Source organism: Thermosinus carboxydivorans Nor1, from assembly GCF_000169155.1.
GTDB classification, from domain to species: Bacteria; Bacillota; Negativicutes; order Sporomusales; family Thermosinaceae; genus Thermosinus; species Thermosinus carboxydivorans.
Map to the genome: position 1 here is coordinate 1 of NZ_AAWL01000019.1, position 47,154 is coordinate 47,154.

Annotated in this window: 45 protein-coding genes, 1 pseudogene and 1 riboswitch; of the genes and pseudogenes, 41 read left to right on the plus strand and 5 right to left on the minus strand. The window is 54.3% G+C overall.

Translation table 11 applies throughout. The annotated features are described in order from the left end of the window. Positions 1 to 213 precede the first annotated feature (213 nt). From TCARDRAFT_RS11095 to TCARDRAFT_RS11145, 12 genes are all read left to right on the plus strand, one after another. Positions 214 to 1,461 (plus strand): dicarboxylate/amino acid:cation symporter, encoded by a 1,248-nt coding sequence (locus TCARDRAFT_RS11095; protein WP_007290083.1) that lies wholly within the window; start codon positions 214 to 216, stop codon positions 1,459 to 1,461. Between the two features lie 385 nt (positions 1,462 to 1,846). After that, entirely contained in the window at positions 1,847 to 2,779 is a 933-nt protein-coding gene (locus tag TCARDRAFT_RS11100; RefSeq protein WP_007290084.1) for a DUF1858 domain-containing protein, read from the plus strand. Positions 2,780 to 2,938: 159 nt separating this feature from the next. Further along, positions 2,939 to 3,844, plus strand: coding sequence for a phosphate butyryltransferase (gene ptb / locus TCARDRAFT_RS11105; protein ID WP_007290085.1), 906 nt, complete (start codon positions 2,939 to 2,941; stop codon positions 3,842 to 3,844). A 373-nt stretch (positions 3,845 to 4,217) separates the two neighbouring features. Beyond that, the gene (locus tag TCARDRAFT_RS11110; RefSeq protein WP_007290086.1) at positions 4,218 to 4,601 is read left to right on the plus strand and encodes a holo-ACP synthase; all 384 of its coding nucleotides are present in this window, start codon (positions 4,218 to 4,220) and stop codon (positions 4,599 to 4,601) included. Continuing rightward, positions 4,598 to 5,341: an NAD(P)H-hydrate epimerase gene (locus TCARDRAFT_RS16045; protein ID WP_007290087.1), complete on the plus strand. Its 744-nt coding sequence runs from the start codon at positions 4,598 to 4,600 to the stop codon at positions 5,339 to 5,341. The genes TCARDRAFT_RS11110 and TCARDRAFT_RS16045 overlap by 4 nt, the downstream gene beginning before the upstream one ends. Positions 5,342 to 5,364: 23 nt before the next feature. Next, the gene (locus tag TCARDRAFT_RS16050; RefSeq protein WP_007290088.1) at positions 5,365 to 6,150 is read left to right on the plus strand and encodes an NAD(P)H-hydrate dehydratase; all 786 of its coding nucleotides are present in this window, start codon (positions 5,365 to 5,367) and stop codon (positions 6,148 to 6,150) included. 156 nt (positions 6,151 to 6,306) lie between these two features. Beyond that, positions 6,307 to 6,582, plus strand: coding sequence for a CopG family ribbon-helix-helix protein (locus TCARDRAFT_RS11120; protein WP_007290089.1), 276 nt, complete (start codon positions 6,307 to 6,309; stop codon positions 6,580 to 6,582). A 3-nt stretch (positions 6,583 to 6,585) separates the two neighbouring features. Continuing rightward, complete coding sequence (locus tag TCARDRAFT_RS11125; RefSeq protein WP_007290090.1) at positions 6,586 to 6,936, plus strand: type II toxin-antitoxin system PemK/MazF family toxin; 351 nt, start codon at positions 6,586 to 6,588, stop codon at positions 6,934 to 6,936. 56 nt (positions 6,937 to 6,992) lie between these two features. After that, complete coding sequence (locus tag TCARDRAFT_RS11130; RefSeq protein WP_007290091.1) at positions 6,993 to 7,901, plus strand: ComEC/Rec2 family competence protein; 909 nt, start codon at positions 6,993 to 6,995, stop codon at positions 7,899 to 7,901. A 1-nt stretch (position 7,902) separates the two neighbouring features. Then, entirely contained in the window at positions 7,903 to 8,121 is a 219-nt protein-coding gene (locus TCARDRAFT_RS11135; protein WP_040683361.1) for a DUF3006 domain-containing protein, read from the plus strand. Positions 8,122 to 8,298: 177 nt separating this feature from the next. Next, the gene (locus TCARDRAFT_RS11140; RefSeq protein WP_408643052.1) at positions 8,299 to 9,459 is read left to right on the plus strand and encodes an N-acetylmuramoyl-L-alanine amidase family protein; all 1,161 of its coding nucleotides are present in this window, start codon (positions 8,299 to 8,301) and stop codon (positions 9,457 to 9,459) included. After that, a complete protein-coding gene (locus tag TCARDRAFT_RS11145; RefSeq protein WP_007290094.1) occupies positions 9,459 to 10,028 on the plus strand; it encodes a GerMN domain-containing protein in 570 nt (189 codons plus the stop codon). Before TCARDRAFT_RS11140 ends, TCARDRAFT_RS11145 begins: the two co-directional genes overlap by 1 nt. A 57-nt stretch (positions 10,029 to 10,085) precedes the next feature. Here the strand turns inward: TCARDRAFT_RS11145 and alr are convergent, their stop codons facing one another. Then, a complete protein-coding gene (alr, locus tag TCARDRAFT_RS11150; RefSeq protein ID WP_007290095.1) occupies positions 10,086 to 11,327 on the minus strand; it encodes an alanine racemase in 1,242 nt (413 codons plus the stop codon). 24 nt (positions 11,328 to 11,351) lie between these two features. Between alr and thiL the strand changes: the two genes are divergently transcribed. From thiL to TCARDRAFT_RS11280, 26 genes and pseudogenes are all read left to right on the plus strand, one after another. Then, positions 11,352 to 12,392, plus strand: coding sequence for a thiamine-phosphate kinase (thiL, locus tag TCARDRAFT_RS11155; protein WP_007290096.1), 1,041 nt, complete (start codon positions 11,352 to 11,354; stop codon positions 12,390 to 12,392). 12 nt (positions 12,393 to 12,404) lie between these two features. Further along, positions 12,405 to 12,905 (plus strand): tRNA (adenosine(37)-N6)-threonylcarbamoyltransferase complex ATPase subunit type 1 TsaE, encoded by a 501-nt coding sequence (gene tsaE, locus TCARDRAFT_RS11160; protein ID WP_007290097.1) that lies wholly within the window; start codon positions 12,405 to 12,407, stop codon positions 12,903 to 12,905. Beyond that, positions 12,865 to 13,572: a tRNA (adenosine(37)-N6)-threonylcarbamoyltransferase complex dimerization subunit type 1 TsaB gene (tsaB, locus tag TCARDRAFT_RS11165; RefSeq protein ID WP_007290098.1), complete on the plus strand. Its 708-nt coding sequence runs from the start codon at positions 12,865 to 12,867 to the stop codon at positions 13,570 to 13,572. Before tsaE ends, tsaB begins: the two co-directional genes overlap by 41 nt. Continuing rightward, positions 13,569 to 14,024, plus strand: a complete 456-nt coding sequence (gene rimI, locus TCARDRAFT_RS11170; protein ID WP_007290099.1) for a ribosomal protein S18-alanine N-acetyltransferase — start codon at positions 13,569 to 13,571, stop codon at positions 14,022 to 14,024. The genes tsaB and rimI overlap by 4 nt, the downstream gene beginning before the upstream one ends. Positions 14,025 to 14,177: 153 nt before the next feature. Continuing rightward, positions 14,178 to 15,203 (plus strand): tRNA (adenosine(37)-N6)-threonylcarbamoyltransferase complex transferase subunit TsaD, encoded by a 1,026-nt coding sequence (gene tsaD / locus TCARDRAFT_RS11175; RefSeq protein WP_040683369.1) that lies wholly within the window; start codon positions 14,178 to 14,180, stop codon positions 15,201 to 15,203. 234 nt (positions 15,204 to 15,437) lie between these two features. Continuing rightward, complete coding sequence (locus TCARDRAFT_RS11180) at positions 15,438 to 16,856, plus strand: sensor histidine kinase (RefSeq protein WP_232199127.1); 1,419 nt, start codon at positions 15,438 to 15,440, stop codon at positions 16,854 to 16,856. Then, on the plus strand, positions 16,856 to 17,437 hold the full coding sequence (locus TCARDRAFT_RS11185) for an ANTAR domain-containing response regulator (protein WP_040683370.1): 582 nt from the start codon (positions 16,856 to 16,858) through the stop codon (positions 17,435 to 17,437). Before TCARDRAFT_RS11180 ends, TCARDRAFT_RS11185 begins: the two co-directional genes overlap by 1 nt. Positions 17,438 to 17,674: 237 nt before the next feature. Further along, positions 17,675 to 17,959 (plus strand): co-chaperone GroES, encoded by a 285-nt coding sequence (gene groES / locus TCARDRAFT_RS11190; protein ID WP_007290103.1) that lies wholly within the window; start codon positions 17,675 to 17,677, stop codon positions 17,957 to 17,959. A 33-nt stretch (positions 17,960 to 17,992) separates the two neighbouring features. After that, positions 17,993 to 19,618: a chaperonin GroEL gene (gene groL / locus TCARDRAFT_RS11195; protein ID WP_007290104.1), complete on the plus strand. Its 1,626-nt coding sequence runs from the start codon at positions 17,993 to 17,995 to the stop codon at positions 19,616 to 19,618. Positions 19,619 to 19,739: 121 nt separating this feature from the next. Then, complete coding sequence (locus TCARDRAFT_RS11200) at positions 19,740 to 20,390, plus strand: hypothetical protein (protein WP_007290105.1); 651 nt, start codon at positions 19,740 to 19,742, stop codon at positions 20,388 to 20,390. Between the two features lie 65 nt (positions 20,391 to 20,455). Continuing rightward, the gene (pdaB, locus tag TCARDRAFT_RS11205) at positions 20,456 to 21,196 is read left to right on the plus strand and encodes a polysaccharide deacetylase family sporulation protein PdaB (protein ID WP_007290106.1); all 741 of its coding nucleotides are present in this window, start codon (positions 20,456 to 20,458) and stop codon (positions 21,194 to 21,196) included. A gap of 139 nt (positions 21,197 to 21,335) precedes the next feature. Continuing rightward, positions 21,336 to 22,436 carry an aminofutalosine synthase MqnE gene (gene mqnE, locus TCARDRAFT_RS11210; protein WP_007290107.1) on the plus strand — a complete coding sequence of 367 codons (1,101 nt, stop codon included), beginning with the start codon at positions 21,336 to 21,338 and terminating at the stop codon, positions 22,434 to 22,436. Next, positions 22,433 to 23,272 carry a menaquinone biosynthetic enzyme MqnA/MqnD family protein gene (locus tag TCARDRAFT_RS11215; protein ID WP_007290108.1) on the plus strand — a complete coding sequence of 280 codons (840 nt, stop codon included), beginning with the start codon at positions 22,433 to 22,435 and terminating at the stop codon, positions 23,270 to 23,272. The genes mqnE and TCARDRAFT_RS11215 overlap by 4 nt, the downstream gene beginning before the upstream one ends. Continuing rightward, the gene (gene mqnC / locus TCARDRAFT_RS11220) at positions 23,269 to 24,306 is read left to right on the plus strand and encodes a cyclic dehypoxanthinyl futalosine synthase (RefSeq protein WP_007290109.1); all 1,038 of its coding nucleotides are present in this window, start codon (positions 23,269 to 23,271) and stop codon (positions 24,304 to 24,306) included. Before TCARDRAFT_RS11215 ends, mqnC begins: the two co-directional genes overlap by 4 nt. Positions 24,307 to 24,326: 20 nt before the next feature. Continuing rightward, a complete protein-coding gene (locus TCARDRAFT_RS11225; RefSeq protein WP_007290110.1) occupies positions 24,327 to 25,166 on the plus strand; it encodes an MTAP family purine nucleoside phosphorylase in 840 nt (279 codons plus the stop codon). Between the two features lie 29 nt (positions 25,167 to 25,195). Continuing rightward, positions 25,196 to 26,738, plus strand: a pseudogene (guaA, locus tag TCARDRAFT_RS11230) (glutamine-hydrolyzing GMP synthase). A gap of 93 nt (positions 26,739 to 26,831) precedes the next feature. After that, positions 26,832 to 26,933: riboswitch (purine riboswitch) on the plus strand. Positions 26,934 to 27,159: 226 nt separating this feature from the next. Continuing rightward, positions 27,160 to 28,530: an NCS2 family permease gene (locus TCARDRAFT_RS11235; protein ID WP_007290113.1), complete on the plus strand. Its 1,371-nt coding sequence runs from the start codon at positions 27,160 to 27,162 to the stop codon at positions 28,528 to 28,530. Positions 28,531 to 28,611: 81 nt separating this feature from the next. Beyond that, entirely contained in the window at positions 28,612 to 29,106 is a 495-nt protein-coding gene (purE, locus tag TCARDRAFT_RS11240; protein ID WP_007290114.1) for a 5-(carboxyamino)imidazole ribonucleotide mutase, read from the plus strand. A 19-nt stretch (positions 29,107 to 29,125) separates the two neighbouring features. Then, positions 29,126 to 29,842 (plus strand): phosphoribosylaminoimidazolesuccinocarboxamide synthase, encoded by a 717-nt coding sequence (gene purC / locus TCARDRAFT_RS11245; protein WP_007290115.1) that lies wholly within the window; start codon positions 29,126 to 29,128, stop codon positions 29,840 to 29,842. Positions 29,843 to 29,863: 21 nt separating this feature from the next. Then, positions 29,864 to 31,282: an amidophosphoribosyltransferase gene (purF, locus tag TCARDRAFT_RS11250; RefSeq protein ID WP_007290116.1), complete on the plus strand. Its 1,419-nt coding sequence runs from the start codon at positions 29,864 to 29,866 to the stop codon at positions 31,280 to 31,282. Continuing rightward, positions 31,269 to 32,333: a phosphoribosylformylglycinamidine cyclo-ligase gene (purM, locus tag TCARDRAFT_RS11255; RefSeq protein WP_007290117.1), complete on the plus strand. Its 1,065-nt coding sequence runs from the start codon at positions 31,269 to 31,271 to the stop codon at positions 32,331 to 32,333. Before purF ends, purM begins: the two co-directional genes overlap by 14 nt. Beyond that, the gene (gene purN / locus TCARDRAFT_RS11260; RefSeq protein WP_040683362.1) at positions 32,326 to 32,946 is read left to right on the plus strand and encodes a phosphoribosylglycinamide formyltransferase; all 621 of its coding nucleotides are present in this window, start codon (positions 32,326 to 32,328) and stop codon (positions 32,944 to 32,946) included. Before purM ends, purN begins: the two co-directional genes overlap by 8 nt. A 1-nt stretch (position 32,947) precedes the next feature. Continuing rightward, positions 32,948 to 34,489 (plus strand): bifunctional phosphoribosylaminoimidazolecarboxamide formyltransferase/IMP cyclohydrolase, encoded by a 1,542-nt coding sequence (gene purH, locus TCARDRAFT_RS11265; RefSeq protein ID WP_007290119.1) that lies wholly within the window; start codon positions 32,948 to 32,950, stop codon positions 34,487 to 34,489. A gap of 12 nt (positions 34,490 to 34,501) precedes the next feature. After that, positions 34,502 to 35,779, plus strand: coding sequence for a phosphoribosylamine--glycine ligase (gene purD, locus TCARDRAFT_RS11270; RefSeq protein ID WP_007290120.1), 1,278 nt, complete (start codon positions 34,502 to 34,504; stop codon positions 35,777 to 35,779). 94 nt (positions 35,780 to 35,873) lie between these two features. Then, positions 35,874 to 36,386, plus strand: a complete 513-nt coding sequence (locus TCARDRAFT_RS11275) for a DUF456 domain-containing protein (protein ID WP_007290121.1) — start codon at positions 35,874 to 35,876, stop codon at positions 36,384 to 36,386. A 25-nt stretch (positions 36,387 to 36,411) separates the two neighbouring features. Then, a complete protein-coding gene (locus TCARDRAFT_RS11280; protein WP_007290122.1) occupies positions 36,412 to 36,849 on the plus strand; it encodes a GNAT family N-acetyltransferase in 438 nt (145 codons plus the stop codon). A gap of 62 nt (positions 36,850 to 36,911) precedes the next feature. Here the strand turns inward: TCARDRAFT_RS11280 and TCARDRAFT_RS11285 are convergent, their stop codons facing one another. Beyond that, entirely contained in the window at positions 36,912 to 37,790 is an 879-nt protein-coding gene (locus TCARDRAFT_RS11285) for a LysR family transcriptional regulator (RefSeq protein WP_007290123.1), read from the minus strand. Between the two features lie 110 nt (positions 37,791 to 37,900). Here TCARDRAFT_RS11285 and TCARDRAFT_RS11290 point away from each other — a divergent pair, with 110 nt between their 5' ends. From TCARDRAFT_RS11290 to TCARDRAFT_RS11300, 3 genes are all read left to right on the plus strand, one after another. Then, on the plus strand, positions 37,901 to 41,671 hold the full coding sequence (locus TCARDRAFT_RS11290; RefSeq protein WP_007290124.1) for a phosphoribosylformylglycinamidine synthase: 3,771 nt from the start codon (positions 37,901 to 37,903) through the stop codon (positions 41,669 to 41,671). Positions 41,672 to 41,816: 145 nt separating this feature from the next. Beyond that, complete coding sequence (locus TCARDRAFT_RS11295; RefSeq protein WP_040683363.1) at positions 41,817 to 43,511, plus strand: LytS/YhcK type 5TM receptor domain-containing protein; 1,695 nt, start codon at positions 41,817 to 41,819, stop codon at positions 43,509 to 43,511. Further along, complete coding sequence (locus TCARDRAFT_RS11300; RefSeq protein ID WP_040683364.1) at positions 43,501 to 44,229, plus strand: LytR/AlgR family response regulator transcription factor; 729 nt, start codon at positions 43,501 to 43,503, stop codon at positions 44,227 to 44,229. Before TCARDRAFT_RS11295 ends, TCARDRAFT_RS11300 begins: the two co-directional genes overlap by 11 nt. Positions 44,230 to 44,291: 62 nt before the next feature. Here the strand turns inward: TCARDRAFT_RS11300 and TCARDRAFT_RS11305 are convergent, their stop codons facing one another. Genes TCARDRAFT_RS11305 through TCARDRAFT_RS11315 form a run of 3 tightly spaced genes read right to left on the minus strand, consistent with a single transcriptional unit; the run spans position 44,292 to position 47,152 of the window. Continuing rightward, positions 44,292 to 45,785 carry a DASS family sodium-coupled anion symporter gene (locus TCARDRAFT_RS11305; protein ID WP_007290127.1) on the minus strand — a complete coding sequence of 498 codons (1,494 nt, stop codon included), beginning with the start codon at positions 45,783 to 45,785 and terminating at the stop codon, positions 44,292 to 44,294. Between the two features lie 52 nt (positions 45,786 to 45,837). Continuing rightward, positions 45,838 to 46,368 (minus strand): 2-oxoacid:acceptor oxidoreductase family protein, encoded by a 531-nt coding sequence (locus TCARDRAFT_RS11310; protein ID WP_007290128.1) that lies wholly within the window; start codon positions 46,366 to 46,368, stop codon positions 45,838 to 45,840. 1 nt (position 46,369) lies between these two features. Then, on the minus strand, positions 46,370 to 47,152 hold the full coding sequence (locus tag TCARDRAFT_RS11315) for a 2-oxoacid:ferredoxin oxidoreductase subunit beta (protein ID WP_007290129.1): 783 nt from the start codon (positions 47,150 to 47,152) through the stop codon (positions 46,370 to 46,372). Between the last annotated feature and the right edge of the window lie 2 nt (positions 47,153 to 47,154).

Genomic DNA, 47,154 nt, shown 5'->3' on the forward strand with positions numbered 1-47,154 from the left:
AGTAGCTGAGTTTCTGTTGAAAACTTTGTTTCAAAATTCACACATTTATAAATTGTTTTATTTTTCCTATTAATTAGCAGGAATTTTTTGATTTGGCAATTAAATATCATAAGATATATGAAATATTTTGCTTGAGAAGGAGGGATGCACCGGTCAGGGAAGTGCCAGGGTTCTAAACGTCATTTATACTATGTTCAAAGGAGGTTAAGTTGTATGGAAAACAGTAACGGCGCCAATGGTTCGCAAAAATTTCCTTTGTGGCTGCAAATTCTGGTGGGCCTGGTTATCGGTATTGGCATCGGTTTCTTGTGGCCAAAATTTGGCGCACAGCTGCAGCCTTTAGGCACGGCCTTTATTAAAGCCATAAAAATGATTGTCATGCCGCTCGTCTTTTCGGCAGTTACCCTCGGCATTTATAAGATGGGGTCGGACATCAAGCAGCTGGGACGTCTTGGTATCCTGGCTTTTATTTGGTTTTATGTGGCAACCGGTTTGGCCATTGTTCTTGGCATCGTATTGAACGCCATTTTCCACCCAGGTGCTGGCGTGGCGTTGCAGGCTACCGGCAAAATTCCGGCGAACCTAGCTACGTCTATCAACTGGGCCCAATTCTTCCTAGACATTATTCCTGACAACGTGGTCAATGCCATTGCCAACCAGAAGATTATTCCCACCCTGTTTTTCTCGATTTGCTTTGGTCTGTGCCTGGCCAGTATTGGTGAAAAAGGCAAGCCTATCGTGCATATACTGGAAGGCCTCTTGGAAGCAATGTTTAAACTGACTAAAGGCGTTGTTGCCACAGCCCCCATTGCCGTCGCCGGCATTATGGCCTGGGTGTTCGCTACCCAAGGCGGCAAAGTACTTCTGGCCATGGCCAAATTGATCGGTACCCTCTATATCGGCCTGGCTATTGTGATGGTTATCTTCTGGATCATTGTCTATTTCCTAGGCCTCAACCCCTTTGCTACTACTAAGAAAGTTATGGAACCGCTGTTGCTGGCCTTTACGACCTGCTCGTCTGAGGTAACACTCCCTGTTCACATGGAAATTCTGGAGCGTGCTGGCATTCCCAATAAGATTGTATCCTTTGTTCTGCCGCTGGGTTACAGCTTTAACCTGGACGGCGCCGCCCTCTATCAGTCCCTTGCGGTGTGCTTCCTGGCTGAAGCCTATGGGGTTCCGCTAGACTCGGCTTCTTTATTAACTATTCTGGTCACGACTCTCATTGCTAACAAGGGTACGGCGAACGTACCGGCCGCTTCGCTGGTCGTGCTGGCCGTCATCCTGACTTCTATCGGCTTGCCGGTGGAGGCCATCGCCATTCTCGCCGGCGTCGACCGGTTTATGGACATGGGTCGCACTACTGTAAACGTGTTCGGCAATACTATCGCAGCTATTCTGTTGCACAGATTCGGCGGCGCTGCAGCCGTAGAAGATACCAATACCGGCGTCAGCGCTTAATTGATAAAAGAAAGAGAAAGCTCCCAGGTCAGGGAGCTTTCTTATTTTTGGTGGCATTTTGATTTACGTTAGCGGCCGCCTTGTCCCCCTGGCTTGGCTCCGCCGGGCATCAGCATCATGCATGCGAATACAACTTCCCGAGACGGAATACTGAATATCTCAAGTCTTGTTGGTGCCATGGATATCGTAAGGGGCAGAATTCCAGCCAACGGGTGCCGAGAGGATTATCAGGACCGGGCGGCACAGGTGTCCGGTCCTCGAATTTTAAGTCAGCCGCGGCAAAGAGTGGTGTGAGGAGTATCACACTGGTCAGGTGACGCAAGTCACAGATGGTGCCGGCCGCTTAGCATACAATTAAACCAGAAGCTAAGTTGAGGTGATGAAGATGATGCCGAAAGCAGCCAACCTGCAAAAAATTCGCGAAGGTCGCCGGACCTACGCGATTACCCCCAGTGTGCCGGGAGGGTTTATAAAGCCGGCGCAGCTCCGCAAATACGCCGATATTGCCGAGAAATATGGGGCTACACTCAAAATGACGTCGGCCCAGCGCATGATGATCATTGGCCTGAAAGCGGAAGATGTCGACAAGGTATGGGAAGAACTGGGCGTCAATCCGGCGCTGTCTTACGCTAACTGTGTGCGGAGCGTAAAGATGTGCCCTGGCAGCGCGTTTTGCAAGCGCGGCCTGGATGACTCAATCAAACTGGGTATGGAGTTGGACCGGCGCTATCATAAACAGGAGATGCCTTCACGTTTGAAAATTGGGGTAGCCGGCTGTCCTAACTCCTGCTCGGAAGTGCATATCAAAGATATCGGCGTGTTCGCTACCGAAACGGGCTGGACGGTAGTAGTAGGCGGCTCTTGCGGGCGCGAACCGCGTTTGGCCGATAAATTGGCGGAAAATCTTACCTATGACGAAGTGCTGAAATTGGTAGAAATCGTGATTGATTACTATAAGAAAAACGCTGATATTGAACGGCTTGGCCAAATGATTGACCGCATTGGCTTTGAAAAATTCCGCGCCGACGTGCTGGCTCTATTCCAAGGAACGAAGGAAGCCAATGCCCAACCGGCTGTCGCGGCCAACCAAGTCGCGGCCAGCGAAAAAGAACCGGCGCCTGTTCAGCCAGGCAAAATAACCAAAGACAGCATTATTGGCCAAGTTATCCGCGACAACCCTCGGACTATTGCTGTTTTCCGCGCTCATGGCATGGGCTGCCTCGGTTGCCCGTCGGCAAGCGGGGAAAGCGTCGAAAAGGCCGCGGGTATTCACGGGATTGACTTGGAAGAACTGTTGTCCGAATTGAATAAAGTGTAAGAGGCAAAAGCCGCCGGCAGTTCCGGCGGCTTTTGTCCGGTTGAAAGCAGTCACGGCAATCCATACTAAAAATGATTATGCCAAAGCGATGCAAATATTTACTTTGTTTGACATTATGTGCCATAATGATGCTTGATGTTATTTAAGGAGGAGTTTTCCATGATGCGTTCTTTTCGCGATGTTCTGCAGGCAGCGCAGCAGGGGCGTCCATCCCGGATTGCCGTTGCCGTCGCCGAAGATGAAGATGTGCTCTTGGCGCTGGCCGAGGCTTACCGGCATGGACTGGCCCAGGCCGCTCTAGTTGGTGACCGGGACAAAATCAAAGCGGCTGCCGGCAGGGCGGGGATTGAGCTTAGCGGGTTTGACATTGTCCATGAGCCGGATGCCAAGGCAGCGGCCAGGCAGGCTGTGGCGCTTGTCAGTTCGGGCCAAGCTCAGTTGGTAATGAAAGGACTCATTAGTACGGCCGACATTCTGCGGGCGGTGCTGGATAAAGAGATAGGACTGCGTACCGGCCGGGTGCTATCGCATGTAGCGGTTATGGAGATTGACGGTTACGACCGCTTAATGCTTCTCACTGATGCGGCTATGAATATCGCGCCCGATGTTAACCAGAAGGCGCAAATCGTGCAAAATGCCGTCATTGTTGCAAAGGCGCTCGGTATAAAGCAGCCCAAGGTGGCGCCTTTGGCCGCGGTCGAAGTGGTCAATCCTGACATGCCGGCTACCTTGGACGCGGCGATCCTGGCCAAAATGGCTGACCGCGGTCAGATCAAAGGCTGTGTGATTGACGGTCCCCTGGCCCTGGATAACGCGGTATCGCTCGAGGCGGCCCGACATAAGGGCATCGTCAGCCCGGTGGCAGGAATGGCCGACATTCTATTGGCCCCCAATATTGAAACCGGTAATGCCCTTTATAAATCGGTCGTATATTTCGCCAAGGCCCAAATAGGAGGCATCATTGCCGGCGCCAAAGCTCCCGTTATTCTCACTTCCCGGGCGGACAGCCCACAAGCCAAACTAAACTCCATCGCTCTCGGTGTTATTGTCTCTCAGCTCGGTTAAGCTTGAAAGGCTTATGCATTTTGTGGCATAAGCCTTTTGTCATCAATGCTTGGATTAACGGACGAAAGTAGGATGGGCTACAGTGAACGGCTAACGGGGTAACTTTGTGCGACGACAAGGAGAGCGACGGTCTAGCTGTGTGTAAATCGTGCCCCATGAATGAAGAATTTTTGTGCCGGCAAGAGGTATATGCCAGGTAAAACCGAATACAATTTGCTGAGTAGAGATCACCTCCTGCGCGAAGAAGGGAACCTTAAAACTTGCTGGTCCTAAAGCTGGCAGGTAAGATTTTGTTAATACTACATATCTTACAGTTGGTAACTTATGATACTGGAATAGAACGATAATAGATGACCTTTAACGGGGTGGTTTGGTGATTATCGGTATCGGCATAGACATTGTGGAGATTGACCGCATTGCGGCTGCCATTGCGCGCGATACTTTTGTGCGGCGAATTTTTACGCCCGGCGAGCAGGTGTATTGTGAGGGGCGGGGGCGGCAGCGGGCCGCTTCGTATGGCGCCCGGTTTGCCGGTAAAGAGGCGCTGCTTAAAGCATTGGGAACCGGCCTGTCCGGCGGGCGCTGGCAGGACATTGAGATTTTGCCTGATACGAAAGGGCGCCCCCAGGTACGGCTTACGGGCAGTTTTGCGCAAATCGCCGCCGCACAGGGGGTTGAACGTATTTATATTACTTTGACCCATGCTCGCCAGTATGCGGCGGCGCAGGTCATTTTGTGGGGAGGCGAAAACAAATGAAAATAGCAACCGCGGCCGAAATGCGGGGGATCGACAAAGCGGCCATTGAATATTTCGGGATACCGGGCCTTGTTCTCATGGAAGACGCTGGGGCCGCCCTCGCCCGCCAGGTGGCGTCTATCCTCACGGATGCAGCCAACAAGAGAGTATGTGTTTTTGCTGGCAAAGGCAATAATGGCGGCGACGGTTTTGTCGCCGCCCGCCATCTTGCCAGCTTGGGGGCCAAAGTAAAAGTTTTCTTGGTATTTGACGAGGGTGATATGGCCGGCGATGCCCAGGTCAATCTGAATATCATCAAGAAGATGGGGATTGATGTGCTGCCGCTGGCTGGCGACCGTGATTGGGATATGGCGCGGGTGGCGGCAACGTTTGCCGACTGTATTATTGACGCCATGCTGGGGACGGGGTTTAGCGGCGCTATCCAGGGCAATATGGCCCGGGCTGTCGAGCTCGTTAACAGCGCCGGTAAACCGGTTGTGGCGGCCGACATTCCTTCCGGTGTTCATGCCGATACCGGCCGGGTCGGCACAGTGGCGGTCAGGGCGGATTATACCGTTACCTTTGGTCTGCCCAAACCGGGGCTGCTGCTATATCCGGGGGCGGAATACACCGGCCGGCTAGTGGTAGCTGACATCACTATCCCGGCCGCGCTGCTGGCCGCCGATACCATTCGCCAAAACGCCATCACGGCTCAGCAAAGCGAAGCAGCTGCTGCCGCGCCGGCATCCGGCGGCGCATAAAGGAATGAACGGCCATGTAGCCATTGTGGCGCGGGTCAGAGGCCTATACCGGCGCAGCGGCCCTGGCGGCGACGGGGGCGCTCCGCGCCGGCGCCGGCCTGGTAACACTGGGCGTTGCCGCGAGTCTGCTGAGTCTCATGCAAATGAAACTAACCGAGATTATGACGCGGCCGCTGCCGGAAATTGTCGGCGGCGCTATTGGCATGAAGGCGGTGCCCTATATTGATGATCTGGCGGCTCGCTGTGACGTGCTGGCTATCGGTCCAGGCCTGGGCCGAGCGGAAGAAACAATGGCGGCAGTGCGGGAAGTGGTCAGAAACTGTGATAAGCCGCTGGTCATCGATGCGGACGGATTGAATGCCCTTGTCGGGCATACGGATATTTTACGCGATACTGCTGCTTTGGCGGTACTGACGCCACATCCTGGCGAGATGGGTCGGCTCTTCGGCCTTACACCCGCGCAGGTCAACCAGGACCGTATTGGTGTGGCGCGGCAGGCGGCACATAGTTGGGGGGCGATTGTGGTCCTCAAGGGGGCGCCGACGGTGGTGGCTTTCCCTGATGGAGAAGTGTATGTCAATACAAGTGGCAATGCCGGTATGGCCACAGGTGGTACCGGCGATGTGCTGACCGGAGTGATTGCTGCCCTTATTGCCCAAGGCTTGTCCAGTCATGACGCCGCTATCGCCGGTGTGTATCTCCACGGCCTGGCCGGCGATATTGCCGCGCGCGCCGGCCAGGTTGGCATGGCGGCCGGCGATGTGGCTCGGGCGCTGCCGGCAGCTTATGCCGGCTTGCTGGAAGAATGAGAAGCTTGTCGGGGCAGGAGCTTTATGTTATAACTAGCTATGGCGATGCATAATTGATAACCCTAGGACATATTTTATATATAAAAAGTTGACACTGTATATAACTGTTTATATAATGAAAATATATCAACAATGTGGTACGGCGGGGGTGAGTGTGTGGCCGACTTAAAGCGTATCATGATTAGTATCCCGAACAGCCTTCTGCAGGAAGTGGACGGCATCATCGCCATGGAGAAGTTAAGCCGTAGCCAATTTGTTCGGGAAGCTATGCGCCTATATATCGAGGAACGGAAACGTAAGACGGTACGCGATATGATGAAGAAGGGATATCAGGAGATGGCCATAATCAATCTGGCGTTAGCTGAAGAAGGATTAGTCGCCGATGCTGAAGCCTACGATTTGATGCCCACCTTGCTGACGGAGCGTGAATAGTTCATGATTGTAAAGCGTGGGGATATTTACTATGCTAATCTCAGCCCGGTAGTTGGCTCAGAGCAGGGTGGACACCGTCCGGTGCTAATCATCCAGAATGATGTTGGCAATAAATATAGTCCGACCGTCATTGTAGCGGCCATTACTTCCCAGATTTCTAAGGCCAAACTGCCCACGCATGTAGAAATTAGCGCCAAACAATTTAGCCTTGATAAAGATAGTGTTGTCCTGCTGGAACAGTTGCGCACCATTGACAAGCGACGGTTGAAGGAAAAAGTTACACATCTCAGCGAAGACATTATGGTCAAAGTGGATGAAGCAATCCGTATTAGCTTGGGATTGGTTCAATTATAATGGGAAATAGGCGGGAGACTGCCTATTTTTAATTTGTCTAGGCGAGGAGGAGATATATGGGGAAAATTTGGCGGTGGCGCAGGCTGCTGGCGGTTTGCCTGGCCATATTGCTGGTGATCGCAGCCGGGTGCGGCGGCCAGGGGAAAACGGCGGTTGAGCCGCAAAAGGCGTCTGGCCAGTCGACGGCGGGAACGGTCACGGTTAAGGTGCTTGATGTGGGGCAGGGGGACGCGATTCTCATCCGTACCGGCGGCCAGACGGTACTCATTGACACCGGCGACGTTCCGGCCCGCGAGCAATTGGTTAAGTACATAAAAAATGAAGGCATTACTGTTATCGACAAACTGATTATAACCCACCCCCATGCTGATCATCTCGGGGGCGCGGCGGCCATTTTTAACAACTTTACGGTAAGGCAGGTCTATGACAGCGGCCAGACTACGACGAGCGGTTTATACCGCCAGTACCTCGAGACAGTCCAGAAAAAGAATATTCCGTTTAGCGTGCTGACAGCCGGCCAGATGGTCGACATTGGCGGCGGCGCGCTACTCAAGGCCTTGGCGCCGGAAAAACCATATATTCAAGGTACCGAATCCGACTTAAACAATAACTCCATTGTTGTCAAACTGGTTTATGGGAATTTTTCCATGCTGCTAACCGGCGATGCCGAAAAAGAAGCGGAGGAGCGCATGCTGAAAAGTGGCAGCGCCGAACTGAAGAGTACCATCCTTAAGAGCGCCCATCACGGCAGCAGCAGTTCATCCACTCCTGCCTTCCTGGCGGCGGTGGCGCCAGAGGCGGTCATTATCTCGGTCGGGGCCAACAATGACTACCATCACCCCCATCCCAGCACATTAAAAAAATATAATGAGCGCAAGCTGAAAATTTACCGTACCGACAAAGACGGCACGGTAACGGTGACTACCGATGGAAAAGGTTATACCATTAGCAAGGAGAAAGGATAACATGCAGCTTAGAGCGGTGATTGACCGCTTTGAAGACGAAAAGGCGGTACTCTTAGTCGGCGATGAGGAGGAGCAGGTATTATGGCCGCGCTGCCTGCTACCGGCTGGCGCCAGGGAGGGCGATATTCTTACCATGGCGTTGGCCGTGGACGGCGACGCCACCCGTGCGGCCCGGGAAGAGGCGGAAACCATACTGCGGCGCTTGCTGGGCCAAGAGTAAAAACCGGGAACCGATGGTATTCCCGGTTTTTATGTTCGTTACCGTCTGGCGGGTGCGCGCACCTGTCTATGAAAAAAGATCGACTGGTCAGTCGAAAACCAATGTTTTCCGACAAAAGTCCTGCAGGATTTTGTTGCTGAGAGCGCGAACCTACCTACTAGGTGTCGCTATTTGGAGGTGATATCTTTGCGCCGGACTATTCTGGCCGTGTTTCTTTGTCTGTTGCTGCTGATGCCGGCGGCATTTGCCGGTCCAAATCCGGTGACGGTAACGCCTGAGCCGAAACCGGCCGCCCAAATTCCTGTCGTCAGGCCGGAACCGGCGGCAGGAAAACAGGAACTCCCCTTGAAGCAGGAAATCACCAATATTCGCTGGGCGACCCATGAAGATGCCCTTACTGGTCAAAGCAAGCTCCGCCTGGTATTGGATGTGTCCGGCCCAGTGCGCGTTGAGGCAGAAGCCGAGGCTGCGCCAACGCCACGGTTGGTAGTGAACATTAAAGGCGCCATACCTGGCAAAGTTAAGGACGAGCTATCTTTTGGCGGCAAAATTGCTGACAGGGTCGAACTAGTTGCCACCGGTCTTGATTCCAGCCGGTTAATCGTTGACGTGCCCTTAATGCTGGAAGACAATGATTATCGGGTGTTTACCCTTCCTAGCGACCCTAAGTTTAACCGGCCTTTCCGCGTAGTAGTTGACGTGAATAAAAAGGTTCCGCCTGTCGACTATAAGTTTAGCCCTGGTCTGAAAAACAAAGTTATCGCTATCGATCCCGGCCATGGCGGCAGTGATCCAGGGGCTATTGGGTTGGGCAAGACCCAGGAAAAGGTTATTACCCTGGCAGTGGCCAAGCAGGTGCAGGCTTTGCTGGAAAAAGCCGGCGCCAAAGTACTAATGACCCGGCAGGATGATCGGGACGTATTTGGACCGAATGCTACGGCCGTGGAAGAACTTAAGGCGCGGACAAGCATTGCCAACAATAAGAAAGCCGACGTTTTCGTAAGCATCCACATCAATTCTTTTACTAACAGCGCCGCCGGCGGCACCGCGACTTATTATTATCAAAAAACGCCTTACGATATGTTGCTTGCCCAGAACTTGCAGAGCGCGCTGCTAGAGGCAGGCGGCCTGCAGGATCGCGGAGCTAATCCCGCTAACTTCTATGTTATCAAGCGCACCATCATGCCGGCGGCATTAGTGGAGCTGGCTTTCATCAGCAACCCGGAGGAGGAAAAACTGCTCAATACGCCGCAGTTTCAGCAAAAAATGGCCCAGGGAATTGTCCAAGGGTTGAACCGGTTTTTCACCCAGGCGGCGAAATTAGGAGGTGAGCGGTGATGTCCCGCAAAGCGGTCCCTCTCTTCCTGATCCTGCTTCTCTTTGCCCTGCTTACTATTGGCTGTGCTACCAGCACACCGGCTACGGTTCAGCCGCCTAATCCACCACCCAAAACAAGTGAAGCGACGGAAACGCCAGCGCCGCCAGCGCAGGAGACGATGCGGCTCACCGTATATCACGCCACGAAAGATGCCATGCACCTTGTCCCTGAGGTTCATGTTGTCCCCAAGAACAACCATCCGGCGCAAACGGCAGTGGAACTGTTGCTCGCCGATCCGAAGTCGCGGGATTTGGTGCGCGTGCTGCCGCCGGGAACCAAGGTCCGTAGTCTTACGATTAAAGATCATATCGCTTACGTGGATTTTAATGACAAGCTAATCAAGAACAATGGGGGCGGATCGGCTACCGAGCTGCTGACCGTAGGCGCCATTGTCAATACGCTGACCGAGTTTCCCGAAATTGAGAAAGTGCAAATTTTAGTCGAAGGGCAGAAGGTGGAAACGCTTAGCGGGCATATGGATGTGAGTCACCCGCTCAGCCGGTCGGAGAAGATTATTAAAAAGCCTTGATCAAAGAAAGACCAACCTCAGGCAGGGTTGGTCTTGTTTTTGTGTTATCCTGGCGTTCTACCTTTCGTCCCCGTCATTTACATACAGACGGGGGACACGGCCGCTTATGCCGCAGACCAGCTCGTAGTTAATCGTTCCCGCTAATTCAGCCAGTTCGGTGACGGTAATTTCGGCGTCACCCTGGCGACCGAACAGGACAGCTTCGTCGCCGACAGCCGCATCGCAAACAGGTCCTAAATCGACAATGGTTTGATCCATACAGATACGCCCCACGACAGGGCGGCGTTTACCGCCGATCAGTACACAGGCTTTGTTGGAGAGGTGGCGGCTGTAGCCGTCGGCGTAACCGACTGGGAGAGTGGCGAGAAAGGTGGCTTGCGGTGTTACGTATGTGCAGCCATAACTGACGGCGAAGCCGGCCGGTACTTCTTTGATATAGACAATGCGGGTTTTGAATTCCATGGCTGGCCGGAGGTCGAGCGATTGGTGCATTTCCAGTGATGGCGGCAGGCCGTAAATAGCGATGCCGGGTCTAACGGTATTGAAATGGCCGTCGACGATGTCGATAACGGTGGCACTGTTGGCGGCGGAAATATAGGGTAGCAAAATACCGGCGGCCGCGGCCTGGTCAAGAATAGCGGTAAAGGCGGCCAACTGACGGCGAGCGTAGCTTTTATCCGCGGCATCGGCCGTTGCCAGGTGCGTAAATAGGCCGCGCAGTTCAATCTCGGGCATGGCAGCCGCGGCGGTGAGAAAGGGGAGCAGCTTGTCAGACGTAAGGCCGATGCGTCCCATACCGGTATCGGCTTTAACCATAACGCGGGCCCGTTTGCCGGCGCACCGTGCGGCGTGAGCCAGTGCCTTTAGGCCGTCCTCTGTGCATACTGTGGCGGTAAGGTCATATTCTACCAGCACGGAGGCCTGTTCGGGCAAAGTAAGACCAAGGACCAGAATGGGCACGGTGAAGCCGGCATCCCGAAGCTCAACTCCTTCTTCCGGCAGAGCGACGGCCAGGCTGTCGGCGCCGGCGGCGAGGGCCGCCCGACTGACAGGAATGGCGCCGTGTCCGTAGGCGTTGGCTTTCACCACGGCTGTTAAGCGGGTAGAGGGTTTAAGCCGCCGCCTGATTTGGATTATGTTATGACGAATTGCCCCAAGGTCGACTTGAACATGCGTTGGTCGCACAGTAGCACCTTCTTTTACGATTTCGGCAGCGCCGGAAAGGGCTGCCAATTTGGTTTTTGCCAGCCTGCTGGATAAATCCTTTCGGCGATACAACTTTTTTTTGCTCTGTGGCATAATAGCAATGCAGGAAATACTTGTATGCAGCCCGAAAAGGTAGTCAAAAGCCGATATGTGGTGGTGCTTATGGACTTAAAAGAAATTGGCGAGTTTGGTTTGATAGATTTAATTCAGACCGACGCTATTCAGGAGCCGGGAACCGTTGTGGTCGGCATTGGTGACGACGCTGCCGTGCTGCTGCCCACGCCCCGCCAACTGCAGCTTTTAACCGCCGATATGCTGGTAGAAGGAGTACATTTCGATTTGGGCCGGACAACGGCCTGGCAGCTCGGCTATAAAGCTATCGCCGTTAACCTGAGCGATATCGCGGCCATGGGCGGCGTGCCGCGCCATGCTGTTATTTCCCTGGCTCTGCCCCGGCAAATACCGGTAGAGTTTGTCGTCAACCTTTACCAGGGCATGAAGGAAATCTGCCGCGAGTTTCGCGTCAACATAGTCGGCGGTGACACGGTAGCAAGCCCGCACGGCCTGATTATTAATGTCGCGGTCATGGGAGAAGTAGAGCCGACCCAGCTTGTCCGCCGCTCCGGGGCGCAAGTCGGCGACATGGTAGCCGTGACTGGCGTGCTCGGCAGTTCCGCCGCCGGTCTCGATTTGCTTAGCCTTGACAATTGGGCGGAGTACGATTTTGCCTGGCCGCTCGTAACGGCCCATCTCACTCCCCGCCCGCAGGTCAAAGCCGGCCAACTGCTGGGGCTCTATGGCGCGACCAGCATGGACGATATCAGTGATGGGTTGGCCAGTGAGGCCCACGAAATTGCCAAGGCTAGCAAGGTAGGCCTGCGCATTGAGGCCAAGCTGGTACCGCTGGCCCCTGAACTTAAACAGGCGGCTGCCATGCTCGGGAAGGAACCGTTGGATTATGCCCTGTACGGGGGGGAAGACTACCAGTTAGTTTTTACGATTGGCCGGGAAAAATTGCAGGCGTTGTCTGCAGTTGACTTTGGCGTGCCGCTGACTGTTATTGGGGAGGTTACCGAAGCGGCTGACGGCGTAAAACTGGTAATGGACGATGGCGTCGAGCAGGAACTGGCGCCACGGGGGTACAACCATTTCCGTTAGGGAGGACGAAAAATGTTAGTATATAAAACTTTTACGCCGGACGAAACGGAAGCGTTAGGCGGAAAACTGGCAGAGCTATTAGCGCCGGGCGACATTGTTTGCCTGTCTGGCGACCTCGGGGCCGGTAAGACGTTATTCGTACAAGGAGTCGCCGCCGGGTTGGGCGCTGATGTCAATGACGTTACCAGTCCAACCTTTACGATTATGAACGTCTATGCGGCCCGTATCCCGGTTTATCACTTTGACTTGTACCGTTTGGAAAATGCCGCGGCGCTGGTTGATATCGGGTTTGAAGAGTATCTGGGCGGCGATGGCGTGGCGCTTATCGAATGGGCCGATAAATTTCCGGCGGCGCTTCCCGCGCAGTACCTGGATATTCGCTTTACTGCCGGCGAAGGGCCTACCGAGCGAATAATAACGATGATACCGCAGGGGCCGCGCTATTTACAAATGAGCGAGGAGTTGAAAGAGCGTGCCGATACTGGCTTTAGATACTGCGACCCTAGTGTCTAGCGTGGCCTTGGCAACCGATGACCGCCTAATAGCCGAGCTAACGCTCCAGACCCGCAAGACTCATTCCGAGCGGCTGATGCCCCATATCGCCGAACTTCTGCGCATGAGCGACCTGACAAAGGACCAAATCAAGGCTGTGGCCGTCAGCATCGGACCAGGATCGTTCACCGGGCTGCGCATTGGGTTGGCTACGGCGAAAGCGCTTGCTTACGCCTGGAATGTGCCGCTGGTTGGCGTGCCCACCCTGGCGGCTTTGGCCTACTGTTGTCCGCTGCCGGGTCTTGTGCTGTCACCGCTGTTAGACGCTCAAAAAGGGAATATGTACAATGCGCTATATCGCTGGGAGCAGGGCGTACTTAAAGAAATAACGCCGGCGCGAGTGATAGCAGCCGAAGAATGCCTGGCGGAGCTGGCAACGCGCCCCGAACCGGTGGTACTCCTCGGCGAAGGGGCTCAGCAATACCGCGATAAGGCAGAAGTAATCGGCGGTAGCCTGGTGATTGCCCCGCCACATATCATCATCACACGGGCCGGCAGTGTGGCGCTATTGGCGCAAGAAATGCTGCGGCAAGGGGTACGGCATGACGTCATGAAGCTTGAACCTTATTATATTAGGCGTTCTGAAGCGGAAGAACTGTGGGAGCGCCGTCACGGAGTCTGTGGATGAGCAGACGAAAATGGGTCATACGGCCAATGACGGCCGACGATATTGATGCCGTACTTGAAGTCGAGCGGGCTTCTTTTACCACGCCATGGTCACGGGCAGCGTTTGCGGCCGAAGTAGCGGATAATGACTTAGCCTACTACCTGGTAGGCGAAGCGGACGGCGCCGTGGTCGGCTATGCCGGGGTGTGGATTATTTTGGATGAAGCTCATGTTACTAACATTGCCGTTTTGCCGGCCTATCGCGGCCAGGGCCTTGGTGAACAATTGCTAACTGCTTTGATGGCTTATGCGAAAAAGCGGGGGGCTTTAAGTATGACGCTTGAGGTGCGCGTTTCCAATGAAGGCGCGCAGCGCCTGTACCGGCGGCTGGGGTTTATGCCGCGCGGCATCCGCAAGCAGTATTATAGCGATACTAAGGAAGATGCCTTAATCATGTGGAAAGAAGGCCTTTGAAAAAAAATCAGGCCACTTGCGTGGCCGACGGGTGATTGTGCCTTATACCATATGCTGACAAGGTATTAAGTGTGACAAAACAAACAGGGGGGCGGCGGCCGCCCGTTTTTTTCAGTTTTCACCTGGTTGACATTTAAAAAACTAATAGCGCAAATGGAGTGGGTTATCTTGGCAGTATTGACTTTGGCTTTGGAAACGAGCTGTGATGAAACCTCCGCGGCGGTCGTGGCCGACGGACGCATTATTCTTTCCAACATTATCTCCTCGCAGGTGCCGCTACACCAGAAATATGGCGGCGTAGTACCGGAAATCGCGTCACGCAAACATATTGAAACCGTAATGCCCGTGGTGCATGAGGCGCTTACCGCCGCCGGTGCGACGCCAGGGGACATAAACGTGGTGGGCGTTACCTACGGTCCCGGCCTGGTTGGCGCTCTCCTGGTCGGCGTGGCCGCCGCTAAAGCGCTGGCCTTCGCGCTGGACATCCCGCTGGTCGGCGTCAATCATTTGGAAGGCCATATCTTCGCTAATTTTTTAGCTCATCCTGACCTCGAGCCGCCGTTTGTAGCGCTGATCGTGTCAGGTGGGCACACTTCGCTTGTTTACGTCCGGGACTATAATGATTTTGTGTTACTAGGACAAACGCGCGATGACGCGGCCGGCGAAGCCTTTGACAAAGTGGCACGGGTGATGGGCTTACCCTATCCGGGCGGCCCTCATATCGACCGTCTTGCGGCTCAGGGTGACCCTTCGGCTATTGCCTTTCCCCGCGCTCTAACCGGCGAAAATTATGAATTTAGCTTTAGCGGCCTAAAATCAGCAGTGCTTAATTATCTCAACAGTGCCAAACAGCGCGGCTTCGCGGTGAATGCCGCCGATGTGGCTGCCAGTTTTCAGGCGGCCGTGGTAGAAGTATTGGTGGAGAAGACGCTCCGCGCGGCCGAAAGCTGCCGCACCGGCGTTATTGTTTTAGCTGGGGGGGTAGCCGCCAACAGCCGGCTACAGGCCGAATTGGGCCGGCGGACCGCCGCCGCCGGCCTAAGGCTTTTTTTTCCGCCGCCGGTCCTGTGCACCGATAATGCGGCGATGATTGCCTGCCGCGCCTACTATAAGCATATTGCCGGCCGTTATGCCGATTTACATCTTAATGCCGTGCCGGCATTGAAATTAGGACAATGAAAACTGTGGAAAAGTATTCTACTCATAAATGTGGACAATGTTGATAACTTTGCCCCAGAGAGAAAAAAACTGATGGAATAGCTGTGGATATCAATGTGGATAATGTGGATAACCAGGGGATAACCTTTGGAAATAAACCGGGAAAATATGAACTGGGACGGCAGGAATTTTAGCTAGCCACGCTGAATAAACTTAAATTTATAAATTCGCTGGGGGTAATAAGGTGCCATGGGAATGGTCAGTGAAATTTGCCGCAAGATAACCGTCTTGGATGCTGACCAAATTGCCGTCTTGGAACGGGCTGGCAGCGTCCTTGGATTGGCCAGCGACCTGGCTTACGCCCAGGTAACGGTCTATACCTGGGCTCGCGATGCCAATTACCTGGTGATTGTGGCCCAGGCCAAGCCTAATACCTGCCTGATCCGGTACAAACCCAACCTGCTGGGTGCGACCGTGCTTGCCGTGGAAGAACCGCTTGTTTGGCGCACGCTTACTTCCGGCGAGAGTATTTCTGGCGAGCGGGAATGGGCGCTGGGCGCGGACGTGTTGGATATGCGTACTTTTCCCCTGCGCGACGATGCCGGCAAGATAATTGCGGCGGTAAGCTTTGAAAGCAGCGCCGAGGAGACGGCGGCGGGAACCACCAGCGCCTTAATCGAGACAGCCTACCTCTTGCTTACGGCTGCGCCAGCCCCGGTCGCCAGCGACGGCTACCGCCCCTTGTCAGCGCGAGACGGTATTATCATTGCTGATGAGCGTGGCCGAATTATTTTCGCCAATGCCGCCGCTGGCAGTATATATAAGGTATTAGGCGTAGGAAGGCTAATCGGCCGCCGTATTTATGACCGGCTCATTAATCTCCGTGTCGCCCAACAGGCAGCGGCTACCGGCAAGCTTTGCGAAACGGAACTTGAAATCAGCAATATGGTTATCGTGCAACGGGCTATTCCTATCATACACGGCGGCGAGGTTTTACGAATCATCGTCATTGTTGCTGATGTTACCGAACTAAAGAAAAAAGAAAAAGAACTGCTCATTAAATCGGCCGTTATTCAGGAAATCCACCATCGGGTGAAGAATAACCTGCAGACTATTGCCAGCCTGCTCCGGCTGCAGGCGCGGCGTACACCTTCGGCAGCCGTCAAGGCCGCTTTGCGCGAAAGTGTAAATCGTATTTTGAGTATTTCCGTGGTCCATGAATTTCTGTCCCAGCAGGACACGGAAGTTATTGACATTGCGGAAGTGACTAAGAATATTCTGGATTTAGTCATTCAGAATATGCTGGAGCCTGATTTTAATATCCAGACCGTTTTCAATGCTCAACAGGTTGTTCTGGCATCCGAACAGGCGACCAGTCTGGCCTTGGTCATTAACGAACTCATTCAAAACGCCCTGGAACATGGGTTTGTCGGGCGGCGTGAGGGGCTAATCGGCGTGGACATCGCCGCCCGGGATGACAGTTATCAAATAGAAATATATGATAACGGTATTGGTCTTCCGCCCGGGTTTAATGTGCAAACTACCGGCAGTCTGGGATTGCAGATTGTTCGCACCTTAGTGGAGACCGACCTCGGCGGTACCTTTCAATTATTTTCCAATAACGGGACCCATGCCCGGATTACGATACCGAGGATGAGGGAGGAAGGATTATGATGCAACCTTTGCGCATCGTTATTGCCGACAATGAATCCATTATTCGAATGGATCTGCGCGAATTGCTCGAAGAAGCCGGGCACACTGTCGTCGGGGAGGCGGCTGATGGGTTGAAAGCCGTGGAACTTGTGCGCAAACACCGTCCCGACCTGGTAATTATGGACATCAAGATGCCGGAAATGGACGGCATTTCGGCGGCCAAAATTATTTCCAACGAAAAACTTGCACCGGTGCTGCTCCTTACTGCCTACAGCCAGAAGGAAATTGTCGAAAAGGCCAAGGAATCAGGCGTACTTGCTTACTTAGTCAAGCCGATAAAAGAAACTAATTTATTTCCGGCAATGGAGATTGCCCTATCCCGGTTTCAGGAATTTATGGAACTGGAGCGGGAACTGGAAGAAGTTAAAAACTCGCTCGAGACCCGCAAAGTTCTTGACCGGGCCAAAGGTATTCTCATGGACGCTTATAATCTGACCGAGAGCGAGGCGTACCGCCGGATTCAGCAATATAGCATGAGCAAACGCAAATCTATTCGCGAAGTGGCCCAAGCCATTGTGGAAGCGGCCACGCGTAAACGCTAAACTGCCCTGGTATAGCGGGCAGTTTTTTGTATAAATTAGGCAGACATGGAAAAACTAACAGGGGCAAAAAATAGCTTGCAGCAAATTTTTTTTGCAAAAATAACGTTTTTTACCTTTAGGGCTCTTGATTTTTCCAATGGTTTTATATATTATAATTTATGGAATTAGCACTCGCGATTAGTGAGTGCTAACAAAATAGGGTCAAAAAAATAATATTACATAAAGGAGGGTATTTATATGATCAAGCCGTTAGGCGACAGAGTAGTCATTAAGGCACTGGAAAGGGAAGAAAAAACCAAGAGCGGCATTCTGCTGCCCGACACTGCGAAGGAGAAGCCCCAGGAAGGCAAAGTTATCGCCGTTGGTACCGGTAAAATGCTGGAAAACGGTACCCGTGTTCCGCTGGACGTTAAAGAGGGCGATAAGGTCATCTTCTCCAAATATGCCGGTACGGAAGTTAAAATCGACGGTGAAGAGTACCTCATTCTGAGCGAAAGAGATATTCTGGCCATCGTACAATAATCTAAAAAATAATTTTTTACGGGAGGTATATATATGGCAAAGCAAATGCTGTTTGACGAAGAAGCACGTCGTGCGCTTGAGAAAGGCGTAAACGCTCTGGCTAACGCCGTGAAAGTAACGCTCGGACCCAAAGGCCGCAACGTTGTTCTCGATAAAAAATTTGGCGCTCCGACGATTACCAATGACGGTGTGACGATTGCCCGTGACATCGAACTGGAAGATCCCTTTGAAAACATGGGCGCCCAACTGGTGAAAGAAGTTGCCACCAAGACTAACGATGTAGCCGGTGACGGCACCACTACCGCTACGCTGCTGGCGCAAGCGATGATTCGTGAAGGTATGCGCAACGTGGCTGCCGGTGCCAATCCGATGATCCTCAAGAAGGGTATCGAAAAGGCCGTTAACGCTCTGGTTGAGGAAATTAAGAAAACAGCCGTAAAAGTGGAAAGCAAAGAAGCTATTGCCCAAGTTGCTTCGATTTCGGCTGCTGACGAAGAAATCGGCAAGCTCATTGCCGAAGCCATGGAAAAAGTGGGCAAAGACGGTGTCATCACTGTTGAAGAGTCCAAAACCATGGGCACCGACCTCGAAGTTGTGGAAGGCATGCAGTTCGACCGTGGCTACATCTCTCCGTACATGATTACCGATGCTGACAAGATGGAAGCCGTCCTGAACGATCCGTACATCCTCATCACTGACCGGAAAATCGGCGCTGTTGCCGACCTGCTGCCCACCCTCGAAAAAGTGGTTCAGTCTGGCAAAGAACTGCTCATCATTGCCGAAGATGTCGAAGGCGAAGCGCTGGCTACGCTCGTTGTTAACAAATTGCGCGGCACCTTCCGGGCTGTTGCCGTTAAAGCTCCCGGCTTTGGCGATCGCCGTAAGGCCATGCTCGAAGACATTGCTATCCTTACCGGCGGTACCGTCATCAGCGAAGAACTGGGCCGCAAACTGGACAGCGTGCAGCTCAGCGACCTTGGCCGCGCCCGTCAGGTTCGCGTATCCAAAGAAGAAACCACTATTGTTGACGGCCATGGTTCTGCCGAAGAAATCAAAAAGCGTGTTAACCAAATCAAGGCTCAAATCGAAGAAACTACTTCCGACTTTGACCGTGAAAAGCTGCAAGAGCGTCTTGCCAAACTGGCTGGCGGCGTAGCCGTTATCCATGTTGGCGCTGCTACCGAAGTAGAGCTCAAAGAGAAAAAGCATCGCATCGAAGATGCCCTCAACGCAACTCGTGCAGCGGTGGAAGAAGGCATTGTGCCTGGCGGTGGCACTACCTTCATCGACATTCAGCATGTTCTGGACAACATCCAAGCTACGGGCGACGAAAAGACCGGTGTCGAAATCGTCAAGCGCGCCATCGAGGAACCGGTTCGTCAAATCGCCAACAACGCTGGTCTGGAAGGCTCCGTTGTGGTTGAAAACGTTAAGAAAGCCGGCAAAGGTATTGGCTTCAATGCCCTGACCGAAGAATATGTCGACATGATTAAAGCTGGTATCGTCGACCCGGCGAAAGTTACCCGTTCCGCGCTCCAAAACGCTGCCAGCATCGCAGCCATGGTGCTTACTACTGAGTGCCTGGTTGCCGACAAGCCGGAAAAAGAAAATCCGGCAGGCGCTGGAGCCGGCATGGGCGGCATGGGCGGCATGATGTAAAATTTTAGGCCGAGTCCGGAGGCAACCGAAAGGTTGCCTCTTTTTTCGTGTCCGAAAAGCCGATATAATGGAGTTGGTTTCTGGGTAATGCCGTCGATGTTTGTATGCAGGGGGTAAAACCGTGGAGTATAAAGTTACCCGGCAGGGGCGACTGCCGGCCTGTCGGCTCAGTGAAAGCATGCTACGTGAGGTGTGGACCGTTTTTCATGCTGACGAGGGCCTTAAATGGGAGGCAGTTATCGGCGTTGGCGGTGATCTGCTGGGCAAAGACCAGCAGCGGCCCCAGCAAACGGTAACGGAGTGGGACAAACTTATTAGCTTGCTTCGCTCGCTGCCGCGGTTAGACGCGCTGACCATTACCTTTGAGGTGCCTGACAGAGGCGCGCTGGCCATAGCCTTTAAAAACTACCCGCCTGTCGGCGGCTCGATCGTAGCCGCCGGCCATGAAGCGGCCTGGGTGGAAGCAAGAATGGCCGCTGTCATGGCAATAGTGAACCGTCATGGCGAACCATTTACCACCCGGCTGTATTCACAGCTTGGTTTTAGCGTTATTCAGACCGCTATTCCGCTGACGGCTGCTTTTATTTTCATCGTTGTGGCGGCCGGTCTTGTTATTCCCCGGGAAATCAGGCAGAGCGACGAATATCTGTGGTGGATTACGGCGGCCACGGTTGTTGCCACCCTGCGGCTGGCCTACACATTTTCAGACCGGCTGATTATGGCGGCGCTTAGGCGTTATCCCTATATCCGTTGGGCCGATAAGACGGAATAAGCATTACCATCATATTTCGCCTCCTTGCCGCATACATATCACTGTAGCGGGAGGAGGGAGAAACCATGATAGTTGACTTACGGCGGTTTATGGGGCACCGGCACTTGTTTTTTGGAATTATCGGCATTTTCGCCATTAGTACCCTCTACGTTCAGGCCGCTAATATTATTGCCGGCGGCCCCATCGCCATTGCTGGGACAAATACCGATCATAAAGTTGTCGCATTGACTTTCGACCATTCGTGGGGTAATAAATTCACGCCGTCCATTCTGGACACATTAAAACGCCACAACCTGAAAGTGACCTTTTTCATTATGGGACCATGGGCGAAGAAGTATCCCGAAGTTGCCCAGCGGATGGTGGCTGACGGCCATGAAATAGCGAGTCACGGCTACCGTCATGAAAACTACGGCGATATGACGACCGAATGGGTAAAAGAAGACATTCTGAAAGCCCATGCGCTAATTAAGGAAGTAACAGGGGTTGACCCGACGCTGATCCGTCCGCCCAATGGCCACTATAGCCAGCGGTCGCTCAAGGCAGCGGACGAATTAGGCTATAAGACCATTATTTGGAACGTGGACTCGCTGGATTGGAAAAACCCTGGCCGGGACGTAATTATCGAGCGGGTCATGAAGCGGTTAAAGCCGGGGGCGATTATCTTGATGCACGCGTCCGATACGCCGGTACAGACTGCCGAGGCGCTGCCCATCCTGCTAGAGAAAATTAAGGCCGAAGGCTATCAAATTGTCACCGTAAGTGAGCTTTTAAGCAAATACAGTGAAAAGGGAATTCAGCGGCACTAACTCTGTGCAGCCTGCTTTGGCAGGCTTTGTTTTTTGAGGGCAGGAAATAAACAGCCAAGCGCGAAGTACAATAAATCGCATAATTCTCCAGGATTATGCTGATAACTACACTCATAAGCCAAATCCGAGGTGCAGCATCATGGAAGAACTTATTGCGGCCGCTAAGGAGAAAGTTTTGCGCGGCGACCGCCTAAACTTTAGTGAGGCTTTGGCCTTGTATCGGCAGGACGACCTCCTATTATTGGGTCAGCTTGCTCGGACGGTAAAGGAGCGCAAATCCGGCCGTTATGTTTATTTTAACGTCAATCGCCATATAAATTTGACCAATATTTGCGTTGCCCGCTGTCCGCTCTGTGCATTCGGCCGCGGCGCCGACCATGAACAGGCGTACATCATGGAAAAAGATGAGGTGGAAGCATTGGTGCGGCAGGCGGCCACCGCTTCGCCCGACTTGACGGAAATTCACATTGTCAGCGCCTTGCACCCGGACAAGCCCTTCAGTTATTATTTGGATATTGTCCGGATGGTAAAAGAACTCTTACCTCACGTCCATATCAAAGCCTTTACAGCGGTGGAAATTGTCCATTTCGCTAAACAAGCAGGGCTGACGGTGCGGGAGGTGCTGACCCAGCTCAAGCAGGCCGGGCTGGATTCCCTGCCGGGCGGTGGCGCGGAAATTCTTGATGATGAGGTGCGGCGCGTGATTTGCCCCAATAAGGCGACCACGGCGGAATGGATCGAGGTAATTAAGACCGCTCACCGTCTGGGAATTCCCACCAACGCCACCATGCTTTACGGCCATGTCGAGACCGAAGAGCAGCGCCTGCGTCATTTGTTTACTCTGCGGGAAATCCAGGACGAGACCGGCGGCTTTCAGAGTTTTGCTCTTTTTCCCTTTCATCCGGATAACACCGGCCTGGCGCACTTAAAGCGGGCAACTGCTTGGGAAGATCTGAAAATGATTGCGCTGGCGCGCCTCGTTCTCGACAATTTCGACCATATTAAGGGTTTCTGGATGATGCTTACCTTGCCGGTAGCGCAACTGGCGTTGGCTTTCGGAGTAGATGATTTGGATGGCACGGTAGTAGAAGAAAAAATCATCCATGCTGCTGGGGCGAAAACTGCTGCCGGCATTACGAAAAATGCCATTATTCGCCTGGTGCGTGAGACTGGTTATGTGGCAGTGGAGCGGGATACGTTCTACCGGCCGCTGGCCGTTTATGACGGGGAGTCAGCATGAGAGAGCCGCGTTTAGGGCATATTCACTTTATTAATTGCCTGCCGCTAACCTATGCTTTTGCTACCGGCGGCTATGGCCAGGGGCTTACCATTGTCCGGGATGTGCCCGCCCGGCTCAACAGTATGGTGACTGCCGGTGAATTGGACGTCAGTCCGGTATCGTCAATTGTTTATGCCCAGCAGCCAGACAAGCTGCGTATCCTCCCCGATGTGTCCATCAGCGCCGAGGGGGCGCTGCAAAGCATCTTGCTTGTCGCCAAGCGGCCAATCAGCGCGCTTGACGGGCAGGCGGTGGCGCTTACGGCCAAATCGGCTACTTCGCACCGGATGCTGAAAATTATCTTGGCTAAGGCTTATCATATTGCGCCGCGTTATTTTATCAGCCCGCTAACACTGGCCGAGGGGGTACTCCAGCAAGCCGAGGCAGTATTGTTTATCGGTGATGACGCCCTGGAAGCTTTTCACCATCGCCACCCTGACTACTGGTATTATGACCTGGGGGATGAATGGCGCAAACTGACAGGACAAGGCATGGTCTATGCCCTGTGGGTGGTTAATGCCGATTTTGCGGCCAAGCGGCCCGCGGCATTACAGCAGATTTACCGGACAGTGACTGGGGGTTTCGCGTACGGTTTGGCGCACCTGCGCCTGGCGGCCAGGATGATGGCCAGCCGGACCCCCTTTACGGCCGAACAAATTTACGAATACATAAACCTTTTAAATTATGGATTTACCGAACGTCACCGGCAGGCCCTGCTTACCTATTATGGCCTGGCCTATGATTTGGGCTTAATCGCCCGCATTCCCGAACTTCGATTTGCGGAGGTAATACTGTGAGCGCTCCTTTGACGCCAGCGGAAGGCCTGGACCTTCTGGCCCACGGCGACATTTTGGCCCTGGGACGGGCGGCGGACGGCGTTCGCCAACGCCTGCACCCAGGCAACATCGTTACCTTTATCATTGACCGCAATATTAACTATACCAATGTCTGTCAGAGTGAATGCCGGTTTTGCGCCTTCTACCGCCGCGCCGGCCATCCGCAGGCTTATCTTTTGGATAATGAAACCATTTTGGCCAAAGTACGGGAGACGCTGGACGCGGGTGGTACGCAGATCATGCTGCAGGGCGGACTGCATCCCGACTTGGGGCTCGAATATTATACCAATCTGTTGACGCTAATTAAAAAGCATTACGCCATTACCATTCACTCTTTTTCGCCGGCGGAAGTTCTGCATATGGCGCGGCAGTCAGGCCTGCCGGTAGCCGAGGTGCTCCGGCGGTTACAGGCTGCCGGGCTGGATTCTCTGCCGGGCGGAGGGGCGGAAATTTTGGTCGATGCCGTGCGGCGGCGGGTCAGTCCGCAAAAAATCAGCGCGAGCGAATGGCTGATGGTCATGCGGGAGGCGCACCGGGCCGGCCTTGCCACAACAGCCACCATGGTTATCGGTATGGGGGAAACTTACCAGCAGCGCATTGAGCACTTTGAAAAGGTGCGCCGTCTCCAGGCGGAAACGGGTGGCTTTCGCGCCTTTATTATGTGGTCGTATCAGCCCGGCAACACCGCTCTCGGCGGGGAAAAGACTTCGGCTTGGGATTATCTGCGCACATTGGCGGTGGCCCGGCTGTATCTGGATAATTTCCGACATATCCAAGGCTCCTGGGTGACGCAGGGGCAGGAAATCGGTCAGTTGACGCTGGCCTTTGGCGCTAATGATTTGGGCAGTATTATGCTAGAAGAAAACGTGGTCAAAGCGGCAGGGACGTCGCATGAAATGTCCCGCGAGAAAATGATTGCTCTTATCCGGGCGGCCGGGCGCAGACCCGCCCAGCGCGATACCGCGTACAACATTCTGCAAGTATTTGACTCGTGAGGGAGGGTAAGGGAGCGAATATGAACCTGCTCCAAACCGATTTTGCCGTTATCGGCGGCTCAGGCACGCTGTCCAGTGATTTTCCCTTGGGCGCCGGCGATCCAGGGGTTAAAATTTTAGCCGATGATTTGTTTTTTGATACGCCCTATGGTATGAGTCCGCCGTTTCGTTTATTTAGTGTTGACGACCGGCAGGTACTGACCTGCAAAATGCACGGCTGGCGCAGCGGCACAAGCCGTGCCGACGCTTCTCGGCAAGTTTTCTGGGTGCTGCGGGAAACGGGTGTCAAACGGATTATTGCCGAGGGGGGCGTGGGGTCGGTCAATCACCTGCTCGATCCCCGCGACGTTGTTGTTCCCGATGACTATATTGATCTCTCCTTGCGTAAGGACGTGGGCTTGGAGGGAAAATATCTACTGGTGATGCGCGACGCCTTGTGTCCGGAAATTCGTAGCGCCCTTGTCGCCGCCGCCCGCGAGCGCTACGGGGGCCGCATTTTTACCAGGGGCGTCTATGCCGTCACCGAAGGACGCCACTTCGAAAGTCCGGCGGAAATCAGAATGCTGCGCGGTCATGCCGACATTGTCGGTCAAAGCCTGTGCCCGGAAGTTTATCTGGCCCGGGAAATTGGCGCCTGTTATGCCGGTCTCTATTTCGTGGTCAATTATGGCGAGGGCGTCGTCACAGACTGGTCCCATCAAGAGTTAAAGGCTATTTTTTATAATGACGCGCCCCTTATCAGCCGTATTTTGCTGGACGCTATCCGCCGCTTAGCGCCTGCTGGCGCCTGTCAGTGCCGGGACCTTAGGAAAGAGACGCTGCTGAAAGGTGTTTACAGTCCGGCCGATAATATGATATAGTTTGGTCTTAAAAGGGGGAATGTCTAATAATGGATGTTAATGGAAAAGAACAGGTCCTGGTGATGGACTTTGGCGGGCAATACAGCCAGCTCATCGCCCGCCGCATCCGGGAGTGCGGCGTGTACTGCGAGATTGTACCCTTTCATACCCCGGTGACGGGAGATTCTTGATCGGCAGCCACGGGGCATCGTCTTTTCCGGTGGTCCTTCCAGCGTGTACAGTGAAGGGGCGCCAAAATGTGATCCGAAAATCTTTGCTATGGGGATTCCCATCCTTGGCATCTGCTATGGTATGCAGCTGACCGCCCATTTGCTGGGGGGCGAGGTTGCTCATGCCACGTCCCGCGAATATGGCAATACGCGTCTGTATATTGACGACAACAGCGGTCTTTTTGCCCAGCTTGACCGCGAAACGCAGGTGTGGATGAGCCACGGCGACTATATTGCTACCCCTCCCGAAGGGTTTGCCGTGACCGCTCATACCAACAGTACGCCGGTGGCAGCCATGGCCGATCCGGTAAGGCGTATCTACGGCGTCCAGTTCCATCCGGAAGTGGCTCATACGCCTGAAGGACTGAAGATGCTGCGCAATTTTCTGTTTGATATCTGTGGCTGCCGCGGCGACTGGAACATGGGTTCTTTTGTCGACCAGGCGGTGAAAGCTATTCGCCGGCAGGTGGGCGATAAGCGGGTGCTATGCGCCCTGAGCGGGGGCGTCGATTCATCGGTAGCCGCCGTGCTGGTCCATAAAGCGGTGGGTGACCAGTTAACCTGCGTCTTTGTCAACCACGGTTTGCTGCGCAAGGGCGAGGCGGAGCAGGTGGTTAAAACCTTCCGCGACGGTTTTCATATCAACTTGGTTTATGTGGATGCCAGCGAACGCTTCTTAAACCGCCTGCGCGGCGTTACCGACCCGGAACAGAAGCGCAAAATTATCGGTGAAGAATTTATCCGCGTGTTTGAAGACGAAGCGCGTAAGCTGGGCGATATTGAGTTTTTGGTCCAGGGCACGCTTTATCCCGATGTCATTGAGAGCGGAACAGCCACGGCGGCGGTTATCAAAAGCCACCATAACGTAGGCGGTCTGCCCGAAGATATGCAGTTCAAATTGGTCGAGCCATTGCGTGACCTCTTCAAAGACGAGGTTCGCATTTTGGCCCGCGAGTTAAATTTGCCGGAGGATATTGTTTGGCGACAACCATTTCCCGGCCCCGGTCTTGCTATCCGGATTATCGGCGAAGTTACGGAAGAGCGGCTCGAGATTTTGCGGGAAGCTGACGCCATTGTCCATCAGGAAATCAAGATTGCCGGTCTTTACCGTAAGGTATGGCAGTCGTTTGCCGTCCTGCCGGCCATGAAGAGCGTCGGTGTCATGGGCGACGAGCGTACCTATGCGTATACAGTTGGTCTCCGCGTCGTGTCCAGCGAGGATGGAATGACGGCCGACTGGGTGCGTCTGCCCTATGAAGTGTTGGATGTGATTTCCCGCCGAATTGTTAATGAGGTGAAAGGTGTCAACCGCGTTGTCTATGATATTACGTCTAAGCCACCATCCACAATCGAATGGGAGTGACAACAGATAAATCCGAACGTTTTTCCTTGTTGAAACGGAATAGTTCACTTTTTTGTTGACAGTGTTGGTTGCCGCTGGTACAATAAAAAACGTAGACAACATATTGCTCCTACTCGTATAATTTTGAGAATATGGCTCAAGAGTCTCTACCGGGCAACCGTAAATTGCCCGACTACGAGTGAAAGTGTACCTAGGGTTCCGCATGGCCGGTGCTTATATTCGGCTATGGCTGCGACCGAGTGGTACAGGTGTTACCCAGTAGCGCCACACCGATGGGATAAAAACCCGGGCGGGGAAGTTTCGCTCTTTTACGAGATGAAAATTTTCCCCTGCCTGGGTTATTGTTTTCACCGGCTGGTGGCGGCGGTAAATGGGAGGGATTTACTCAAAAGACAAATGCGACTTGGGAGGAAAAAGAAAAATGTTGGAAAAGTTGTTTGAGCTGAGCGCGCGGAAAACGGACGTTAAAACAGAAGTTATGGCCGGCATTACCACTTTCATGACCATGGCCTACATTTTGTTCGTCAATCCTAGCATTTTAGGGGCGGCCGGCATGGATAAAAACGCCGTCCTGTTGGCAACGGCTCTTGGCGCCGGTTTGGTGACGATTATGATGGGACTTTTTGTCAACTATCCTATTGCCTTGGCGCCTGGCATGGGCCTGAACGCGTTTTACGCTTTTACCGTTGTTATTGGCATGGGTGTTTCCTGGCAAGTAGCGCTAGGGGCAGTATTTATTTCCGGTCTTATCTTTATTCTGCTCACTGTTACTAATATTCGTCAGCTTTTGGTAGAGGGGATGCCGACATCGCTTAAACATGCGATTACCGTCGGTATTGGTCTGTTCATTACCATTATCGGCTTAAAATTGTCCGGCATTATGAGTATTCGTCTTTCCCTTATTCCGCCGACGCTAGAGAAAATCGTCGCCGCCAAAGGCAACGGCACGCCCATGCACTTTGAGACGATTATTGAGCTCGGCAAGCTGGCCGATCCCCATGTTCTTCTGGCTGTTTTCGGTCTTGTCCTGATTGCCGTACTAATGGCCCGCAATGTGCGCGGCGCTATGCTCATCGGCATTCTTACTACTACGATAATCGGTATTGTCATGGGCATTGTAAAGATCCCGGCCGGCTTCAGCCCCATTGCCGTGCCTGATTTCAGCCGCAACGCTTTCTTTGCCCTTGACATCTGGGGCGCCATTCATATGGGCCTTTTGACCATCATTTTTACCTTTACCTTTGTTGAATTGTTTGACACCATGGGCACCCTGGTGGGCGCCGCCACCAAAGCCGGTCTGGTAGACAAAAACGGCAAGTTCCCCGGTATCGGCAAAGCCATGATGGTCGATGCTACCGGTGTAAGCCTGGGCGCTCTGCTTGGCACCAGTACTATTACCGCCTATGTGGAGAGCGCGGCCGGTATCGGCGCCGGCGGCCGCACCGGCTTGACGGCGATTGTCTGCGGCATTCTCTTCTTACTTGCCTTGTTCTTTACGCCGCTGGCCGGTCTTATTCCCGACGCGGCTACCGCGCCTGCTCTCATCATTGTTGGCGCGCTTATGCTCGAGTCGGTTCGCCACATTGATTTCAGCGATTTTACCGAAAGTATGCCTGCTTTTGCTACTATCGTCCTGATGCCTTTTACCTACAGCATTGCCAACGGCATTTCGGCCGGTCTAGTGCTGTATCCGGTCCTTAAGCTGGTAAGCGGGCGGGGCCGGGAAGTTCACTGGATCGTTTATATTCTGGCCGTGCTCGTCGTTCTTCGTTTCATCTTTCTCTCTGAATAAGATTATTTGTTGATTTTAACCCAGATACTAAGAAAAAGCCTTAGTATCTGGGTTTTAAATACCGCAAAGGAGTGTTTGAAAGTGAAAGTAGCCATTATTATGGGCAGCGATTCCGATTTGCCTATCTTGAGGCCGGCGCTGGAAACATTGCAAGATTTTGGCATCGATACCGAAGTGGTGATTGCTTCGGCTCACCGTACGCCTCATAAAGTTCACGAATTCGCCGCTACAGCGGAAAAACGCGGCGTCAAGGTGATTATTGCCGCTGCCGGCGCCGCCGCCCATCTTCCCGGCGTTGTAGCCAGTTTTACCACCCTGCCGGTTATTGGTGTGCCGGTTAACAGCACATCTCTTGGCGGGCTTGATGCGCTGCTAAGCATTGTCCAAATGCCTTCCGGCATCCCGGTAGCTACAATGGCCATAAACGGCGCCAAAAACGCCGCTATCTTCGCCGCGCAAATCATCGCAACCGGCAATGCCGCTCTTGCTGCCAAACTGGCCGCTTACCGCCAAAAAATGGCTGCCGAAGTGGAACAAAAGGCCGCCCGGGCCCAAGAAAAACTGCAAGCAAATTAAATGAAGGGGGAAAAGTTTTATGGAAAAACAACCGCTTTATGAAGGAAAAGCCAAAAAAATCTATGCGACCGACAATGCGGATGAACTATTGGTGTACTACAAGGATGACGCCACGGCTTTTAACGGCATTAAACGGGGAACGATTTTGAACAAAGGTGTGCTCAACAATAAAATTTCTGCCTTTTTCTTTGAGCTATTAGGAAAGCATGGGATTAAACATCATTATATCCGCACGATCAGCGACCGTGAAATGTTGGTCAAAACCTTGAAGATCCTGCCAGTCGAAGTTGTCGTCCGCAATATTGCGGCCGGATCGCTTGCCAAGCGGATTGGTTGGGAAGAAGGTAAGAAACTGCCGACTACGGTACTTGAGTTCTACTACAAAAACGATGAGCTGGGTGACCCGCTCATTAACGACTATCACATTAAAGCTCTCGGACTGGCTACCGAGGACCAAGTGAAAACCATGGCTGAGACAGCGCTTAAGATAAATGATATTCTCGGCGCCTATCTAAAAGAAAAGAACCTAGAGCTAATCGACTTCAAACTGGAGTTTGGTCTGCACAAGGGCGAACTGCTGCTGGGCGATGAAATCTCGCCTGATACTTGCCGCTTCTGGGACAGTCGTACCGGGGAGAAATTGGACAAGGATCGTTTCCGCCGTGATCTGGGTAATGTGGAAGAGGCCTACAAGGAAGTGTTGTACCGCTTGACCGGGGAGGTCTTTGCCGACTAGGCTGCGGAAAGGAGACTAGCTGTGTACTACGATTTTCGGGCTGATAAGCTGCGGGAGGAATGTGGCGTTTTCGGCATCTTCTCCCGCCATGACGACGTGGCGCTCAATACCTATTGGGGTCTATACGCCCTGCAGCACCGGGGGCAGGAAAGCGCCGGCATCACTGTTACCGACGGCAGTGAAATGGAGGTTCAGCGCGGTATGGGGCTGGTAGGCGAGGTGTTCCGCCGGGGCCTGCCTTCGCTGCGCGGCCATATTGCCATTGGTCATGTTCGCTATTCAACTACCGGTTCCAGTTTGCTTGCAAATACTCAACCGCTGTTGGTAACTTATTCAGGCGGACATATCAGCTTGGCGCACAACGGCAATCTGACTAACGCCCGCGAGCTCCGACAGGCGCTGGAAAAGCAGGGCAGCGTCTTTCAAACTTCGATGGACAGCGAAGTCATCGTGAATCTCATTGCCCGTTCGTCGCAAGCTACTATTGAGGACAAAATTAAAGAAAGCCTAGCCCGCATAGAAGGGGCTTACTGCCTGGTCATTATGACCGAAGATAAATTAATCGGCGTGCGCGACCCTCATGGCTTTAGGCCGCTGTGTCTCGGCCGGCTAAATGGCGGCTGGGTTATTGCCTCCGAGTCATGTGCTCTTGACACGGTGGGCGCTGAACTGGTGCGGGATATCGAGCCCGGCGAGATGGTGGTCATCAGTGATGCAGGTGTGAAGTCCGAGCGGTTTGGTAGGGAAGACCGCAAAGCCTTATGTGTTTTTGAGTATATCTATTTTGCCCGTCCCGACAGCGTCATCGACAGACAAAGCGTATACGAAGCCCGTTTCCGCATGGGGCGACAGTTGGCCAGGGAAAGTGGGCTGGTAGCCGATATCGTCATATCGGTGCCTGACTCGGGCACCACCGCGGCCTTGGGTTTTAGTCACGAAACCGGTATCCCCTATGCCGAGGGACTGATTAAGAACCGTTATATCGGCCGCACCTTCATCCAGCCGGAGCAAAAAAAACGTGATCTCGGCGTACGGATGAAACTTAACGCCGTTCGCCATATCGTGCAGGGCAAGTCGATTATTATGGTTGACGATTCTATCGTTCGGGGGACGACAAGCGGCAAAATTGTGCGTATGCTGAAAGAGGCTGGCGCAGTAGCGGTACACATGTGCGTCAGCTCGCCGCCGATCGGCTTCCCCTGCTATTACGGTATTGACACAGCCGTACGCAAAGAACTTATCGCCGCCACCAAACAGGTAGAAGAAATCCGTCAGTTCATTGGCGCCGACTCGCTGCACTACCTATCGCTCGACGGCCTGAAACAGTCTATTACGAATGTGGACAGCGACGCCATGTGCTACGCGTGTTTCAACTGCGATTATCCGGCTGGTACGCCGACATGCGCCGCTGCAGGAGGGAATAAATATGTCTTTGAATAACGAGACCGGGCTGACTTATCGTGATGCGGGTGTAGATATCGATGCCGGCAACGCGGCGGTAGCCTTGATTAAAGAGCATGTACGCTCTACCTATCGTCCTGAGGTGGTCGGCGACATCGGCGGTTTTGGCGGCCTGTTCGCCCTGAATATCGGCAAATATCGCCAGCCGGTACTGGTATCTGGGACCGACGGGGTGGGCACTAAATTAAAAATTGCCTTTCTTCTCGACAAACACGACACCATTGGCCAGGATGCCGTTGCCATGTGTGTTAATGACATCTTGGTCCAAGGGGCGGAGCCGCTGTTTTTCTTGGATTATCTTGCTGTCGGCAAATTAGAACCGGCAAAAGTGGCGGCCATCGTCGCCGGTGTCGCTAAAGCCTGCCGCGAGTCCGGGTGCGCTCTCATTGGCGGGGAAACGGCGGAGATGGCCGGCTTTTATCCTGACGGCGAATATGATATTGCCGGCTTTGCCGTCGGGGTGGCGGAACGGGAACGGCTCATTACCGGTGAAAAGATCCGGCCGGGCAATGTCCTTATCGGCTTGCCTTCCAGCGGCCTCCATTCCAACGGTTATTCACTGGTGCGTAAAATTTGTTTTGATGTCAAGGGCTTTGCGCCGGACGTCTACATTCCCGAACTTGGAAGGACGCTGGGCGAAGAGCTTTTGGAGCCTACGCGGCTGTACCCGCGTGTTTGCTTGCCGCTCCTTGAACGGTTTGATATCCGGGGCATGGTGCATATAACCGGCGGCGGTTTTTATGATAACATCCCGCGCGTGCTGCCCGCCGGCTGCGCCGTGGAAATTGACGCCGGCGCCTGGCCCATGCCGCCTATCTTTGCTTGCCTTCAGGCTTGGGGGCAGGTAGCGTGGCCCGAGATGTACCGGACCTTTAACATGGGCATCGGCCTCATTCTCATCGTGCCGGCCCAGGAGGCGGATGCCGTCCGGGACGACCTGGCGGCGCGCGGCGAAGCCTGCTACGTTATTGGCCGGGTCGTGGCCGGAAATGGCGAAGTGGTTCTTAAAGGAGGCGTTTTTGGTGAGTAAGGTGACGCTGGGCATACTGGCTTCCGGCCGGGGGTCCAATGCCCAAGCCATCATGGACGCCATCCGGCGCGGCGAAGTCGACGCCACGGTGGGCATTATTATCAGCGATAATCCGGCCGCGCCGGTGTTGGCGCGTGCGGCCGAATACGGCGTGCCGGCGCGCTGCATCGAACGCGCCGGCTTTGCCACCCGGGAAGCGTTTGAAAAAGCGGTGGCTGATGAACTGGCGGCCCACGGGGTGGAGCTTGTCGTGCTGGCTGGCTTCATGCGCCTGCTCAGTCCCTACTTTATTAATCGTTTCCCCGGCCGGATCATGAATATCCATCCATCGTTGCTACCGGCTTTCCCGGGACTTGATGCCCAGGGGCAGGCGCTACGCTACGGCGTTAAGGTCGCAGGCTGCACGGTTCATTTTGTTGACGAAGGGATGGACAGCGGCCCGATTATTCTCCAGGAGGCCGTGCCGGTCCGGGATGACGATACACCTGCTACGTTAGCCGAACGCATTTTGGCCGTCGAGCATGTTCTTTACCCGCGGGCGATTTCCTTGTATTGCCAAGGGCGGTTAGTTGTGGACGGGCGGCGGGTGCTAATCCGGGAAGGAGAGAAATAACATGAAGATAAAACGCGCACTCATCAGTGTTTCCGATAAACGGGGCCTGGTTGAATTTGCCCAAAAACTTTGCCGGTTAGGGGTTGAACTCATTTCTACCGGCGGCACTTTGCAAGTTTTACGCGATGCCGGCCTGCCAGCGGTTTATGTTGGTGACGTTACCGGCTTTCCTGAGATGATGGACGGTCGGGTGAAGACACTGCATCCCCGTATCCACGGCGGTATCTTGGCCGTGCGGGACAATCCTGAGCATGTGGCAGCGTTGACGGCGTACAATATCCCGGCCATTGACATGGTCGTCGTCAATCTGTATCCGTTTCGCCAGACGGTGGCCAAGCCCGGCGTTACCCTGGCCGAAGCGGTAGAAAATATTGATATCGGTGGGCCGGCTATGGTACGAGCGGCCGCGAAAAACTTCCGCCATGTGGCCGTTGTGGTCAACCCTGACCGCTACGGGGAAATCAGCGAGCGCCTGGCGGTGGATGGCGATCTCACGGTTGAATACCGTATGGCCTTGGCTCGGGAAGCGTATTACCACACCGCCGAATATGACGCCTGTATTGCCGCCTATCTTGACGGGCAGCTTGGCGCGGGGTCATTTCCCGCAAAATTGCACTTGGTGTTTGAAAAAGTACAGGATCTGCGGTATGGGGAAAACCCGCATCAGCAGGCCGCCTTTTATCGGACCAAATATTTTGCCGGTGGCGGCATAGCCACGGCCCGGCAGCTCCATGGCAAAGAACTTTCCTTTAATAATATCGTTGACCTAGAGGCTGCTTACGCTTTAGTCAACGAATTCGCTCAGCCGGCAGCGGTTATTATTAAGCATACCAATCCGTGCGGCACCGCCATCGCCGCTAGCCTTGCCGAAGCTTATGCCAAAGCTTACGCCGCTGACCCGGTATCGGCGTTCGGCGGCATCGTCGGGCTTAACCGTCCGGTAGATAAGGCGACAGCCGAGCAGATTAGCGCCGTCTTTACCGAGGCGGTTGTTGCGCCGGGCTACAGTGATGAGGCCCTTGATCGCTTGCGCCAGAAGAAAAACCTCCGCTTGCTTTTGGCTGCACCAGCCGGCACTACCGCTACCGAATGGGACATCAAAAAGGTGTCAGGCGGTATTCTGGTGCAAGAGACCGACCGGGCGGATGCCGACCAGGCTGATATGAAGGTAGTTTCCCAGCAGGCGCCGAGTGCCGCTGAATGGGAGGATTTGCTCTTTGCCTGGAAAGTGGTAAAACATGTAAAATCGAACGCCATTGTCGTCGCCAAGGGCGGGCAGACCCTTGGTGTTGGCGCCGGTCAGATGAATCGGGTGGGCGCGGCCCAAATTGCGCTGGCCCAGGCCGGAGGAAAAGCCCAAGGGGCGGTACTGGCTTCTGACGCCTTTTTCCCTTTCCGTGATACGGTGGACGCAGCTGCTCGGGCCGGCATCCGCGCTATCATTCAACCTGGTGGCTCGGTACGGGACGACGAAACCATCCAAGCGGCTAATGAGCACGGCATTGCGCTGGTGTTTACCGGTGTGCGCCATTTTAAACACTAGGGGGTGGCGCTAGTGCGTATATTAGTAATCGGCAGCGGCGGCCGGGAGCATGCTTTGGTCTGGAAGCTGGCGGCCAGTCCGCGCGTTACGCAAATCTACTGTGCGCCGGGTAATCCGGGCATCGCCGCACTTGCCGAATGTGTGTCCATCGATGCCAGCGATATCGCCGCTCTGCGCCAGTTTGCGCTTGAGCGGCAAATCGACCTGACGGTGGTCGGGCCCGAACTGCCGCTAATGCAGGGCCTGGCCGATGAATTTGCCGCCTATGGACTTAAAGTGTTTGGCCCTAAGCAGGCGGCGGCCCGCATCGAAGGATCAAAAGCCTTTGCCAAAGCCCTAATGCAGAAATATAACATTCCGACGGCGAAGTTCGCCGTTTTTGAGGACATAGCCGCCGCCATGGATTGTATCCGGCGCTGGGGAGCGCCGGTTGTCGTTAAGGCCGACGGTCTGGCAGCCGGCAAGGGAGTGGTAGTGGCCCAAACGGTGGCAGAGGCCCTTGATGCCGTGCAGACCATTATGCGCGACCGGGCGTTCGGCGCTGCCGGTAACCGGGTGGTTATCGAAGAATATATGGAAGGTGAGGAAGCTTCGGTGCTGGCCTTCACTGACGGCTATACCGTCGTTCCCATGGTGGCTGCCCAAGACCACAAGCGCGCCTGTGACGGCGATCATGGTCCGAATACGGGCGGCATGGGCGCCTACGCCCCGGCGCCGGTGGTGACGGCGGCGGTGCGTGAACGGGTAGTGCGGGAAATTTTGCAACCGGTAGTGGACGCACTGCGGCAGGAAGGCTGTCTGTATCAGGGCTGCCTCTACGCCGGGCTGATGATTACCGCCGACGGACCGAAAGTAGTGGAGTTTAACGCCCGTTTCGGCGACCCGGAAACACAGGCTGTGCTGCCTTTGCTGGCGAGCGACCTGGTTATGATAATGGAAGCCTGTGTTGACGGACGGCTGCACGAAATCGACATCGCCTGGGCGGACGGGGCGGCAGTTTGTGTCGTCGCTGCCGCCGGCGGCTATCCGGGGCCATACCGTAAAGGCGATGTTATCAGCGGTCTTGCTGCCGCCGAAGCAGCAGGCGCGCTAATCTTTCACGCCGGTACCGCCATTAGCGATGGCAAACTGGTAACCAGCGGTGGGCGGGTACTCGGGGTAACGGCCTGCGCCGAAACTATTGCTACCGCCGTGGACAAAGCGTACCGGGCGATAAATAATATTAATTTTGCCAATATCCATTACCGCCGGGATATTGCCCAGCGGGCACTAACAAAAGCCAGGGACTAATTTACCCTGGCTTTTCGATTTGGCCTGAAATTTGCAGGTAAAACCGCCGCCATGGGCGAAAACTATGAAAAAGGATTACGGCAGGTGAATAGTAATGGATTGGAGCGCGGTACTTGCCAACCTGGGTTTCGCCGTCCTGCTGCTGGCCGGTTTGGGGCTGACGCTCGTCGGTCTGCCCGGCAATTGGTTGGTCATGGGGCTGGCGCTGATTTATGGGTATTGGGAAGGCTTTCAGCATTTCCACGCCAAACTACTGCTCGTGCTGTTTGGTTTGGTCCTGGCCGGTGAAGTGGCCGAGTTCACCGCCGGCGCGATTGGCGCCAGAAAAGCGAAAGCATCAAGAGCAGCGACGGCAGCAGCCATAGCAGGCGCTTTTGCCGGCGGGATTGCCGGAACTGCCCTGCTGCCGGTCGTAGGAACGCTTTTCGGCGGCATGGCGGGCGCTTACGGGGCCAGCTACCTGGCTGAGTATGTCCGGACAAACGACGCCGCGCAGGCCGGGCGGGTCGCTCGGCAGGTTATGCTGGGACAGCTTGCCGGCACCCTCTTTAAGTTGGCGGCAGGGGTGGTCATGGTCATTCTAGCCATCATAAATTTACCCTGGTAATTAGGGGCGAGGGAGGAGAGGCAAAATGACGGACAGACTGGTTATCCGACCGGCAACGGAAGGCGATCTTCCGGCCATCTTCGCCTTGTATGGCGAATTAGCGAAAGCGTATGAAAACAGCGAGGACAACGATGAAGCCTGGCGAGAGGCGTGGCAGGACAAGCGGCAGCATATCCTGGTCGCAGAACAAGACGGCGAGGTGGTGGGTACCTTGACTTGTGTCATTATTCCCAACCTTGGCCACGGGGGGCAGCCTTGGGCGGCAGTGACCAATGTGGTCGTGGCGGCGGCTCATCGCGGGCAAGGCATTGGTACGGCGCTTATGGCCGAGGCCACCCGCCTGGCCAAAGCGGCCAACTGTTACAAAATCGTTCTCTCCAGCAACCTGGTGCGGACCGAGGCACACGAGTTTTACCGACGCCTTGGCTGGCGGCAGACGCACATCGGATTTTCCCTGGAGTAAGCTGCTTACACGTGAAATAGCCCCCTTTATTGGGGGCTATTTCACGTTCGCGGAGCAGACGCTCATAACATCTCAATGAATTTTTGGGCTGCCAGCGGCAGCGGGATGTGGCGGTTGGATACTATTCCCCGGTAGCGGTAAGGGATGGGGGCTGCCACATCCAGGATAAAAATTTCGCCCCGCTCCACCTCGGTTGCGACGTATTCTTCAGCCACAAACGAAAGTCCCAAACCAATTTTGGTCAACTCAATCAACAGATCAACACTTCCCAACTCTACTTCGGGGGTGATGGTCACGCCGCCGGTCGCGAGCAATTCGTCAAAAAAATGCCGCGTTACCGTGTTTTTTTCCAGCATGAGAAGCGGGTAGCAGGCCAGGTCGGTGAGGGATAACGTTTGGCCGCGCAACCGCTCAAACGCCGGACCGGCAATAAACACATCCCGGATGGCGGTACGGCGGTGGACGGTAAAATTCTCCGGCAGACAGGCGGGCAGATTGACGGCAGCCAGATCGACGGCGCCTTTTTTTAATAATTCCAAGCAGACGGGAGATGTGCGGTTTATGATTTTCAGCTTAATATTAGGGTAGCGCTGAATAAATTGCCGCAGGTACGGCAGGAGATAATATTTACAGATAGTATCGCTGGCGCCGATTTTAATTTCGCCTTCCTGCAGGGAGCGGATTTGGCGGACGGCGCGCTCCCCGGTTTTAATAATGTGAAAGGCTTGTTCAATATGGGAAAATAACCGCTCGCCCTCCTGCGTGAGAGATACTTGCTTGGTCGTGCGGACGAATAGGCGGCACCCCAGGCTGGTTTCCAACTGTTTTACGGCCTGGCTGACGGCCGATTGAGAAATGTACAGATCGCTGGCTGCCTCGGAAAAGCTGAGATGCTTGGCTACATAATAAAAGACTTTGTAGAGTTCAAAATTGATGTTCATTAATTAACATCCTTTATAAATGATATTATTTATATTAATTATTATAATTAATAATAGCGTGTTATAATCTATATGTAAATTGTTTTTTTGTATTAAAGGGGGCGGCACAATTGACACAACCTGTGCGCAGAATTTATGTAGAGAAGAAGGCGGATTTTGCGGTTGAGGCGCAAAATTTATACACCGACCTTAAAGTGAATTTAGGAATTACCGGCCTGACGGGCGTGCGGGTGGTCAACCGCTATGACATGGCCGGGGTAAGCGAGGCTGAATATGTTCAGGCACGCACCACGATTTTTGCGGAACCGACGGTGGACGAAGTCTATGATGAAGAACTGCCGCTGGCAGCGGGTGACCGCGTCTTTGCTATAGAATATCTGCCCGGCCAATATGACCAGCGGGCTGATTCGGCGGCGCAATGCCTGCAAATTCTAACCCAGCGGGAGCGGCCGACGGTGCTTGCGGCCAAAGTTATTATTCTGCAGGGTGATTTATCGGACGATGATTTTGACCGCATCAAGCACTACTGCATCAATCCCATCGAGTGCCGCGAGGCGGCGCTGACCAAACCGGACTGTTTGGAGATGAGTGCGCCGCCGCCAGCTGACGTAACGGTTCTGACCGGGTTTACTACTATGGCTGCTGCGGAACTGGCGGCGCTTCACGCCAAACTCGGGCTGGCGATGAGTTTGGAAGATCTGTCGTTCTGCCAGGTCTATTTCCGGGATGAAGAACGGCGCGATCCTACCATAACGGAAATTCGGGTTATCGACACTTATTGGTCTGACCATTGCCGGCACACCACCTTTCTGACCAAAATCGAAGACGTGGTGATTGAAGAGGGGCGCTACAGCCGGCCGGTTGCTGACGCCTTTGCGGCTTATTGCCAGACGCGGGCCTATGTCTTCGGCGAGGCGGCAAAGGATATGTCCCTCATGGACATTGCCACAATCGGGATGAAGGAAATGAAAAAGCGTGGCTTGCTGGCTGATCTTGATGAGTCTGATGAAATCAACGCCTGCAGTATTGTTGTTAACGCCGAGGTAGACGGCCGGACGGAAGAATGGTTGGTCATGTTTAAAAATGAAACCCATAACCATCCGACGGAAATTGAACCTTTTGGCGGCGCGGCAACCTGCCTGGGCGGTGCGATCCGCGATCCGCTTTCCGGGCGGACTTATGTCTATCAGGCTATGCGCGTTACCGGCAGCGGCGACCCGCGTGCAAAAATTGAAAGCACGCTGCCCGGCAAACTGCCACAGCGGAAAATTACCATCGGCGCGGCGGCAGGGTACAGCTCCTATGGCAACCAGGTAGGGCTGGCCACTGGCCAGGTGGCGGAACTTTATGACGAGGGGTATATCGCCAAGCGGATGGAAATTGGCGCGGTCATTGCCGCCGCCCCGCGGCGCAATGTTGTACGGCAGCGGCCCCAGCCCGGCGATGTCGTGCTGCTGGTCGGGGGGCGAACAGGGCGGGACGGCTGCGGCGGCGCTACCGGCTCTTCCAAGGAGCATAACTTGGAATCTTTGGCGACGTGCGGTGCCGAGGTACAAAAAGGCAATCCGCCAACCGAGCGGAAGCTTCAGCGCTTGTTCCGCAATCCCGCCGTCAGCCGGCTGATAAAAAAATGCAACGACTTCGGGGCTGGCGGCGTTTCGGTTGCCATTGGCGAACTTACCGACGGCGTGCGGATCAATCTCGACGCCATCCCCAAAAAATATGAAGGTCTGGACGGCACTGAACTGGCTATTTCCGAATCGCAGGAGCGGATGGCCGTCGTTGTGGCCGGCGACCAGGCTGATAATTTCATTCGCTATGCCGCGGCCGAAAACCTTGAGGCCACGGTCGTAGCCGAAGTAACGGCAGAGCGGCGCATGCGCATGTTCTGGCGCGGCCGGGCGATTGTTGACCTCAGCCGCGACTTTCTCAATACCAACGGGGTGAAGCAGCGGGCAAGCGTCGTTGTCGCCGCTCCGCCGGCCGAAGCAAACTGGTTTGAAAAATTGCCGGACGGCGTCCGACCCGCGCTGCCCGATCTTAGGGCAGCCTGGTTGGCAAATCTTCAGGACCTCAACATCTGCAGTCAAAAGGGATTGGTCGAGCGCTTTGATAGTACCATTGGCGCCGGTACGGTGCTGATGCCGTTCGGCGGTAAGTACCAGGCGACACCGGCCGAAGGCATGGCGGCCAAGCTTCCCGTCCTTGACGGCGAGACGACAACAGCTACGTTGATGACTTTTGGTTTTCAGCCGCAGCTTGCTACCTGGAGTCCTTTTCACGGCGCCGTTTATGCTGTCGTGGAGGCGGTGGCCAAAAGTGTGGCCATGGGTGGCGACTACCGGACGATACGGCTGACTCTCCAAGAATATTTTGAGAAGCTGGGCAAGGATCCGCGCAAATGGGGCAAGCCGTTCAGCGCCCTGCTCGGCGCTTTCTATGCCGAAAAAGAGCTGGGCATCCCGGCGATTGGCGGCAAAGACAGCATGTCCGGCACTTTTATGGACCTTAATGTGCCGCCCACGCTCGTGGCTTTTGCCGTCAACGTGACTGACGCCGGTCGCATTGTGTCGCCTGAATTTAAAGAAGCGGGTAACTTGGTCGTATTTATTCCGGCGCCACGTGATGAGCAAGAATTGCCCCGTTTCGAAGTTTTGCGCCGTAATTTTGCCAAGGTGACGGAGCTTGTCCACGCTGGCCTTGTCCGGGCGGCCAGCACGGTGCGCTACGGCGGTTTAGCGGCGGCGCTGAGCAAAATGGCCTTCGGCAACCGCATTGGTTTTGTTGCCGCGGCCCAGCTGGCGCCGGAAGCATGGTTTAGCGCCGACTATGGCTCCTTTGTTCTCGAGCTGGACGGCAAGGCTGATCTAAGCATGCTGGCGGACGTAGATTATGTTGTCCTCGGCCATACCGCCGCCGCTCCGGTCATCCGCCTGGGTCAAACGGAAATTTCCCTGGACGAGGCCTATACCGCCTGGGAGCAGCCGCTGGAAACGGTCTTCCCCACCAAGGCGCCCGAGCCGCCCAAGCCCAGGGTGATTGTCTGCGAGCGGCGGAGCAGAAAAGGCAGCGTCCGCCTTGCCAAACCGCGCGTTTTCATCCCCGTGTTTCCCGGGACCAACTGCGAGTATGATTCGGCCCGGGCATTTACTAAGGCCGGCGGCTTGGTTGATATGATGGTTGTCCGCAATTTAACGCCGGCCCAGATCGAGGAGTCTATTGCCGAATTGGCTCGCCGCATCAGTCAGGCGCAAATTGTCATGTTGCCCGGCGGCTTTAGCGCCGGTGACGAGCCGGACGGTTCCGGCAAGTTCATTGCTACGCTGCTGCGCAATCCCAAGGTCAAAGACGCGGTCCACGATCTTCTTAAGCGGCGCGACGGCCTAATGCTGGGCATTTGCAACGGGTTTCAGGCACTGATTAAACTAGGGCTGGTGCCCTATGGCGAAATCCGCGACATTACGCCCGACAGTCCAACCCTTACCTTTAATGCGATCGGCCGCCATGTCTCCTGCATGGTACGCACCAAAGTGGTATCCACGTTGTCGCCGTGGTTTAACAACGCTAAGCTGGGAGACATTCACACCGTAGCCGTCTCGCACGGTGAAGGCCGGTTTGTTGCGCCGCCGGCGGTGCTGGACGAACTCATCGCCAACGGGCAGATTGCCACCCAGTATGTCGATTTAGACGGCAATCCCAGCAGCGATATCCGCTATAACCCCAATGGATCGCTGGAAGCGGTTGAGGGCATTACCAGCCCTGACGGGCGGGTGCTTGGCAAAATGGGTCATTCCGAGCGGGTCGGCCGCCATGTGGCCATCAATGTGCCGGGTGATAAAGACCAGGGAATTTTTGCCGCCGGCGTCCAATATTTCCTCTAATGGCGTTAATTTAGCCGTCGCGCATTTATTTGGTGCGGCGGCTCATTTTATTGGCATATATTTTATGTGCTGTTCACCTTGTCACTGGTGCGGCGCCAGCGTTACAATAGTAAGGAGAAACTTGCATAATCATGGTGGTTTTTTGATGAAATTTGAACTTGTTTTGGAACTGATGGGTGATATGGCGCTGCTGGCCATGGCCGCTAATTTTATCGGCCGCAATCGCTATATCGCCAGCTGTGCCGAACGGCCGACGACGCCACGTAGCTGGCTGACTTTGACCGTTATTTTTTCCGTTCTGTCCATCCTGGGTACTTACACCGGGGTTCCGGTGGAAGGCGCGCTGGCTAACACCCGCTTGGTCGGTACGCTTATGGGTGGCATCATGGGCGGACCGTGGGTGGGGCTTGGCATTGGCTTCATCAGCGGCCTGCACCGTTATCTGATTGGCGGGTTTACGGCGGAAATCTGCGGCGCCGCCACATTGCTGGGCGGGCTGATGGCCGGTATGGCGCGGCAGAAATACGGCCTGCACGGCATTAACTGGAAAAAAGCTGCCTTGCTTGCCTTGGCCGCCGAAGGACTGCAAAAGGGAATGGTGCTGCTTTTGGCCAAACCGTTTGAAGCGGCGTGGGCGTTGGAAAAGGCTATTGCGGTGCCGACCACGGTAGTGACCATGTTGGGGACGGTAGTTTTCATGCTGATTTTGAAGGACATCAAAACCGAGCAAGAACTGCATGGGGCGAAAGCGGCCCAGCTGTCACTGGAAATCGCCAGCCGGACGTTGCCCTTTTTACGGCACGGCCTGACCATGGAGTCGGCGCAAAAAACGGCGGAAATTATTTTTGCATTCACCGGTATGGATGCCGTTTCCATCAGCAACCGGGAGCAGGTGCTGGCCTTTGTTGGCAAAGGGGCTGACCACCACAAACCAGGCGAGCCGATTATGACCCAGTCAACCAAACAGACCCTTATCAGCGGGATGCTGCATATCGTGCACACTGCCCAGGAGCAGGGCTGTCCGGTGGCAGGGTGTCCTCTGCAATCGAGCGTCGTTGCCCCGCTGGTGGTCAATGGCGCCGTTATCGGTACGGTCAAACTCAACCGGACAGTGCCGAACGGCATTACCGAGGTTGACATTCGCATGGCCGAGGGTATCGCCCACCTCTTATCCGTGCAAATTGAACTGGCGGAAATTGATTGCCAGCGGAAGATGCGGGAAAAGGCCGAACTAAAGGCGCTCCAGGCCCAAATTAATCCGCACTTTTTGTTTAATACCATTAACATTATCATGTCCTTCTGCCGGACAAACCCTGATACGGCTCGCAGTCTCCTCGGCCACCTGGCGACAATGTTGCGGCACAGTTTTGCCGATCGACAGGATTTTGTCACCTTGAAAGAAGAAATGGAAGGAATAGCGGCCTATTTGGAAATTGTAAAGGCACGGTTTGGTTCCCGCCTGACCGTCAAAACCGAAATCGACCCGATCTTGCTTGAGGCACCCATCCCGCTACTAACGCTACAGCCGCTGGTGGAGAACGCCGTACAGCACGGCCTGTTTCCCAAGCTGAGCCATTGTGTACTGACTATTGCGGCTGGTCTGCGGGATGGAGCAATGGTCATTGAGGTAAGGGACAATGGTGTCGGCATACCGGTCGAAAAACTTCGCACTATCTTGGCCGGACAGGGACAAGGCATCGGTATCCGCAATGTTTATAAACGGTTAACGGGTATTTACGGGAAAGAGTATGGTCTTGCCATCGAGAGCACGCTTGGACAAGGGACAACGGTCCGGATCGTTATTCCGTATGAGGGGAGAGATCTGGCGCATGCGGGTTAAGACGGTAATTATTGATGACGAGCAGCCTATCTGTGATGAGATTGAGTACCTTCTAAAGCAACATATCGACATTGACGTAGCCGCCAAATTTACCAATCCGCTCGAGGCCTTGGAGTATATTAGCGAACAAGGCTGCGACCTGGTATTTGCCGACATAAAAATGCCAGGCATGTCGGGTCTTGAGTTGGCCAGGCGTCTGAGCGTGCTGCGCGCTACTCCCTTAGTCGTTTTTATCACGGCTTTTCAGGAACATGCGCTTGAGGCGTTTGATACTCCCGCGGTAGGTTATATCACCAAGCCCATTATGGAAGATAAGCTTGCTCGGCTGATGAGTAAAGTCCGCTGTCTCATCGAACGCACCTACCAAGCGGGTAGACCGGCGGTTAGCAAAATTTGCGTTACTACTGGCGGTAAGATAATTCCCCTGGATAAAAACGAGATTGTGCTGGCCTATGTGAAAGATAAGGATGTGTTTGTCCGCACTAAAACAAGCGAGTATATGGCGACCCTGACTTTGCAGGAAATTGAAAATATTTTGGATGGAAGCAATTTTTTACGGGTTCATCGGCAATATATTGTCAATCTTGATATGGTCCGGGAAATAATCCCCTGGTTTCACGGTTCTTATCTTTTGCGGATGGATGACTGCCGGCAGGAAGAAGTGCCGGTAAGTCGGGCCAGGACTAAAGTTTTAAAAAATATTTTGGGGCTAAAATAACAAGACCGGGAGCAGCAGTGGCTCTCCCGGTCTTGTTATTAAATTAATAAATATTACAAAATTTAGTTGACGATCCCGATCCACTTCCAGTAGGTAGCGCCCAGCAGGACAATCAGCGCGTAGGCGATAATGGTCAGGGGAATACCGGTGCGGATGAAGTCCCGCACTTCGAACGTTTCCGTACCATAAGCGATCATGTTCTGCGGCGCATTTACCGGTAAGATAAAGCCGAAGCTGACAACATACTGGAGAATCATCGTCATACCGACGATATTAATGCCAGGCGTTTTGACACCTTGGAGGATGGAAATAATGATGGGAATCATAGCGGCAGCTAGGGCGGTGGCGCTGGCAAAGCCGAGGTGAATGATGATCAGGAAGGCGGCTAAAACGGCAAGGATAACAAGACCGGACATAGTCTGCAGGCCAAAGGCGCTCACAATAATCTTTGCCAGCCAAGCTGCCGCTTTAGTCGACAAGATGGCGGAACCTAAGCTGATGCCGACGCCGAACAGGATTAAGGTACCCCAGGGAATTTTAGCCTGGGCATCTTTCCAGGTCATGACGCCGATGCCGGGCAGCAGCATGAGCGTGATAGCAGCAATAGTAGTGGTCGAAGTATCGAACGGATGAACGATTTTTTCAGTTGACCAGAAAAAGAGGAGGATGAGCGAGAGAGCCAGCAGTTTCTTCTCGTCGGTTTTCATGGGACCAAGCGCCGCCAACTCTTTGGCTACTGCTTCTTTGCCGCCAGGGATTTCATCCATTTCGGGCGGCATTAGTTTAAGCAGAACATAATAGAGAACGACGGACATGATGGCGGAAAAAGGCGCGGCGGCAATAAACCAGTCCAGCCAGGTGATGTATACTCCTAGTTGTTTTTCGATGAAGCCCAGGGCGATTAAGTTTTGGGCCGCGGCGGTTTTGATGCCCACGTTCCAGAGGCTGTCGGCCTGGGCGGTGGCAATCATCATAACGCCGGCAAAAGCGCTTTTTTGGTTAACGCCAAAGGCTTTAATCATGCCCATGACAATTGGCACCAGACATGCTACGCGGGCCGTGGTGCTGGGCACGAAAAAGCTGAGGATAAAACCGACAAAGATTACGCCGGCAAGCACGCGGTTGGTCTTGGCGCCGACTTTCGACAAGACGAAAAGCGCAATCCGCTTGTCAAGGCCGGTTTGCGTCATGGCAGCCGACAGGAAGAGAGCGCCGCCGACCAGCGCCAAAGCGGTATTGCTAAACCCGCCTAAGGCCATGGTTAAGGCTTGACTAGTACCAATTAATTTTTTGGGATTGGCTACCTCCGGGGAAATACCAAGCAGAAAGGCCATGAGGGTCATGATGACGGCGGCGCTCACGGGGTAGGAAATGGCGTCGGTCATCCAGACAATTACGGAAAAGACCAGGATGCCGAGCATCCGCTGCCCTGCCACCGGCAGATCGGCAGGGGTAGGCAGAAGAATGATGGCAAGTAGTGCAATAAGTCCGATGATTAGGCCGTAGCGTTTGGCGAACGATTCTTGCGGTGGCTGGGTGGCAGTCACCTTTTGCATGTTTTTAAATTCCTCCTTTTTTTAATTTATGATACTTGCCGCGCCAGGAGGATTACTCCTTGCGCAGCAAGCTCATTCCCAGTTCAAGGGCGCGTTTGTTGACTTCTTCAGTGCCGGGGGGAACGCGGTTAAGAACCGCCTGGGTAATTGACTCGACACTAACGACATTGGTGGCCGCCACGATGGCGCCGAGGGCAATAATGTTAGCAAAGAGGCTTTTGCCCAGTTCAGCGTTGGACGTTTCGGTGATGGGCAGCCGGTAGACGTTTTTAACGTGTTCAGGGATTTCTTTGACGAAGGTAGTGTCTACCATCAGGATGCCATCTGCCGGCAGGTCGGCGCAGTATTTGTTGGTGGCTTCCTGCGTCATGGCCAGCACCAGATTAGGCTTGGTGACTTTGGGGTAATGGATGGGCCGGTCGGCGATGATGACCTCGGATTTGCTGGCGCCGCCGCGGGCCTCGGGACCGTAGGACTGGGACTGGATGGCCAGTTTACCGTCCAGTAGTGCCGCTTCGGCGAGAATGATACCGGCGAGAATAAGACCCTGTCCGCCAGAGCCTGAAAGCCGCATTTCAACCATATTACCGGGCTCCTTTCTGCGCTTTGGCGAGGATTAAATCATATTGCTTGGTGTATTCCGGCGCTTCGCTCTTGTGCAGGACGCCGATAAGGAATTTATCGGCAAGCTGTTCGGGGGCGAGCTTTTTCGCCGCTTCGACGGTAACGGCGTGGTCGCGCTGCCATGCGAGCATCTTAGGCGCATCGCCCATCTTGTTTTGCCGGCCATAGGAAATGGGGCACTGGGTAATTGCTTCGACCAGGGCGAAGCCGTCATGGCTGATGGCTTGGGCGATGAGGTCGACAAGCATTTGGGTGTGATAGGCCGTACCGCGGGCGACAAAGGTGGCGCCGGCCGCCTTGGCCAGTTCCGCGATATCAAAGGTGCGTTCGACCGTTCCGTAAGGCGCCGTTGTCGCCTTGTTATTGGTCGGCGTAAGCGGCGAATATTGGCCGCCGGTCATACCATAAATGTTGTTGTTGTAAAGGATCACTGTCAGGTTGATATTGCGGCGGGCCGCATGGATGAAGTGGTTGCCGCCGATTGCGGTGCCGTCGCCGTCGCCGGTAACGACAATGACATTAAGGTCCGGCTCAGCCAGCTTGATCCCGGTAGCGACCGGCAGGGCACGGCCGTGAGCGGAGTGAACGGTATCGAAGTTAAGGTAGCCCGAAGCACGGGACGAGCAGCCGATACCGGAAACAATGACGGTTTTATTTTGGTCCAGCCCCAATTTGTCGATAGCCTTGACGATGGCGCCGGTAACAATGCCGTTGCCGCAGCCCGGGCACCAGATATGAGGCAGAC

Excerpts from the sequence above, each read along its gene's own strand:
- TCARDRAFT_RS11275 (WP_007290121.1), top strand. The coding sequence starts at position 35,874 with ATGGATTGGAGCGCGGTACTTGCCAACCTGGGTTTCGCCGTCCTGCTG.
- purH (WP_007290119.1), top strand. The coding sequence starts at position 32,948 with ATGAAGATAAAACGCGCACTCATCAGTGTTTCCGATAAACGGGGCCTG.
- TCARDRAFT_RS11185 (WP_040683370.1), top strand. The coding sequence starts at position 16,856 with ATGCAACCTTTGCGCATCGTTATTGCCGACAATGAATCCATTATTCGA.
- TCARDRAFT_RS11145 (WP_007290094.1), top strand. The coding sequence starts at position 9,459 with ATGTCCCGCAAAGCGGTCCCTCTCTTCCTGATCCTGCTTCTCTTTGCC.
- TCARDRAFT_RS11300 (WP_040683364.1), top strand. The coding sequence starts at position 43,501 with ATGCGGGTTAAGACGGTAATTATTGATGACGAGCAGCCTATCTGTGAT.
- TCARDRAFT_RS11180 (WP_232199127.1), top strand. The coding sequence starts at position 15,438 with ATGGTCAGTGAAATTTGCCGCAAGATAACCGTCTTGGATGCTGACCAA.
- TCARDRAFT_RS11130 (WP_007290091.1), top strand. The coding sequence starts at position 6,993 with ATGGGGAAAATTTGGCGGTGGCGCAGGCTGCTGGCGGTTTGCCTGGCC.
- TCARDRAFT_RS11215 (WP_007290108.1), top strand. The coding sequence starts at position 22,433 with ATGAGAGAGCCGCGTTTAGGGCATATTCACTTTATTAATTGCCTGCCG.
- TCARDRAFT_RS11125 (WP_007290090.1), top strand. The coding sequence starts at position 6,586 with ATGATTGTAAAGCGTGGGGATATTTACTATGCTAATCTCAGCCCGGTA.
- tsaE (WP_007290097.1), top strand. The coding sequence starts at position 12,405 with ATGTTAGTATATAAAACTTTTACGCCGGACGAAACGGAAGCGTTAGGC.
- TCARDRAFT_RS11285 (WP_007290123.1), bottom strand. The coding sequence starts at position 37,790 with ATGAACATCAATTTTGAACTCTACAAAGTCTTTTATTATGTAGCCAAG.
- TCARDRAFT_RS11095 (WP_007290083.1), top strand. The coding sequence starts at position 214 with ATGGAAAACAGTAACGGCGCCAATGGTTCGCAAAAATTTCCTTTGTGG.
- purM (WP_007290117.1), top strand. The coding sequence starts at position 31,269 with ATGTCTTTGAATAACGAGACCGGGCTGACTTATCGTGATGCGGGTGTA.
- tsaD (WP_040683369.1), top strand. The coding sequence starts at position 14,178 with ATGGAGTGGGTTATCTTGGCAGTATTGACTTTGGCTTTGGAAACGAGC.
- ptb (WP_007290085.1), top strand. The coding sequence starts at position 2,939 with ATGATGCGTTCTTTTCGCGATGTTCTGCAGGCAGCGCAGCAGGGGCGT.
- TCARDRAFT_RS11225 (WP_007290110.1), top strand. The coding sequence starts at position 24,327 with ATGAACCTGCTCCAAACCGATTTTGCCGTTATCGGCGGCTCAGGCACG.
- alr (WP_007290095.1), bottom strand. The coding sequence starts at position 11,327 with ATGCCACAGAGCAAAAAAAAGTTGTATCGCCGAAAGGATTTATCCAGC.
- thiL (WP_007290096.1), top strand. The coding sequence starts at position 11,352 with ATGCAGCCCGAAAAGGTAGTCAAAAGCCGATATGTGGTGGTGCTTATG.
- TCARDRAFT_RS11100 (WP_007290084.1), top strand. The coding sequence starts at position 1,847 with ATGATGCCGAAAGCAGCCAACCTGCAAAAAATTCGCGAAGGTCGCCGG.
- TCARDRAFT_RS11280 (WP_007290122.1), top strand. The coding sequence starts at position 36,412 with ATGACGGACAGACTGGTTATCCGACCGGCAACGGAAGGCGATCTTCCG.
- rimI (WP_007290099.1), top strand. The coding sequence starts at position 13,569 with ATGAGCAGACGAAAATGGGTCATACGGCCAATGACGGCCGACGATATT.
- TCARDRAFT_RS11235 (WP_007290113.1), top strand. The coding sequence starts at position 27,160 with ATGTTGGAAAAGTTGTTTGAGCTGAGCGCGCGGAAAACGGACGTTAAA.
- groES (WP_007290103.1), top strand. The coding sequence starts at position 17,675 with ATGATCAAGCCGTTAGGCGACAGAGTAGTCATTAAGGCACTGGAAAGG.
- TCARDRAFT_RS11310 (WP_007290128.1), bottom strand. The coding sequence starts at position 46,368 with ATGGTTGAAATGCGGCTTTCAGGCTCTGGCGGACAGGGTCTTATTCTC.
- TCARDRAFT_RS16045 (WP_007290087.1), top strand. The coding sequence starts at position 4,598 with ATGAAAATAGCAACCGCGGCCGAAATGCGGGGGATCGACAAAGCGGCC.
- groL (WP_007290104.1), top strand. The coding sequence starts at position 17,993 with ATGGCAAAGCAAATGCTGTTTGACGAAGAAGCACGTCGTGCGCTTGAG.
- pdaB (WP_007290106.1), top strand. The coding sequence starts at position 20,456 with ATGATAGTTGACTTACGGCGGTTTATGGGGCACCGGCACTTGTTTTTT.
- TCARDRAFT_RS11305 (WP_007290127.1), bottom strand. The coding sequence starts at position 45,785 with ATGCAAAAGGTGACTGCCACCCAGCCACCGCAAGAATCGTTCGCCAAA.
- purC (WP_007290115.1), top strand. The coding sequence starts at position 29,126 with ATGGAAAAACAACCGCTTTATGAAGGAAAAGCCAAAAAAATCTATGCG.
- TCARDRAFT_RS11295 (WP_040683363.1), top strand. The coding sequence starts at position 41,817 with ATGAAATTTGAACTTGTTTTGGAACTGATGGGTGATATGGCGCTGCTG.
- mqnE (WP_007290107.1), top strand. The coding sequence starts at position 21,336 with ATGGAAGAACTTATTGCGGCCGCTAAGGAGAAAGTTTTGCGCGGCGAC.
- TCARDRAFT_RS11135 (WP_040683361.1), top strand. The coding sequence starts at position 7,903 with ATGCAGCTTAGAGCGGTGATTGACCGCTTTGAAGACGAAAAGGCGGTA.